General features: G+C 64.1%; 37 protein-coding genes and 1 pseudogene (1 of these 38 cut by a window edge). 18 read left to right on the top strand and 20 right to left on the bottom strand.

From position 1 onward, the window contains the following. Positions 1 to 149: 149 nt before the first annotated feature. Positions 150 to 311 (top strand): hypothetical protein, encoded by a 162-nt coding sequence (locus tag NCS58_RS25515; protein WP_250538905.1) that lies wholly within the window; start codon positions 150 to 152, stop codon positions 309 to 311. A 65-nt stretch (positions 312 to 376) separates the two neighbouring features. Here NCS58_RS25515 and aroQ read toward each other — a convergent pair whose 3' ends face one another. The 3 genes from aroQ to NCS58_RS25500 all read right to left on the bottom strand — a co-directional run bounded on the left by aroQ (position 377) and on the right by NCS58_RS25500 (position 3,432). Beyond that, entirely contained in the window at positions 377 to 823 is a 447-nt protein-coding gene (gene aroQ, locus NCS58_RS25510) for a type II 3-dehydroquinate dehydratase (protein ID WP_061116203.1), read from the bottom strand. A gap of 37 nt (positions 824 to 860) precedes the next feature. Continuing rightward, positions 861 to 1,916 carry a Gfo/Idh/MocA family oxidoreductase gene (locus NCS58_RS25505; protein ID WP_311394677.1) on the bottom strand — a complete coding sequence of 352 codons (1,056 nt, stop codon included), beginning with the start codon at positions 1,914 to 1,916 and terminating at the stop codon, positions 861 to 863. A 97-nt stretch (positions 1,917 to 2,013) separates the two neighbouring features. After that, positions 2,014 to 3,432 (bottom strand): MFS transporter, encoded by a 1,419-nt coding sequence (locus tag NCS58_RS25500; RefSeq protein WP_061116202.1) that lies wholly within the window; start codon positions 3,430 to 3,432, stop codon positions 2,014 to 2,016. 393 nt (positions 3,433 to 3,825) lie between these two features. Between NCS58_RS25500 and NCS58_RS25495 the strand changes: the two genes are divergently transcribed. Both NCS58_RS25495 and NCS58_RS25490 read left to right on the top strand, forming a co-directional pair. Beyond that, positions 3,826 to 5,400 carry a sensor domain-containing diguanylate cyclase gene (locus NCS58_RS25495; RefSeq protein WP_086960695.1) on the top strand — a complete coding sequence of 525 codons (1,575 nt, stop codon included), beginning with the start codon at positions 3,826 to 3,828 and terminating at the stop codon, positions 5,398 to 5,400. 77 nt (positions 5,401 to 5,477) lie between these two features. Further along, a complete protein-coding gene (locus NCS58_RS25490) occupies positions 5,478 to 5,693 on the top strand; it encodes a hypothetical protein (protein ID WP_061116201.1) in 216 nt (71 codons plus the stop codon). Between the two features lie 6 nt (positions 5,694 to 5,699). Here NCS58_RS25490 and NCS58_RS25485 read toward each other — a convergent pair whose 3' ends face one another. The 3 genes from NCS58_RS25485 to NCS58_RS25475 form a co-directional block, all read right to left on the bottom strand. Next, positions 5,700 to 6,380: a response regulator transcription factor gene (locus NCS58_RS25485; RefSeq protein ID WP_061116200.1), complete on the bottom strand. Its 681-nt coding sequence runs from the start codon at positions 6,378 to 6,380 to the stop codon at positions 5,700 to 5,702. After that, the gene (locus NCS58_RS25480; protein WP_061116199.1) at positions 6,370 to 8,220 is read right to left on the bottom strand and encodes an ATP-binding protein; all 1,851 of its coding nucleotides are present in this window, start codon (positions 8,218 to 8,220) and stop codon (positions 6,370 to 6,372) included. Before NCS58_RS25480 ends, NCS58_RS25485 begins: the two co-directional genes overlap by 11 nt. Before the next feature lie 150 nt (positions 8,221 to 8,370). Further along, on the bottom strand, positions 8,371 to 8,751 hold the full coding sequence (locus NCS58_RS25475; protein ID WP_250477777.1) for a response regulator transcription factor: 381 nt from the start codon (positions 8,749 to 8,751) through the stop codon (positions 8,371 to 8,373). A gap of 228 nt (positions 8,752 to 8,979) precedes the next feature. Here NCS58_RS25475 and NCS58_RS25470 point away from each other — a divergent pair, with 228 nt between their 5' ends. Both NCS58_RS25470 and NCS58_RS25465 read left to right on the top strand, forming a co-directional pair. After that, positions 8,980 to 10,203: an MFS transporter gene (locus NCS58_RS25470; RefSeq protein WP_061116197.1), complete on the top strand. Its 1,224-nt coding sequence runs from the start codon at positions 8,980 to 8,982 to the stop codon at positions 10,201 to 10,203. Between the two features lie 66 nt (positions 10,204 to 10,269). Further along, positions 10,270 to 11,238, top strand: coding sequence for a LysR family transcriptional regulator (locus tag NCS58_RS25465; protein ID WP_250477776.1), 969 nt, complete (start codon positions 10,270 to 10,272; stop codon positions 11,236 to 11,238). Here NCS58_RS25465 and pssA read toward each other — a convergent pair. Beyond that, positions 11,228 to 11,836 carry a CDP-diacylglycerol--serine O-phosphatidyltransferase gene (gene pssA, locus NCS58_RS25460; RefSeq protein ID WP_061116196.1) on the bottom strand — a complete coding sequence of 203 codons (609 nt, stop codon included), beginning with the start codon at positions 11,834 to 11,836 and terminating at the stop codon, positions 11,228 to 11,230. The genes NCS58_RS25465 and pssA overlap by 11 nt on opposite strands. Before the next feature lie 167 nt (positions 11,837 to 12,003). Here pssA and NCS58_RS25455 point away from each other — a divergent pair, with 167 nt between their 5' ends. Genes NCS58_RS25455 through NCS58_RS25445 form a run of 3 tightly spaced genes read left to right on the top strand, consistent with a single transcriptional unit; the run spans position 12,004 to position 15,027 of the window. Next, the gene (locus NCS58_RS25455; RefSeq protein ID WP_061116195.1) at positions 12,004 to 12,510 is read left to right on the top strand and encodes a MerR family transcriptional regulator; all 507 of its coding nucleotides are present in this window, start codon (positions 12,004 to 12,006) and stop codon (positions 12,508 to 12,510) included. After that, entirely contained in the window at positions 12,507 to 14,063 is a 1,557-nt protein-coding gene (locus NCS58_RS25450; RefSeq protein WP_061116194.1) for an MFS transporter, read from the top strand. Before NCS58_RS25455 ends, NCS58_RS25450 begins: the two co-directional genes overlap by 4 nt. Positions 14,064 to 14,085: 22 nt before the next feature. Beyond that, on the top strand, positions 14,086 to 15,027 hold the full coding sequence (locus NCS58_RS25445; RefSeq protein ID WP_061116193.1) for a LysR family transcriptional regulator: 942 nt from the start codon (positions 14,086 to 14,088) through the stop codon (positions 15,025 to 15,027). A 2-nt stretch (positions 15,028 to 15,029) separates the two neighbouring features. Here NCS58_RS25445 and NCS58_RS25440 read toward each other — a convergent pair whose 3' ends face one another. After that, positions 15,030 to 15,881, bottom strand: a complete 852-nt coding sequence (locus tag NCS58_RS25440) for a LysR family transcriptional regulator (protein WP_061116192.1) — start codon at positions 15,879 to 15,881, stop codon at positions 15,030 to 15,032. 77 nt (positions 15,882 to 15,958) lie between these two features. Between NCS58_RS25440 and NCS58_RS25435 the strand changes: the two genes are divergently transcribed. After that, the gene (locus tag NCS58_RS25435) at positions 15,959 to 16,906 is read left to right on the top strand and encodes a DMT family transporter (protein ID WP_250477775.1); all 948 of its coding nucleotides are present in this window, start codon (positions 15,959 to 15,961) and stop codon (positions 16,904 to 16,906) included. 52 nt (positions 16,907 to 16,958) lie between these two features. Here the strand turns inward: NCS58_RS25435 and NCS58_RS25430 are convergent, their stop codons facing one another. Next, complete coding sequence (locus NCS58_RS25430; RefSeq protein WP_061116190.1) at positions 16,959 to 18,197, bottom strand: MFS transporter; 1,239 nt, start codon at positions 18,195 to 18,197, stop codon at positions 16,959 to 16,961. A 306-nt stretch (positions 18,198 to 18,503) separates the two neighbouring features. On the opposite strand from NCS58_RS25430, the gene NCS58_RS25425 reads away from it, so the two are divergent. Continuing rightward, the gene (locus tag NCS58_RS25425; RefSeq protein ID WP_061116189.1) at positions 18,504 to 18,842 is read left to right on the top strand and encodes a hypothetical protein; all 339 of its coding nucleotides are present in this window, start codon (positions 18,504 to 18,506) and stop codon (positions 18,840 to 18,842) included. Between the two features lie 533 nt (positions 18,843 to 19,375). Here NCS58_RS25425 and NCS58_RS25420 read toward each other — a convergent pair. After that, on the bottom strand, positions 19,376 to 19,885 hold the full coding sequence (locus tag NCS58_RS25420; RefSeq protein ID WP_061116187.1) for a DUF421 domain-containing protein: 510 nt from the start codon (positions 19,883 to 19,885) through the stop codon (positions 19,376 to 19,378). A 74-nt stretch (positions 19,886 to 19,959) separates the two neighbouring features. Next, complete coding sequence (locus tag NCS58_RS25415; RefSeq protein ID WP_061116186.1) at positions 19,960 to 20,553, bottom strand: ParB-like protein; 594 nt, start codon at positions 20,551 to 20,553, stop codon at positions 19,960 to 19,962. Positions 20,554 to 20,748: 195 nt separating this feature from the next. Between NCS58_RS25415 and NCS58_RS25410 the strand changes: the two genes are divergently transcribed. Next, positions 20,749 to 21,951 (top strand): GAF domain-containing sensor histidine kinase, encoded by a 1,203-nt coding sequence (locus NCS58_RS25410; RefSeq protein ID WP_250477774.1) that lies wholly within the window; start codon positions 20,749 to 20,751, stop codon positions 21,949 to 21,951. A gap of 86 nt (positions 21,952 to 22,037) precedes the next feature. Here the strand turns inward: NCS58_RS25410 and NCS58_RS25405 are convergent, their stop codons facing one another. From NCS58_RS25405 to aldA, 7 genes and pseudogenes are all read right to left on the bottom strand, one after another. Continuing rightward, entirely contained in the window at positions 22,038 to 22,259 is a 222-nt protein-coding gene (locus NCS58_RS25405) for a DUF3079 domain-containing protein (protein WP_061116184.1), read from the bottom strand. A gap of 126 nt (positions 22,260 to 22,385) precedes the next feature. Next, positions 22,386 to 22,520, bottom strand: a pseudogene (locus tag NCS58_RS25400) (nitronate monooxygenase); the annotation flags it as partial. 12 nt (positions 22,521 to 22,532) lie between these two features. Then, positions 22,533 to 23,453 carry a LysR substrate-binding domain-containing protein gene (locus tag NCS58_RS25395; protein WP_250477773.1) on the bottom strand — a complete coding sequence of 307 codons (921 nt, stop codon included), beginning with the start codon at positions 23,451 to 23,453 and terminating at the stop codon, positions 22,533 to 22,535. A gap of 123 nt (positions 23,454 to 23,576) precedes the next feature. After that, entirely contained in the window at positions 23,577 to 25,235 is a 1,659-nt protein-coding gene (locus NCS58_RS25390) for a GMC family oxidoreductase (protein WP_061116503.1), read from the bottom strand. Between the two features lie 27 nt (positions 25,236 to 25,262). Further along, positions 25,263 to 26,480: a mandelate racemase/muconate lactonizing enzyme family protein gene (locus tag NCS58_RS25385; RefSeq protein WP_250477772.1), complete on the bottom strand. Its 1,218-nt coding sequence runs from the start codon at positions 26,478 to 26,480 to the stop codon at positions 25,263 to 25,265. After that, positions 26,477 to 27,778 carry a nitrate/nitrite transporter gene (locus tag NCS58_RS25380; protein ID WP_061116181.1) on the bottom strand — a complete coding sequence of 434 codons (1,302 nt, stop codon included), beginning with the start codon at positions 27,776 to 27,778 and terminating at the stop codon, positions 26,477 to 26,479. The genes NCS58_RS25385 and NCS58_RS25380 overlap by 4 nt, the downstream gene beginning before the upstream one ends. A 114-nt stretch (positions 27,779 to 27,892) precedes the next feature. Further along, positions 27,893 to 29,317 (bottom strand): aldehyde dehydrogenase, encoded by a 1,425-nt coding sequence (gene aldA / locus NCS58_RS25375; RefSeq protein ID WP_061116180.1) that lies wholly within the window; start codon positions 29,315 to 29,317, stop codon positions 27,893 to 27,895. Positions 29,318 to 29,598: 281 nt separating this feature from the next. Here aldA and NCS58_RS25370 point away from each other — a divergent pair, with 281 nt between their 5' ends. From NCS58_RS25370 to NCS58_RS25350, 5 genes are all read left to right on the top strand, one after another. Continuing rightward, positions 29,599 to 30,744, top strand: coding sequence for a porin (locus tag NCS58_RS25370; RefSeq protein WP_061116179.1), 1,146 nt, complete (start codon positions 29,599 to 29,601; stop codon positions 30,742 to 30,744). A gap of 170 nt (positions 30,745 to 30,914) precedes the next feature. Beyond that, positions 30,915 to 31,577 (top strand): response regulator transcription factor, encoded by a 663-nt coding sequence (locus tag NCS58_RS25365; RefSeq protein ID WP_061116178.1) that lies wholly within the window; start codon positions 30,915 to 30,917, stop codon positions 31,575 to 31,577. Next, positions 31,574 to 32,857 (top strand): ATP-binding protein, encoded by a 1,284-nt coding sequence (locus NCS58_RS25360; RefSeq protein ID WP_086960691.1) that lies wholly within the window; start codon positions 31,574 to 31,576, stop codon positions 32,855 to 32,857. The genes NCS58_RS25365 and NCS58_RS25360 overlap by 4 nt, the downstream gene beginning before the upstream one ends. Positions 32,858 to 32,988: 131 nt before the next feature. Continuing rightward, positions 32,989 to 33,357: a hypothetical protein gene (locus NCS58_RS25355; RefSeq protein WP_061116501.1), complete on the top strand. Its 369-nt coding sequence runs from the start codon at positions 32,989 to 32,991 to the stop codon at positions 33,355 to 33,357. A 289-nt stretch (positions 33,358 to 33,646) separates the two neighbouring features. Further along, entirely contained in the window at positions 33,647 to 36,013 is a 2,367-nt protein-coding gene (locus NCS58_RS25350) for a filamentous hemagglutinin N-terminal domain-containing protein (protein ID WP_061116177.1), read from the top strand. A gap of 48 nt (positions 36,014 to 36,061) precedes the next feature. Here the strand turns inward: NCS58_RS25350 and NCS58_RS25345 are convergent, their stop codons facing one another. Then, entirely contained in the window at positions 36,062 to 37,819 is a 1,758-nt protein-coding gene (locus NCS58_RS25345) for a ShlB/FhaC/HecB family hemolysin secretion/activation protein (RefSeq protein WP_061116176.1), read from the bottom strand. Positions 37,820 to 38,107: 288 nt separating this feature from the next. On the opposite strand from NCS58_RS25345, the gene NCS58_RS25340 reads away from it, so the two are divergent. Then, positions 38,108 to 40,495, top strand: a complete 2,388-nt coding sequence (locus NCS58_RS25340; RefSeq protein WP_061116175.1) for an ATP-binding protein — start codon at positions 38,108 to 38,110, stop codon at positions 40,493 to 40,495. Between the two features lie 67 nt (positions 40,496 to 40,562). On the opposite strand, the gene NCS58_RS25335 is transcribed toward NCS58_RS25340, so the two are convergent. Continuing rightward, entirely contained in the window at positions 40,563 to 41,720 is a 1,158-nt protein-coding gene (locus NCS58_RS25335; protein ID WP_061116174.1) for a porin, read from the bottom strand. Between the two features lie 778 nt (positions 41,721 to 42,498). Here NCS58_RS25335 and NCS58_RS25330 point away from each other — a divergent pair. Continuing rightward, positions 42,499 to 42,740: the 5' portion of a hypothetical protein gene (locus tag NCS58_RS25330; RefSeq protein WP_250477771.1), read on the top strand. 136 nt of this gene lie beyond the right edge of the window; 242 of the gene's 378 nt are visible here — the first part of the coding sequence; the start codon lies at positions 42,499 to 42,501; its stop codon lies off the right edge, out of view.

Genomic DNA, 42,740 nt, shown 5'->3' with positions numbered 1-42,740 from the left:
TATTACAAGAATCACCCCGCCATCATGCCGCGCGCAAAATTTTTGAGGGGTGGTTGGGGGCGGGGCCCGGGGGCCCGGGAAAACCGCGCGGGCGGGGGGGGGGGGGCCCCCCCCCCCCCCCCCCCCTCGGAGCATCGGGGAGAAGGAAAATGAGCTACTTGACGATCATCGCCGCGGTCTGGGGAATTTGCGCGGTCTGCGCGGTGCTGTTCATCCGCGGCGCGGCGCAGCGCAATCATGAACCGCTGCGTGAGCAGCGCGACCGCGAGCCGGCGGCGCATGCGTCGAAGGATTTCAGCCGTCCGGTCTGACCCGGTGACTCCGGCGAGGCGCCCATGCGCCTCGCTGGAAAAACATCAGAAAGCAGTGCCCAGCCTTACTTGCCCGCGTCGATCGCCGCGACCGCCGCGCGCAAGCCCAGCAGATAGCTGTCCACGCCGAAGCCCGAAATCTGCCCCTTGGCGATTTCCGCAAATACCGATTTGTGGCGGAATTCTTCCCGCGCGTGCACGTGCGACATGTGCACTTCGATGACCGGTGCGCTCAGAATGGCGAGCGCATCGCGGATCGCGTAGCTGTAGTGGGTCCACGCGCCGGCGTTGATTACGATCGCATCGACCTTTTCCTCGAACGCGCGATGAATGCGCGAGCACATTTCGCCTTCGATATTCGTCTGGTAGCACTCCACGTCCACGCCCAGCTCCTTGCCCAGCGCGGCCATTTGCTCGTCGATTTGCGCGAGCGTCGCCGTGCCGTACTGTTTCGGGTCGCGCTTGCCGAACATGTTGAGGTTGACGCCGTGCAGCGTCAGGATCTTTGCCATGTGATTTCCTTGAACTGGATGGGGGAATTGAAGAGATTCAGGCGGTCTCGACGATCTCGCCGCTCGTGGCGGCGCGCGCGATGGCCTCGGTGATCCGCAGATTCTGCAGCCCGTCGCGCGCGCTGACAATAGGCTCGGCTTCCCCGCGCGCCACGCGCCCGAAATGTTCCATCTGACGCGCGAGCGGATCGTCGCGCTGCATTGGCACGATGCTTTCCTCGAACGGCTTCCACCATGAGCGCTCGCCCGCTGCGGCGTAGGACTTGAGACGCATCGTGGGGACGGAAAGCGAGCCGAAGGTGCCCGCGATCACGTAGCAGTCTTCATCGGGATAGGTCGAATATGCCTTGTTCTCCTGCGAGGTCTGCTCCCAGCTGCGCGGGGACGCGGCCGTGTCGGACAGCATGAACGTGCCGAGCGCGCCGCTCGCGAAGCGCAGATTGACCGCGACGGTATCCTCGACGGCAAAGCCGCGCGTCGCGTGCGAAGCGAATGCATGCACCGCGACGATCTCGCCGCACAGCATGCGCAGGTTGTGCACTTCGTGGATCATGTTCAGCAGGATCGGCCCGCCGCCCGGCTCGCGGCGCCACGGCGCACTCGCGTAATACTCGTCGGGCTTGAAGAACACCGCGCTGCCCATCACCGCGACGAGCTTCCCGAGCCGTCCTTCGTCGATCACCTGCTTCGCGCGCGCCATGATCGGGCTATGCGCGCGATGATGGCCGATCAGCACTTTCACGCCCGAGCGTTCGATTTCATCGACGAGCGCCTGCGCTTCTTTCACAGTCGGCGCGACAGGCTTTTCCAGCAACGTCGGCACGCCGGCCGCGAGGCAGATGCGCGCGTGCTCCACATGCAGCTGGTTCGGCGTGGCGAGCACGATGCCGTCCGGGCGATCCTTCGCGAGCAGTTCATCGAGCGTTCTGTAGAGCGGCACGCCCGCTTTCTCCGCGATGGCCGCCGCCGGCGCCGGATCGACGATGGCGCTAAGCGTGCACGTCGCGCTCGCCTGCGCGACGCCCATGTGCGCCTGGCCGATATAGCCTGCGCCGGCCACCGCGATGCGTGTTTTGGCTGAGTCAGTATTCACTTGAATTCACCGGGTCGATAAAAAATAGCGCGTGCGAGGACACGCGGACGGCGCGGGTTGCGCGCCGCCGTGAGAAAAACAATCGGGGAAATGAGGCTCAGGAAGCGCGCGCGTTCGCGACCGATTCCGCGCGCAAGCGCTCGTACTCGGACTTCTCGACCGGCCGTGCGTCCTGTTCGCCGAGCTGGCTGAGCGGAATGCGGTACGTCTCGCGCGCGCTCCAGGCGGCCACGGCGGCGATGATCGTGACCGCGAGCGTGATCGAGCCGATGATGAGCGGAATGTTCGTCGCTCCGGGCGGCGCGACGGTGGCGAAGAGCGCGGGCAGGAGCGCCGTGATCGTCGTGCCGACATTCTGCGCGATCGCCATCGCGGACACGCGGGTGCGCGTCGGGAAGAGCTCCGGGTAGAAGCTCGGGAAGATCGCGTTATAGCCCTGATAGACGATGCCCCACATCAGCAGCGACGCGGCGATCGCCAGGCCGACGCTGTGAATGCTGATCGCATAAAGATACAGATACGACAGCAGCCCCGACGCAATCGCACCGACGATGATCGGCGGCTTGCGCCCGATCTTGTCGGAGAGATTGCCGACGAACGGAATCACCAACACGGCGAGAATGTTGCCGACGACCGGAATCCACAGATACACGCTCTTGTGAAAGCCGACGCCGTAAGCCGGCTGCACCGCGTACGCCGCGCCGAAAATGGTCGCGACCACGGGAATCACGTTCATCAGCGCCATGCAGACGACGCGGATCATGTCGGCGAGGTTGTACTTGAAGGCATCGACGATCGGCGAGCGCGGCACCGCGCCCTTTTCGCCTTCCTTCTCGAACGCGGGCGTCTCGTGCACTTCGCGGCGGATGATGTAACCCGCGACCAGCACGATTGCCGAGAGCAGGAACGGAATACGCCAGCCCCACGAGTTGAACGAATCCTCGGGCATGAAGTACGCGAGCGGCAGGAACACGGCGGCGGCGAGAATCTGGCCGGCCTGCACGCCCTGCAGCGTGAAGCTCGCGAAGTAGCCGCGCCGCCCGAACGGCGAGTGTTCGAGAATCATCGAACTCGCGCCTGAGATTTCACCCGCGACCGCGAAGCCCTGGACGAGCCGCAGAATCACGAGCAGCGCCGGCGCGAGCATGCCGACGCTGTGATACGTCGGCAACAGGCCGACGGCCATCGTCGAGAAGCCCATGAGGAACATGCACAGCACGAGCACGGTCTTGCGGCCGTGCGTGTCGCCGTAGTGGCCGAGCACGAACGCGCCGATCGGCCGCGCGACATAGCCCACGCCGTAGGTTGCGAGCGACGCGACGATCGCCACTTTCGGATTTCCCGACGGAAAGAAAAGCTGCGGGAAGATCAGCGCTGCGGCTTGCGCGTAGATAAAGAAGTCGTAGTACTCGAGCGCCGAGCCTATCCACCCGCTCGCGGTGGCTTTCTTCGTCTGCTTCCGGTGCTCGGCGTGCGACTCGCCTGGCGCGCCGGGAGGAAGAGAGTTCGTGTCCATGACGTCTCCATTTATGTTTCGCACGACGGTTTCTGTGGCCATCTTTACGACGACGCTGCGCTTTCGTTCTTCATCGACGACGCCCGCGCAAGGGGCGCGCGCGGACGTTCGTCCATCATCGCCTCTGAATCGAAAGCTTTCGATGAGGCAAAACCCGCGCGCCGGCGTCTGACTGCAAGGATTGAGCGCAAGATTACTATGTCCGCCGGCTAGCATAATCCAGCGCGGAGGAAAGTCAGAATGCGCTCCGGGCGAATAATCGGCGGCGCCGCGCATGCGCAGCGTCGAGCCCGTGCCTAAAGTATGTGCACACGCGGCCGTATACACGAGTACCGGCGGCGACGGCATCGCCGCCCGCGGTTTTTCGTCCTCTCGCTGGCCCCGGTCTTCCGTATGTCAGGCAATCCGTCCTTGATCGATTCGATTCTGGCCACGCCGGCGACAGAGAACGGGCGCATCACGACCGCCATTCGCGCGTCGCTGCTGTCGACACTCGTCGAGGACGTCCGCCCGCTTCTGCTGTCCGGCATTTCCAGCGCCTTCGTCGCGATGATCGCGCTCGGCCGTCAACAGGCGGTCTGGGCGATGCTCTGGGTCGCCGCCGACGCGCTCCTGCTCGCCGTGCGCCTGTCGATCGTGTGCCGCTACCGTGCGCTGAGCCGCCCGGTCGCGCCGCATCCCGGCCCGTGGGCGGGGCGCTACGCACCGTTCGCGCTCGCGACGTGTCTCGTGTCCGGCCTCGGCGCGATGGCCTGCGTGATTTCCGGCGACGCCGTGCTCGCCTCCCTCGCGATCATGGTGACGGCGGGCCTGCTCGGCGGCATTGCGTCGCGCAACGCGGGCACGCCGCATCTGGCGATCGCGCAGGTGTGCCTCGGCGCGCTGCCGATCGGCGTCGGCGGCCTGTTCGGGCCGGCCGGCTACTGGATTCTCCTGCCGCCGCTCTTTCTTTATATCGGCGCGATGTGCGCGGTCGTGCAGCGCCACTACTCCGGCCTCGTCGCGCTGATGACCGCCGAGCAGGGCCATGCCGAAATCGCCGCGCGCTTCGACGCGGCGCTCGCGCATATGCCGCACGGTCTGTGCACCGTGGATGCGTCGGGCAAGGTGGTGATCGCGAATCGCAAGGCGGCGGAGCTGTTCGGCGCGACCGTCGAAATGCTGCGGCTGAACGTGTCCTTGCCCGAGTTCATCGGCTACGTGGGCGTGGCGAAGTTCGGCGAGACGCTGCGCGCACAGTTCTCCGAGCGCTGCGCGCAATGGCTCGAGGCGGGCAAGCTGCCGCTCGATCTGCCGCTGCGCGACGGCCGGCTTCTGGAGCTGAGCCGCAACCCGGTGCCGGACGGCAGCGCGGTGATCATCATCGAGGACGTGACGGAGCGCCGCAAGGCCGAGGCGAAGATCCTGCACTGGGCGCATCACGATTCGCTCACGGGCCTGCCGAACCGGCGCTATCTCGGCGATCATGCCGAGCGTCTGATGGCGGGCGGCGCCGGCCGCGAAAAGGTGATGGTGATGTACGTCGATCTCGACGGCTTCAAACGCATCAACGACACGCACGGCCATAACGCGGGCGACGACCTGCTGAAGCTCGTCGCCGATCGCCTGCGCAACGCGATGCGCCGCGGCGAGCTGGCCGCGCGTCTGGGCGGCGACGAATTCGCGATCGTCGCGACGTACATCGCGGATGCGTCGAACACCGCTTTCGCGCGCAAGATCATCCGCGAACTGTCCGCGCCCTACGCGCTCTCGTGCGGGCTGACGGTGCGCGTGGGCGTGAGCGTCGGCATCGCGCTCGCCCGTCCGGGCGAAGTGTTCGAAAGCGCGTTGAAGCGGGCCGATGCTGCGCTCTATGAAGCGAAATCGGAAGAGCGCGGCGGATTTCGGTTTTCCGGCCGCGACGGCGATGCGGTGGCCAACGACGAGCAGGCCGTCGCCGCGCTGGGCGAGCGCGGCCGCGCGTGGTAGCGCATCACACGTTGGTATGAACGCGCCGAGCCCTTCGTAGAATGGCCGGCGCGCGTGCGCTTCTCTAAGCTGACGTCATGGTCACGCACTGGGAGCGCATCATGGCCGATACATCGACACGCAGGCTGTTATCGGGCTGCGCCGCCGTGCTGGCGTTCGGCACGTGGTATTCGCTGAACGCGCCGCATGACTGGAGCGCGCTCCCTCGCGCCGGTTGCGACACGGAGTTGCCGCTGGAGCGGATCGCGCTCGACGAAGAAGCGGCACCGGCGATCAAAACGCCGCTGCGATAACCGCGCTCACGGCCGTTGCGCCCGCGACGGCGTCGATGCGCCCTGCGGCATCTTCACGCCGAGCGCTTCGGCCTTCAGCACGAGATCGGCGAGCGAGCGCGCCGCCATCTTCTTCATCGCCTGGCCGCGATGAATCTTCACCGTGATCTCGCTCAGGTTCATCTCCGCCGCGATCTGCTTGTTCATCAGACCCGACACGACGAACGCCATGACCTCGCGCTCGCGCGGCGTTAGCGATTCGTACGAGCGGCGCAGGTCCGCGACGGAGCGGCTCGCCGCGCGCCGTTCCTCGTCGGCTTCCAGCGCCTGCGCGACGGCATCGAGCATGTCCTGATCGCGGAACGGCTTCGCGAGAAAATCCCGGGCGCCCGCCTTCATCGCCTTCACGGTCATCGCGATGTCGCCGTGCGCCGTCATGAATACGATCGGCAAGCCGACCTGGCTCGCGGCCATCTGCTCCTGCACGGCGAGCCCGCTCTGCCCTTTCAGCCGCACGTCGAGGATCAGGCAACTGGGCACCTCGGGCATGTCATACGCAAGGAACTCGTGCGCGGACGCGAACGTCATCACGTTCAGGCCGACCGAGCGCAGCAGCATGCGAAGCGCGTCGCGCATCGATTCGTCGTCGTCGACCACGTAGACCATCGCGGCGTTCGTTTTCGCGTCCGCGCCCTTGTCAATGCTCATCGTCTCCCCCCTGGTTTTCGGGCAGCACGAAGCGCAAGCGCGCGCCGCCTTCATCGGGCGACTCCGCCCATATCCTGCCGCCGTGCGCCTCGATGATCGAACGGCAAATCGACAAACCCATGCCCATGCCTTCGGCCTTCGTCGTGAAAAACGCGTCGAAAAGACGGCGCGCGCTGTCGACGCTGATGCCCGTGCCGGAATCCTGCACGGTGATCTGCGCGTAGCCTTCGTCGCTCGGGCTCGCGCCCGTCGCGACACGCAGCACGCGCGGCCCGTTCACGCCGGACATCGCCTGCGCGGCGTTCATCATCAAGTTGATGAGCACCTGCTGCAACTGCACGCGATCGCACCGCACGGTAGGCGAAGGCGTCGCGAGCTCCGTTTGCACTTCCACGCGATGACGTCCGAGCTCGCGCCGCACGAGTTCGATCGTCTCCCCGACGATCTCGTTCACGTCCAGCGTCGCGGGCTGGCTGTCGCGCTTTCTCGCCATCGCGCGAATGCGTGCGATGACCTCGCTCGCGCGCCTCGCGTCGCGAATCATCTGCGTGATCGATTGCTGCGCTTCCGCGATTTCGGGTTGCGCGCGGTTGAGCCAGCGCAGGCCGGCATCGCCGCTCGTGACGATCGCGGCCATCGGCTGCGTGACTTCGTGCGCAATGGACGCCGCCAGTTCGCCCAGCATCGTCACGCGCGTGACGTGCGCGAGTTCGGCGGTCGAACGCGCGAGCGCTTCCTGGGCGAGCTTGGTGTCGGTGACGTCCATCAGCGCGCCGACGTATTCGTCGCCATCCGCTTCGGTCGATGCGCGATGGGCGACGAAATGCACATGCTTGACCGACCCGTCCGGCAACAGAAGCCGATGCTCCACGTCGATGTCGCACACGCCGCCGATCGCGGCTTCATGCGCGCCGCGCACGATCCCGATGTCGTCGGGATGCGTGCGCGCGAGAATCGCTTCGACGGACGGCTCGACATCGCGCGGGTAATCGAAGATGCGGTACGCCTCGTCGGACCACCACATCGTGCCGGCGGGCAGGCGCGTCGCGATGCTGCCGGTGCGCGAAAGACGCTGCGCGTCGAGCAGAAACGCCTCGCTGCGCTTGAGCGCATCGCGCTGGCGCTGCAATTCCGCTTCCATGCGCTTGCGCTGCGTGATGTCGTTGCTCGTCGCAAGCACGGCGCACGGCAGGCCTTTCGCGTCGCGCAGCAACGCGGCCCGGCTCGCGATCACGATCTCGCTGCCGTCGTGCCGCACGCGCGTGATCTCGCCGTCCCATCGCCCCGAGCGCAGCAGTTCCGCTCGAATCTGCGCGTGCGGCACGGGCGAGTTCGACTGTGTCATGCTATGAATCGGCTGGCCGATCGCCTGTTGCGCCGAGTAGCCGTATAGCACTTCGGCGCCGCGATTCCAGAAGGTGATTCGCTCGTTCATGTCGTGCGCGACGATCGCGTCGTGCGCAAGATTGAGCAGTTCGAGCTGCTCCTGCATCTTGGTCGTCGTGGCCAGATTGCGCAGCGACAGAATGGCGGTCGTGCCGATCGCGAGCAGGCTCACCGCGCAGCGCGCGAGCGCGCCGCCCGACACGTTTTCGTCGTGCGAGAGAACGAAGCCGACGAGCGTCAGCACGACGCAACCCCACGCCGTCGTGACGGTCGCGGTGCGATTGCCCGTCGATGCGACGAGCAGCACGACGACGACATACAGCACCGCGATGGCGATATCGAGTGGTGTGAGCGCGTCGATCAGAAAGACGACGAGCGCAATGGCCGCCGCTAGGATCGACACGATGCGGGTATCGTGACGCACCGCGCGCGGCGCGCTCTGGAATGTCTCCATCACGGCCGGTCGGACGCCGGCGAATGGAAACGAACGACGAACGAGACAGGCGGCATGGTCATTGAGCGTTCGAGAAGCGTTCGTTGAAAACATCGCGGCCTGCGCGCGGCAGACAGAACCATGCGCGCCAGCCGGATGACGCCATGAATTCTATTCCTTCCAAAAACCTTGCTTGATGCGTTCCAGGCAATCGGCGACGACGGTTCCATCGACGGGCTTGCTGAGAAAACACACCGCGCCGCCGTCGAGCGCCTGACGGCGCGCGGCATCGGACGCGAACGCGGTGATGAACATGATCGGCACGCCCGCTTTCAGTTCGCGCAGGCGCTGCTGAAGTTGAAGGCCGGACATGCCGGGCATGTTGAGATCGGTGATGATGCACGCGAGGCCCTCGAGTGGATCGGCGTCGAGGAACGACTCCGCCGACGGATACAGGCTGACCTCCCAGCCGAGCGAGCGCAACAGGCTGGAGGAGGCGACGCGGACGGATTCGTCATCGTCGATCACGGAAACTCTGGAAGGCGATTGCAAGGGCGTTGTCCTGGACCGTGCGTGAATATCGGCGGGCATGGGACGGGTCCACCGCCTCGATGGAACTCATCTTACGCACGCGGCAACGGCCGCGAAATCATATGTACGTATAGCTTGAGGCCTCCGCTTTCATCCAGGCATTCGTCGGACGATACCGGCGCGCAGGGCGTGTCGAGCGCGTTACGCGCGAACCCCGTATAGTCCCGTTCTGCCACTCCGGGAACCCACATGTCGACTCCAACATCGAGCGCGCTCGACGGCGGCAAGCACGTCGAGCTCACGCGCGGACTGATCGCGCTCTTCGCGTTCTGCTGCGGCGCGATCGTCGCGAACCTGTACTATGCGCAGCCGATCACCGAGCTGATCGCGCCCGATCTGCACATGGCGGGCGGCACGGCGAGCCTGATCGTGTCGCTTACGCAGATAGGCTATGCGCTCGGTCTGTTTTTCATCGTGCCGCTCGGCGATCTGCTCGAAAACCGCAAGCTCATGATCGCGACCGCGCTCGTGTCGATCGCGAGCCTCACGGCGGCCACGTTCACGCACACGCCCGGCTGGTTTCTCGTGATCTCGCTCTTGATCGGCTTTTCGTCGGTGGCGGTGCAGATCTTGATTCCGCTCGCGGCGCATCTCGCGCCGGACGAATCGCGCGGCAAGGTGGTCGGCACCATCATGAGCGGACTGTTGCTCGGCATTCTGCTGTCGCGGCCGATATCGAGCCTCGTCGCGGGCCACTTCGGCTGGCGCGCGATGTTCGGCGCGGCCGCCGTGCTGATGATCGGCATCACGACCGTGCTCGCGCTGACGATCCCGCGCCGCCAGCCGAGCCATCAGGCGACGTACTTCGAATTGATCGGCTCGCTCGGCCACCTCGTGCGCACGATGCCGGTGCTGCGTCATCGCTCGCTGTATCAGGCGCTGATGTTCGCGTCGTTCAGCCTCTTCTGGACCGGCATTCCTGTCGAACTGACGCGGCACTACGGGCTCACGCAGACGGCTATCGGCATCTTCGCGCTCATCGGCGCGACGGGTGCGACGTCCGCGCCCATCGCCGGGCGTCTCGCGGACGCGGGCCACACGGTGCGCGCGACCTTCATCGCGCTGATTCTCGCGGCGCTCGCGTATCTGCCGATCGTGATACATCCGGCATGGGGCATCGGCGCGCTCGTCGTGACGGGCATCGTGCTCGATTTCGCCGTGCAGATGAACATGGTGCTCGGCCAGCGTGAAATCTACGCGCTGCACGCCGCGAGCCGCAACCGCCTGAACGCCATATACATGACGAGCATCTTCGTGGGCGGTGCTTTCGGCTCGGCGTTCGCAAGCCCGCTGTACGAGCGCGGCGGCTGGATGCTCGTCGCGACCGTCGCCACGGTGTTTCCGCTCATCGCGCTGGCGCATTTCATCCTGATCGGCCGGCGTCATTCGGCCCGAACCTATACACAAGGATAGGCGGCCCTGTATCCACGGCTGATGGCGCGAAGCGCTTCGCGAACGTATCTTCATTCCATCGTTGACATGATCGGAATCGGAGGCGAAGCGGATATGGACAAGCTCTTCAGCATTCGGGTGTTCTCACGCGTCGCCGAAACCGGCAGCTTCAGCGGCGTCGCGAAAGATATGGATTGCAGCGTGGGCATCGTGTCGCGGGCAATCGCCTCGCTCGAAGACGGCCTGCACACGCGGCTCCTGCAGCGCACGACGCGCCGCGTGTCGCTCACCGACAGCGGCGAGCGCTACTACCGCAAATGCAGGAAGATCCTCGCCGACATCGACGCCGCCGACGCCGAAGCGAGCGATGCCGCCATGATCCCGCGCGGCCGCCTGCGCGTGCACGCGGCGCCCGATCTGGGCCTCGCGCAGTTGATGTCGACGATCGTCGAATACCGGCGCGCGCATCCGCAAGTGACGGTCGATCTGAAGCTGCTGGCGGGCATGCCGGACCTCGTGCAGGAACAATTCGACGTATCGGTGCTGTCGGCCGCCTCGCTGCCCGATTCGGGCAACGCGTACCGCATCGTCGGGCGCTTTCAGCGTGTGCTGGTCGCGGCGCCGGCGTATCTCGGGCGACACGCGGTGGAGTCCATCTCCGATCTGCCGATGCACGCGCTTACGCGCATCAACGCGCCGTTCGCGCATCCGTGCGACTGGCATGCGGAACTCGCCTCCGGGGTCACCGCCAGCATCGACCAGATCGTGGTCAACGACGCCGGGGCGATTCGCGTCGCGCTTCTGGCAGGCGCGGGCGTCGGCGCGATGCCGCATTACTTCGTCGCCGACGACATCAGGGACGGCCGGCTCGTGCGCCTCTTTCCCGACTATCCGCTGATGAGCGCGAGCGTATATGCGGTGTATCCGTCGCGTCAGCACGTGGACGCGAAGATCAGGACGTTCGTGGATTTTCTGGCGACGTCGCTGAAGGACAAGTTCGATGCGGCGCCGTCGGCAAGCGCGCCGCATGTCATGGCTCAGGAAGTCATGGCTTAGGAATGCGGATGCGGCTGATCATCAACGAGCCGGAAATCGCGTAGATCAGCACGAGCGGATGCAGCGTGAAACCGCCGACGCGCCACGTGCCGAGCCACATGCTCTCGCCGATCGCGCCGGACCATGCGCCGATGGTCAGCAGCAGCACGATCACGAAGGACGTGGGAATCGGTGTGCCTTCGAAATGGGTGACCTTGCCGCCGCCGCCCGACATCTCTTCGGTCGTCACGTTGTAGCGCGCGAGACGCGACACGCCGCACGCGACGAAGTACGCCAGAACGATGCGGTCGTACAGCCCGCGCATGCCGAAGCCATAGCCGATGATCGCCGGCGCGACGCCGAAGGAGATCACATCGGCGAGCGAATCCAGTTCCTTGCCGAGCAGCGACGCCTTCTGACGCCAGCGCGCGATGCGGCCATCGAGCACGTCGAAGACGAGCGCGGCGAACACGAGCGCGCAGGCGAGATAGATATGCAGCACGTCGGAATCGTCGAGATAGGACATCGACGAGAACAGCGCGCCCGTGCCGCACACCGCGTTACCCAGCGTGAACCAGTCGGCCAGGTGGAAATCGCGGATCATCGAGAATCGTTTCATTCGTTTCTGTCTTCGTGACGTTCGGCGGCACCGACGACCAGCGCCGCAAGGCTGTCAAGTCTATCATCGCGCCCTCTTTGCAAAGCACTCCGCATGCCCGCAAACCTGTACGCGAACGTACAGGTTTGCGTTATACTGCGGCATCGATCTGCCCCTCCGGTGCCGTCATGTCCGCGACCAAGCCCGCGCTCCTCACCATCCGCGACGCCGCCGTGCGCCTGCAAGTCACGCCGCGCACGCTCAAGTATTACGAAGAGCGTGGCCTCGTCACGCCCTCACGCAGCGAAGGCCGGTACCGGCTCTACAGCGAGCAGGACCTGGAACTGTTCGCGCGCATCCTGCGGCTGCGTTCGCTCGGATTCTCGCTGCAGGGCATCGTCGAGATGCTGAAACGGCCGATGGAAACGCAAGGCGAAGGCCGTACCGGCTATTCGGCTTCGTCGCTGCGGGAGATCGAGCAGGCGCTGTCGCAGCAGATCGAATCGGTCGATGCGCGCATCGCCGCCGTGCGCCGCGAACTGAAGGAAGCGCAGGCGGTGCGCAGCGAACTCGCCAGCGACCTCGATTATTTGCGGCGCAGAATCGCGGGCGAAAGCAAGGAAGTGCTGCTGGAAGAACGCCTGGCCGCGCGCAAGCGGCGCAAGACGCAGCGCGCCGAGGATGCGGGCGAATGACGCAAGCGCCATATCGGCAGACAAAGCCGGTCGCGGAACGTTTTCCCGGCGATCTGTTTGCGTGGGCTATCGCGCTCGCCACCGGGCTCGACTACTTCGACAACTCGGTCTTTTCATTCTTCACGAGCTATATCGCGGGCGGCGTCAATGCATCGTCCGATGAACTCGTGTGGGCGTCGAGCGCGTATGCGGTAGCGTCCGTGCTCGGCATCCTGCAGCAGCAATGGTGGATCGAACGGCTCGGCAATCGGCGCTATATCGCGGGATGCCTGTTTCTGTTCGCGGCGGGTGCGGTGGCGGCGACGCTATCCGAATCGGCCATCGAGCTGGCGCTCGCGCGCGGCTTTCAGGGCTACTTCATCGGCCCGATGATGAGCGCCGCGCGCATCCTCATTCAGACGCGCTTTACGCAAGAGACGCGCCCCGCCGCGACGCGCCGCTTTCTCAACATGATCCTGCTCGGCACTGCGCTCGCTCCCTTGTGCGGCGGCTATCTGGTCGCATCGCTCGGCTGGCGCGCGCTCTTCTCGTGCACCGCGTTCGCGGGCGTCGCGCTCGGCATGCTGGCGTTCGTCGCGGTGCCGTCCACGGGCCGCGTACATCCCGAGGCGCGCGGCGAAGCGCACTTCTGGCCGTACATCATCTTCGCGTTTGCGCAGGGCGCGCTGCAGATCGTCATGCAGCAAGTGCGTTTCGAGCTTTTCAGCACGTCGCCCGAGCTCATCGTGCTGACTGTTGCCGGGCTGCTGTCGCTCGGCTGGTTCATATGGCATCAGTGGCATCATCCGAAGCCGCTGTTGCGGCTGCATGCGCTGCGTGAAAAGACGTTTCAGGTGGGCATCGTGCTGTACATCGCGTTCTATTACATCAACAACGCGATGAGCTTTCTGGTGTCGCGCCTGCTCGAAGGCGGGCTCGGCTATCCGGTCGAAAACGCGGGGCGGCTCGTCGGCTTCACGTCGATGGTCTCGCTCGGCATGGCCGTCGTCTATTTCCGCTACGCGTCGCGCATCAGGCACAAGAAGTGGATGATCATGGCCGGCTTTCTGCTGGCCGCGTTCATCGGCACATGGATGATCGGCTTGCCGCCCGACGTGAGCATGCCATGGCTCATCGCGCCGATGGTCCTGCGCGGCATGCTGCTGCTCTTCATCGCGCTGCCGGTCGCGAACCTGACATTCCGTGTGTTCGCGGTCGAGGAGTACAGCCACGGTTATCGTTTCAAGAACATCGTCAAGCAACTGACGTATTCGTTCTCGACGGCGACCATCATCATTCTCGAACAGCATCGCGTCGCGCTGCATCAGACGCGGCTCGTAGAAACGGTCAACCCGTATGACCCGACGTTTCAGGGCGTATATCAGAGCCTGCTCGGCGCGTTCGAGCGCATGGGCCACAGCGCATCCGAAGCGAAGAGCCTCGCGCTCGTCGAGATCGGCCGCATCGTCACGCAGCAGGCGAACTTCCTCAGTTCGCTGGATGGCTTCTATTACATCATCGGCGTCGCACTGTGCGCGAGCGTGATCGCCGCATGGCAGAAGCGAATCGACTGATCCGTCTCAGAGCACATAAAAAGTGGACACACTCAGCAGCATGCGGATGTTCGCCCGCGTAGCCGAAGAAGGCAGTTTCACCGCCGCCGCGCAACGCATGAATATATCGACGGCCGCGACCTCGCGGGCCATCGCCGCGCTCGAAGCGCATCTGAATACGCGGCTCCTGCATCGGAGCACACGGCGCGTGATCCTCACCGAGGCGGGCAAGCGCTATCTGCAGCGCTGCGAGCAGATACTCGCGTGCGTCGACGTGGCCGAAGCCGAAGCCGCCGATGCACAGTTGCGCCCTTCCGGGCACTTGCGCATTCATGCATCGACGAGCCTCGGGCAGTCGTATGTCGTGCCCGCCATCGTGCGCTATCGGGAACGTCATCCGGCGGTGTCCGTCGATCTGACGCTGTCGCAGCACACGCCCGATATCATCGACGAAGGCTACGATCTCACCGTGCAGGCGAGCATCGCCGAGTTGCCGGATTCGAGCCTCGTCGCGCAGCGCCTCGGCACGGTGCATAGTGTGCTGTGCGCGTCGCCGGCGTACTTGCGCGGGCACGGCGAGCCGCGCACGCTTGCGGAGTTGTCGCGTCATCCGTGTCATCAACTCGTCTCGCCGCTCTTTCCGCGCGATGTCTGGACCTTCGAAGGCCCGAAGGGCACGGAGACCTTCGCGCTTGCGAAGACGAACTTCGGCGTAAATGTCGCGGGCGCGCTGGCGGTCGCGCTGCGCGAGGGCGTGGGCATCGGCGCGCTGCCGATGTCGACGGCGAGCAAGCTGCTCGAAAGCGGCGCGCTCGTGCGCGTGCTGCCTGACTATCGATTGCAGGCGCTCACGCTTTACGCGCTGTATCCGTCGCGGCAGTATCTCAATGCGAAGGTCAGGACGTTCGTCGAGTTCGTCAAGGACGTGGTTCCGCGGATACTGGAGAGCGATGCCGCTCATATCGATGCGCCGCGGGAGAGCTGACATTACAGCCTGAAGTTTTCCTTGATCGTGGCGATGAGCACGTCGATCGCGTCGCTTGCACGGCCGGTGCCATCCCGCATCAAAACGACTTCGTGATCGCCGATATGCGGAAGCATGTCCAGCACTCGCATATCTTCGCTGACGCGCGCGCGGTCGAGCAGCGTCACGGCAAGCCCCGACTCGACGCAGGTCTTGATGACCTGGCTCGACGCACTGTCGAGCACGACGCGCCATTTGCGCCCGGCACGCTCGAGCGCAGTCGTCATTGCCACACGATAGGGGCACGGCTCGCCGTATAACGCCAATGGAAGCGGGCGGTCCTCGGCCAGCACGAAGGTCGAACTCCCGACCCAGACCGGCGTGGTCATCGTCAGGACATCCGCCGGTCTGCTCGCTTTGACGGGTTGAACCAATAACGCGACGTCGAGCTTGCCGCGCGTCACCCAGTCCCGAAGCTTGAGGCTCGGTGCGGTTTTCACTTCCAGCACCACATTGGGCCAGCTGACCGCGAAGCCCGGAAGAATATCCCGGACGATATGCGCGGCATACTCGTCCGGCACGCCGAGCACGACGCGTCCCGCGAGCGTTTTTCCCTGAATTTCCCGCAGCACGCGGTCATGCGCGCTCAACAGCTCGCTCGTACCTGCAAGCAGCCGTTTGCCGAGCGCGGTCAGCGTGACGGACTGGTTGTCCCGGTCGAGCAGCCTGCCACCGGCGATGGCTTCGAGGCGCTGGATATGAATGCTGACCGCAGCCGGGCTTCTATGCACATGCTCGGCCGCCGAGCGAAATTTGCCGAGCCGGGCCACCGCATGAAAGGTGCGCAAGAGTTCGATATCGAGGACCGATTCCATGATGGTTCAACCGTATTGAACGACCTCATCAGTATATTTTGATTTTCTAATCGCCGATCGCAGACTACGCTGGACGCATGACAAAAGTTTCGCGACCCGGCCTTGCCTCGAATCCGCCTGCCATTGATGCGCTACGCCTGCCTTTGCCGGCATTGGAAGCGCTGATGGTCGTCGCGTGGAGTTCGGGCTTCGTCGGGATGCGATTTTCCACGGACTACGCGCCGATGTTTCTCGTCGTGCTGTGGCGTTGTGCGGTCATTTCGATCTGCCTGCTTCCCTTTGTCTTGCGGGAAATAATCGGCGCGCCGCCATCCGTGGTGGCGCGGCAGGCTGCAATCGGCTTGTTCGCGTTGGCAGGCTATATCGCAGGCGTTGGGAAGGGGATCGAGCTCGGCGTATCAGCGGGTCTTTGCGCGCTGATTGCCAATCTTCTGCCGGTTGGCACGGTCGTCATTTCATCCCTGGTTCTCAGGGAGCGCAACTCGGGCCGGACATGGGCGGGCATGGCGCTCGGGCTGGCCGGGGCAATCATGGTCAGTCATGACGCGTTGACCCTCGGCTCCGCTCCTCGTTGGGCATACGCCTTGCCGGTCGCGGGCATGATGTCGCTGGCGGTGGCCACGGTCTGGCAGCAACGGACCGCCTCTCGCACCGGCTCGCTGAGTCTCTTGTGTACTCTCTGGATACACTGCGTCGTGTCATGCCTCGTGTTCTTCTGTCTGCAGCGTTCGCAAGGGAGCGTGATGCCGATCGCGACCACCGGCTTCGCCGCCAGCGTTTGCTGGACGGCGGTCATCTCGACACTTGGTGGTTACGGGCTGTACTGGGTATGCCTGCGGCGGTCGTCGCCCGCACGCGTGTCGAGCGTCCTGTTCCTGAGTCCTTCGGTCACTTTCGTATGGGCGTGGGCACTATTCGGAGAGCCGCTCTCCTGGCCGATGCTCGGCGGAACGATAGTCTCCGGCCTGGGGATCGTCGTGATGACTCGACGGCCGCGCGACGGCCGCGCGGCTCGACAACTCTGAAGCCGCCAACTTTCCGCGCGGCCTCGACGCAATAACCGCTTCGGGCCGCACGTCAATCCGCCGATGGCTCGCACTCGCTGACGAAGGAAGATTTGGCGGCCGGCCGCTCCAGTGCGGCAAGGCGTTGCAGCGCTAACAGACCGAGCACGGCGAGCCCGCATCCCAACGTGAAGTCGGCGCTTACCCCGGCATGGTCGACAATCGAACCGCCCACTGCGGACCCGGCGGCGATGGCGACCTGAATGATGCTGACGAACATCGCCGAGCCCGCTTCGGGCATGTCCGCCGTGCCGTGCTGAATCCATACGCTGAAGCAGAGCGGCAGCGCGCCGAAGGCGACGCCCCAGAGCAGCATCCCTGCTGCTTCACCTACGATCGAATGGTCGAGCACCAGCATCGACGATATGGCGATCAGCAAGAGCAAGATCATCGCCGCGACGGACTTTTTCAGGTGGTTCGCAACCGCCATCGACATCAGCGCATTCGAAAAGAATCCCACCAGGCCGAATCCGAACAGCAGCAGCGTAATACCGCGCACGGAGAAATCCTGCTCCAGCAGCGGCGCGATGTAGGTGTATGTCGAGAAATGCGCTCCGAACACGAGCGCGACCATCAGCAGACTCCACCGGGTTTGCGGACGCCGAAGCAATGTTTTGAAATCGGAAACGCGCAGCGCCGACGCAGACGGCAGCGACGGCACGAGGAGCGCCTGTGCCGCAAGGGCGAGCGCCACGAGTCCCGCGGTCGCGGCGAACGAGGCTCGCCACGACGCGAACGAAGCGATGAACGTGCCGAGCGGCACGCCGATGACCGTTGCACACGTGACGCCCGTCAGAATGGTAGCGGTGGCCTTTGCGGCATCCTTCGGTTCGACGAGTCGGGGCGCAGCGGCCGTCGCCAAGGTCCAGAATCCACCCAGCGCGGCGCCGAGCAAGGCGCGGCCAGCGAGGAGAACCGGGAAACTCGTAGCGATTGCGCACAAAACGTTGGAGATCAAGAGCACTGCCGTCAACAGCAGAAATACGAAACGGCGGTCCATGCGTCCAGCACCGGCAATCAGCGCCGGCGCGAATATGGCGGCCATGATTCCAGGCATCGTCACCATCAAACCGGCAACGCCAGGCTTGACGCCGAGGTCGTGCGCAATCTGACTCAGAAGCCCGACCGGCAAGAACTCGGCCGTGACGAAGGCGAATGCGCTGACAGCGACCGCGACCACGGAAAGCCATTGGCGCAACGATGTGGTCCTTCCATATGGCGACGCTGATGTCGCAGGCGTATCAATTTGCATAATGACGAATCCGAGATTGAGCCTGCCACTCTATGCGGACTCCGGCGCGGGAAAAAGCATTGCGCCCTGAACAGACAAGCCGACGTGGACGAACAATCCCCGTATCGTGGTGCAAGAGCGTCGGCTGGAACCTCGGGGCGCAGTCGCGGCTCGCGACCTTGCATATCTGACTCCGTATGTGTCGTTGCTTCTCGCCGTACCGACCGACTCGCCCGGAAACGCTTGCAGGAGCGCCCGTGGCGAAGCCGGGCAGCTTGGGAGTACTCTAACGTTGCTGGACCTACATCTTTGGACGGAGACAGCACAATGCGCACCGCTTCAGAAGCAACGTCCGGCCTTGAAGGGCACACGCCCGAGTCGCTGCAAACGCTCGCCTCATACCTGGAAATATCTCTGGAAAAGGGTAAGTGCGTGGTCATGATGCGCCGCGATAAAGACATTTTCGCGGTGTACATCGGCAATCCCGCGGACGAGGACGTCAAATTGACGAGCCAGGGCACGGTTGCGACGGCGGTAGCAGAGGAAATACTTGAACTGACCCAGGTCGGGTTGAATCGGATGACAGTCGGCGATCAGACGTATCGCTTCTTTCGAAGCTTTACGCACGTCTCCGACGCTGGCGCGGTGGTATTTGCGCCGACCTAGGCTGTCATAGACGCGGCCCGTTATATTCACCGTGCTTATCCAGCGCGACGAATTTGCATTCGCGGCGCGCCGCAACGCATGGATCGCCGAGGAGAGTATGCATTTCTCAAAGAGACGATCGAGCCCGCGCCGGTCCTGGATTTCGCCGCACGCAAAGGAACGCGTGAACGAACGATGTTCCCTCTCGACAACCGCCCTTCGCACCATGATCGACGCAGGTCGATGCATCTGGCTCGGCGGAACTTCGGCGAACAGGGGCCTGAACCTCATCTACAGCAAAGCGGATGATTGCTGTTTCGTCGTCGTGCAAGACACGGGCAACCATGCTGTCGTGACGGTTCTACCGCTCTGGATGTGGAACAACGGCACGTTGCTGGAGAGTTCATCGCAGGCGGAAGAAGCGCGAAGGTTGGCGCTCGAACCACAGCCGCCTCGGCGGGACGGAAAGCGAATGAGACGTCAACCGCAACGCCCGGGCGGATTGTTCGGGCGTCGACGATGACGCTCGATCAGTCACAGCCTGCGGATCGGAGTCAGTCATCCTGCTTTCGCTCCCTCTTCTTGCGCACGAGACTCACCTGCCCGTTGCGCTCGAGTATCGCCGAATGCACTTCTTCGAGATCGAGCGTATGAAGTTCCTGTCTCGCGGTCTCGAATACGTCGGTTTTCGTGATAAGTGCGGCCGACATCTGATTTTCGTTGAATCGGCCATCCTTGAAGACTTCTCGTTCCACGCCGACCACGAGCGACTCCAGTCGGGGCGAATGAATGCAAGCCCACGCGAGCGCCCGATGTATGAGCACGATGACGAGCGAAGCAACCAGCGTCGGCGCTGCCGGAGAAGCACCGACAATGACGCGGCTCAACGTGGCGCCGAGAAGGATCCCGACCACATAATCGAAAGGAGAACGCTGGCCGAAGGACCGTCGACCAGAGATTCGAATGAAAACAAGTGCCGCGAAAAAAACGACGACCGTTCTGGCCGCCATTTGCAAGGCATCGAGGTCCCTGCCTTCTCCGAATATCGCTACGAGGATGTTCATCGTGTCCTCCGGTAGAGCGAGCAAGCAAGGCCAGAGGTCTGCCCGGCTTGCCGTGGAGACGGTCTTTGTCAGCGTCAGTCAGCCGGGCCGAGATATCCCGGAAGCCCGCGCGCAGCTTTTGTCTTCGCGAGTTCCACGCCTTTCTCGACGAGCGATGCGTACTCGGCATCGCTTTCGGGCGGCGGCAAACGGCTTCGCAAGAAATCGGACCAGCGGAATTCCGCCAGCGGAACAGTTGTCTTTTCATAGCCGCCCGCGTCGCGCACCGACGCCGACAGACTCCGAAATTCATCGTCCATCAGTTCCCACACATGGTCCCGCAATTCGGCGAACGCGACGCGCCTGCTCTGCGCGTCGTAGGGATACGTCCAGCGATTGTTTTCCATCGTCAGCCAGAAGTCGGCTTTGCTTAATGATGTGAGGTCACCCACCAGAACGACGGGCACGCTCTTTATCGCGGCGCGCCACAGCGCGGTCGCAACGTGATGATGGTCGATGACATACGGTGCGCCGCCGGGACCGAGCACGACAGGAACCGGCTTTTCGGCGATGGCCATTTCCAGATCATGGCCCGACAGCGACTCGTAGACTTTCGTCTTGTCGAGGATTTCCCGAAAACCGTGCGTCACCTGTGTGGGACGCAAGAGGTCGATTCTTACTCTCTTCATTTTTGCCTCCCCGCAATACCCGAAACACGCGAAGCCCAATCGTACGAACGAGAATTCAGGCCTCTGACCACCGGGAGCAGAAACCGTGCCGACGCTTTGGTGTAGTAGGCTAATCGTCCGGAGCCGAAATTCCAACACCCCGGTAGTTCTGACTGATCCTGTCGAAGCCCTAACTCGGACGCGTACGCAGCAAACATGGAAAACATAATCAACGCAGTGGATTCCGACGAGGCACTGGCGCGCGACATCGGCGCTGTTGCGCGTATCGGCGCCGTCCCTTCGATGCTGAAGATGATCTGCGAAGAGACCGGGATGGGCTTTGCCGCCGTCGCACGCGTGACCGATGCAACCTGGACCGCGTGCGCCGTACTCGACAAAGTAGGATTCGGCCTCAAGCCGGGCGGACAACTGCAACTTCACTCCACGCTTTGCTTCGAATCTCGCGCCGCGCGGCTGGCGATCGTCATCGACGACTTCACGCAGAGCGAGAAGTATCGCGACCACCATACCCCGGCGATTTACGGCCTGAAAAGCTACATCTCCGTCCCGATCGTATTGCCGGGCGGCGAGTACTTCGGCAATCTCTGCGCGATCGACGCGAGCCCGGCGGCCGTCTCGGATCCGAAAATCGTTCGTATGTTCGAGGTCTTCGCCAATCTGATCGGCATGCAGTTGGACAGCGAGCAGAGGCAGCGGTCGACCGAATCGCAATTGCTTCTCGAACGTGAAACGGCCACGTTGCGCGAACAATTCATCGCCGTTCTGGGCCACGACTTGCGCAGCCCGTTGTCGGCCGTCAGTGCGACAGCTGAGCTATTGAGCCGCCGCAAAGCGGAGCCCGACATCGAGGCGATCGGACAGCGGCTGAAGCGCTCGGCTTTGAGAATGGCCAGACTCATCGATGACGTGATGGACTTCGCGCGCGGCCGCATGGGTTCCGGCATGGTCGTCGCACTGGCCGACGAAAGCGACCTTGGCGTTCACCTGCGAGCGGTCGTGGACGAACTGTGCATGACGTATCCGTCGAGAGCGGTCGATTGCTCGATCTCCGTGGAGGGGCCGGCTCGCTGCGACCTCGCTCGCCTTCAGCAGCTCATGTCGAATCTGCTCGCGAATGCGCTGACGCACGGTTCGCCAGATGCGCCCGTGGTCGTGCGCGCTATCGTCGAATCCGGGACACTCGTACTTTCGGTGTCGAACGCTGGCGAGCCGATTCCACCGCAGGTGCTCCAGCGCGTATTCGAACCTTACTGGCGGCCGAAAACCAGCGCACCGGGCGGAGGACTGGGCCTGGGACTGTACATCTGCAAGCAGATCGTCGAGGCACATGGCGGCACGCTGGAAGTGTGCTCGTCGATCGACGACGGTACATGCTTCACCGCGCGTATTCCTTTGTAGGTGAGCAGGCGCTGTTTACCATGCAAGGGGACGCGTTGCGAAAGCGCCTTCGGTGCGCTCGTCGAAATTGTCCTTCTGCACGCCAATCAATCCGATCGTGCGACGCCGGGCTGAATCGACTTCGCGTCCCCGACGATATCGAGATTCCAGTCGCCCTGTTCGTACCAGTCGTCGCCGAGCAGTTCGGCCGGATGCTGCGTGCGGCTCGAACCGTTGCCGCAGCGCAGGGCGTCCGTCGCGCAATAGTGATCGCAACCCCAGCAATTACGCTCGGGATGTTTCGGATTCAGCGGAAAGCGTTTCGACATCGTCTTGATACTCCTTCAATGACGGCCTGCGAGCCGGCGACATCGAGACTAGTACCGAACCCCTTCGCAGCCAATAGGAATGCGACGATCGCTCGCCGCTTCCCTCGAAACACGCCGTTTCGGTTTTCAACATGCCGCCGGCGCGCCTTTCGTCGCGCCCGTGAGCATCAGTGCGATGAGATCGCGCACGCTGCGGATCGCCACGCCGAAAGGCAGCGTCTCGCGTCCACGGAAGAACAGGCCATTGCCGAGATCGCCGCGTGATCGTCTCCGCTAGTCGCGCGCGCCTTGCTTACCGCCCGGCCGGCACACCTGCTTGTCGATCTCGGCGCGCAGCCACTCGCGAAAGAGCGCGACCTGCGGCGCATCGTCCTGGCCGGTCCGCGTGACGAGCCAGTAGGACTGGTGCCCGTCCACCTCGACATCGACGATCGGCACGAGCGTGCCCTGCTGCAACTCGGGCGCGATCATGTGACGATCGGCAATCGTGACGCCGAGGCCGTCGACGGCGGCGCGAATCGCATGATCGAGCAGATCGAACTCGTAGCCGCCGCGCGTATCGACGTTATCGATATTCGCCGCCTTGAGCCAGTGCTGCCAGGTGAGATACCGCTGATCGCTGGCGGCGAGCACGTGCAGCAGCGTGAATTCGTTCAGGTCGATGCCGGATGAATCGCGCTCGCCGAGAAGCGCGGGCGAGCATACGGCGATATGCCGCTCGTTCATCAGCAACTGATTGTCGAGCCCGTCCCACTCGCCATTGCCGAAGCGAATCGCGCAGTCGAGCGCGCCCGATTCGACGAGATCGTCCTTGCGGCGCGTGGTCAGCGAGATTTCGAGGTCCGGCGCGGCCGCGCGCAACGATTGCAGGCGCGGCATCAGCCAGCGGCTCGAAAACGTGGGCGGCGCGTTGATGCGCAGTCGCCTTAAATGCGTTCTTTCCTGAATGCTGCGCACCGTCAGCTCGATGCGGTCGAACGACATTCTGAGCGCCTGCAGCAAGTGCCGCCCCGTCGCCGACAACTCCAGATGATGATGCCGGCGCAACAGCAGCGGCTCGCCGAGTTGCGTTTCGAGCTGGCGCACCTGGCGGCTCACCGCGCTTTGCGTCACATGCAGCATCTCCGCGGCGCGCGTGAAGCTGCCGGTGTGCCCTGCCACTTCAAAGGCCCTCAGCGCGTTCAGGGCCGGCATTTTTCGCTTCAAATCGGTCTCCCTTCCTTGCGTTTGCTGCGTGCATTGAACACGCATCCACGCCGGAATAACGCCGCCATGAAGCGACATTTTACGGATCGAGGCAAATTATGCCGCTTCGGATCAGGCGATCGCGGCAGGCTCCGCCGGCGTCGGGACTTGCCCGACGACCGTTCGCGCGTCGTCCAGAATCATGTCCGCGCCTTTCTCGGCGACCATCATGACCGGCGCATTGAGATTGCCTGACGTGATGTTCGGAAAAATCGACGCATCGACGATCCTCAGCCCCTGCACGCCATGCACGCGCAAGCGCTCGTCGACGACCGCCGTGCGCGCGTCCGGGCCCATCGCGCAGGAACCGCACAGGTGATAGATCGAGCCCGATTGCTCGCGGAAGTACTCCAGCATGTCGGCGTCGCTCTGCACGTCCGGTCCCGGCGAAATCTCTTCCGCGGTGATCGCGCGCAGTGCGGCCGAGCTCATGATCTTGCGCACGAGCTTGCTGCCCTGCACCGCTTCGCGGATGTCCCTCGGCGTCGTCAGCGCGTTGATCCTGATCTTCGCGGCGTCTTCCACGCGGCTGGACGCGATCTCGATCGATCCACGGCTCGTCGGCCGGCACGGGTTGAAGCACAGCAGGAAGCCCGAATACGGTTCGGGTTCGAGCTGCGCCTTGCTGCTCTTCGGAATGCGATACGAGAGCGGATTGAAATAGAGCTGGAGGTTCGGCTGCGCCTCGTCGTCATCGCCCTTGAAGAAGCCGCCCGACTGGTTCACGCTCATCGAAAGCGGCCCCTTGCGCGAGCTCAGATAACGCATGGCGGCCTTGACCTTGCCGAAGAGCGAGCCGAGCTCGTCGTTGAGCGTCTCGACCGTCGCGCGATAGTAGAAGCTCACGCACAAGTGATCCTGCAGATTCCTGCCGACGGCCGGCAATTCATGCACGAGCGCAATGCCGTGCCGCGCGAGCAGCGCGCCGTCGCCGAGACCGGAAAGCTGCATCAGCTTCGGCGAATCGACCGCGCCCGCCGACAGAATCACTTCGCGCTTCGCACGGAATTGCAGCGCTTCGCCGTTGCGCGATGCCATCACGCCCGTGGCACGCTTGCCGTCGAACAGCACGCGGCTCACGCTCACATGGCGCTCCACGCGCAGGTTCTTGCGCCCGAGCACCGGATGCAGATACTCGAAGCTGCTCGACGAACGCTCGCCATTGCGTGCGTTGATGTCGTAGATGGTCGCGCCTTCGTAGTCCTCGCCGTTGATGTCGCCCGTGACGGGAAAACCCGCTTGCCGCGCGCCTTCGAGGAACGTGCCGCAGATGGCATGCGCGCCGTCTTTCATCGACGAAATCCTGATCTTACCGTGCGCGCCGTGATACGGCGTGTCGCCGGCCCAGTGCGATTCGAGGCGGCGGAAATAGGGCAGCACGTCACGGTAGCCCCAGCCCGCGTTGCCCGCGCGCGCCCAGTCGTCGAAATCGTGCGGCTGGCCGCGCACGTAGATCATCGCGTTGATCGAGCCGGAACCGCCCTGCACCTTGCCGCGCGGACAATACAGCGAGCGGTTTTTCAGTTGCGCTTCCGGCTCGCTGTAGTACATCCAGTTGTATTCCGGGTTGTAGTAGGTCTTCGTGAAGCCAACCGGAACCTTGAACCAGAACGAATCGTCCGCGCCGCCCGCTTCGAGCAGCAGCACCGAATGCTCGCCGGACTCGGTGAGGCGATTGGCAAGAATGCAGCCCGCCGATCCGGCGCCCACGATGATGTAATCGAATTCCATGCTCTTCATGCTTTCTGTGCCCTGCGTTCAGCCCTTCGCGGGCGCGAGATCCTTCACGTCGGCGGGCCTGGCCGCCATCTGCAAGTGCAGGCGCTCGCCGGTGTACGGCGTATGCGCCCGCACGACATCCATGTTCAGTTCGACGCCCAAGCCCGGCTCCGTCGACGGAACGATGTAGCCCTCTTCCCAGCGGATCTTCGACTTGAGCACCTCGGCGTGGAAGCCGTCCCATGTGCCGATGCTTTCCTGAATCAGGAAGTTCGGCGAGCACGCGGCGATCTGGATGCTCGCAGCCGCACCGACCGGACCGTTGTAGAGATGCGGCGCGATCTGCGCGTAATGGACCTCGGCGAGGCTCGCGATCTTCTTGGCTTCGAGCAGACCGCCCACCCGCCCGACGTTGAATTGCAGGATCGACGCCGCGCGCGCTTCGAGCAACTTGAAGAACTCGTATTTCGTCGTCAGGCGCTCGCCCGCGGCAATCGGAATACTGGTTTTCGCGGCGACTTGCGCCATCGCGCCTTCCTGCCCCGGCGGAACCGGTTCTTCGAACCACAGCGGATCGAACTTCTCGAGCCGTTGCGCAAGACGAATCGCCGACGACGGCACCATCTGCCCGTGCGTGCCGAACAGCAGATCGGCCTTGCTGCCGACAGCCTCGCGCACCTTGCGGCAGAACGTCTCGCAGCGGTCCATCACTTCGAGCGAAATCTGATGGCCGGAATACGCGGTGTACGGGCCGGCCGGATCGAACTTCACCGCCGTGAAGCCGAGCGCGACGTTATGCGCGGCGCATTCGGCGGCGAGATCGGGATCGTCGTAGTCGTATTCGCCGCGGCTGTTCTTCGGGTATAGATAGGTGTACGAACGCAGGCGCTCGTGCACGCGGCCGCCGAGCAGCTCGTAGACTGGCTTGCCCGCCGCCTTGCCGATGATGTCCCAGCATGCCATTTCGAGGCCGCTGACGACGCCCATCATCGTGAGATCGGGGCGCTGCGTGAAGCCGCTCGAATACGCCTCGCGATAGAAGCGCTCGACATGGTGCGGATCGTGGCCGAGCAGATAGCGTTCGAACACGTCTTCGATGACCGGCGTCATCGCCTTCGGATGGAACGTCGCGGAGTAGATCTCGCCGACGCCCTCGATGCCGCACACGGTGCGCAGCTTCACGAAAATCCAGTACATGCCGCCGACGTGCGGCGGCGGCACCGCGACAATATGCGTTTCAAGTGCGGCGATTTTCATTGTTGCGCTCCCACTTTGTTCAGTCGATGTTTGAAGACGAGGCCGGCCACGCCGCCCAGCGCGGACATGACCGCGATGTAGCCGAAATAGAGCTGATAGCCATGCGCGCCCGGAAAGTTCTGCGTGAGATAGCCGTTGATGAGCGGCAGCACGGCATCGGGCGAATAGCCGATCATCGAAACGAGGCCGATTGCGAGGCCCATCGTTTCGGCGGGCACCTTGCATTGATCGAGCAGCGACCAGTAGAGGCCGCGAATCGCATACGTCATCACGCCGATGAAAAGCACGATCACCGTGATGAGCACGTGACTGCCGATCGTGGGCGCCGCCATCAGCAGGAGCAGCGCGCCGGCCGCCGCGAACAGCGCGAACACGAGCACGGAGGACTTCGAGGAGCGGTCGCCGAGAAAGCCGCCGCCGATGCCGCCGATCGGGCGCATCCACAACTTGGCCGTCGTGATGAAGCCCGCCGCGACCACCGACAAGCCGATTTCCTTCTCATGCAGATACGCGGAGAAGCTGTACGTCGCCCAGAACACCTGATAGCCGCAGAACACGATGGCCGACAGCAGCCACAATTGCGGATTCTTCAGCAGCACGGCGAGATCGCGGAACACGTTGCGCTTTTCTCGCGCGCCTTGCGCGGGCTGCGCGCCTTGCGGGTCGCGCACGAGGCCGAGCACGACGCCGAGCCCGATGCACAGGAACGCGTACATGTAGACGACGAGCCGGAAGCCCGCGACAGCCGACTCGCCGCGCGTCTGCGTCGTCCAGGCGAAAAGACCGATCGCAAGCGTCGCGAGCAGCGCTTCGATCAGGCCGCGGCCGCCATCGAGAAAGCCGAAGAAGCGGCCTTGCTCGTCGGCGGCGGCGATCATCTGCACGCGCTTGATGATCGCGGCCCAGAACGTGAGACCCGTCGTCAGGCCCCAGCCGCCGAAGATCGCGATCAGCGAGCCGAACGACGGCGCCGTGGAATACCACAGCCCGAGCGCGCCCGTCGCAATCAGCGAAAAGCTGATGAGCACGCGCGGCGCGACGCGATCCGCGAGCCAGCCGCTCGGCAGATAGCAAACGAGGAAGATCGTGCCGAGCGCGGAGTAGAGATAACCCAGTTGCGCTTCGGTGATGTGAAAGACTTCGAGCATCGTCGGCTGATAGACCTGCCGCAGATACAGAATCGGATAGATGGCGCCAGCGGCGATCACGAGCAGCGCGAGCTGGATATAGCGGTCGGCGCGCGTGCTTTCGCGCGGCGCGTTGACGCTTCGGCCGGATTGAGCGGGATTCGATGACACAGGCGTGCTCCTCGAAGGGCAGCGGCGCGCGGCATGTCGATGCCGCGCGGCTGAACCTTCCATATGTTCTTGTTGAGGGTAAAAAGCGGATGCGGCCGGCACCGGCCGCGAGAATCAGTACTTCATGACGACGAGACGCGTCTGCGTGAACTCGAGCATGCCGTGCTTGCCGTCGTCGCCGCCGATGCCGGAGCGCTTCCAGCCGGCGTGGAAGCCCTGATACGGATCGGCGGGCGTGCGGTTGATGTAGAGCTCGCCCGCTTCGATCGCGTTGGCGACCTTCATCGCCGTGCGGTAGTTCTCGGTGTAGAGCACCGACGAGAGGCCGAACTGGTGGTCATTGGCCATCGCGAGTGCTTCGTCGATGCTCGCGTACCCGAGCACCGCGAGCACCGGGCCGAAGGTCTCTTCCTGCACGATCTCCATGTCCTGACGGCAGTTCGAGAGCAGCGTCGGCGGATAGAAGAAGCCCTTGCGATCCGGCACCTCGCCGCCGGTTTCGAGCGTCGCGCCCGCTTCGATCGCGCGGCGGACCATCGCGTGAATGCCGTCGCGCGATGCCTTGTTGACGAGCGGTCCCATGTTGCTCGCGTCCTCGTGACGGTCGCCGATGCGCTTCGCCATCATCTGCTCGCGCAGCAGGCCGACGAACGCGTCGTGAACGCTCTCGTGCACATAGACGCGCTCGATGGCCGTGCAGAGCTGACCGCTATGCGTGAGCTTCGATGCGACGAGTTCGCGCGCGGCCTTTTGCAGATCGGCGTCCGGCTCGACGATCGCGGGCGTCTTGCCGCCGAGTTCCAGCGAAGGCTTCGCGATGTTCGCCTTGCAGTAGTCGAGCACCTTGCGGCCCGCGTTGACACTGCCCGTCAACGTAATCATGCCGACTTTCGGATGCGTGCAGACGGCTTCGGCCGTTGCGTGATCCATCGCGAGAATATTGACCACGCCCGGAGGCAGCGCCGCGCGCTCCACGGCGCGCGCCAGCTCGAACGCCGACAGCGGCGTGTTGTTGCTCGGACGCACGACGACCGTGTTGCCCGCGATCAGCGCTGGGGCGATCTTGCGCATCAGCGTATAGATCGGGAAATTGAACGGAATCAGGCACGCGACGACGCCGATCGGCTCGCGATGCAGCACGAGATTCTCGTTCGGCGTATCGCTCGGAATGACTTCGCCTTCGATACGGCGCGCCCATTCCGCGTGATAGCGCGTGATCTGCGCGGCGTAGACGGCTTCGTTGGTCGCATCGAGCAGGCTCTTGCCGGACTCTGCCGCGAGCGCCGCGCCGATCCCGGCTGAGGCTTCGACGATGGCGTGGGCGAGACGCTGCATGTGCTCGCCGCGCTCGGCGGCGGGCATCACGCGCCACAGACGCTGCGCGCAGGCGGCCTGTTCGACGGCCAGGAGCGCCTGCTCGCGCGGCGCGTCGTGGACGTGCCCCACCACTTCTTCGGTCGCGGGATTCAGGATGGCGGTGACGTGCTCGCTCACGGGCTCGATGAAACGTCCGTTCACAAAATTGCGTTCTGGCTTCATGTCTGGCGGATTCCTTGGTCGCTCTGCGTCATGCCGCCCGGTTGCCGGCATGTCGGGCAACCGCTGCGACAAGGCAACGCATCTGCGGCGCATTCTTCCGCGCCTCGCGCTGCAACGACAAGCGAAGAATTTTCTGGAAGAACATTCGCAAAACTCACGCTTGCTGTTCGACTAAATCCTTTTGCAGCCGCACTTGCATCGCGCACAATCCGTCGCTCGCGGTCCCGTCCACATCGATGGTTTGGACTTCTTGACGAATAAGTAAAAGACTTGAGACTTTCATGAGAAACAAAGCAATTTCCCTGGCCGCGCTCGCGTGCATCGCAACATCAGCTCATGCTCAAAGCAGCGTCACGCTGTACGGCATCCTCGACGAAGGCTTCGATTACACGAGCAACGTCGGCGGTAATCATGTCTATGAGCTCACGAGCGGTTACGCCGCAGGCAGCCGCTGGGGCATGCGCGGCGTCGAGGAACTCGGCGGCGGCACGAAGGCGGTGTTCCAGCTCGAAAGCGGCGTGAACCTGAGCAATGGCGCGGCGGGGCAAGGCGGACGCATGTTCGGCCGGCAGGCGTACGTGGGCGTGAGCGACGACCGTTTCGGCTCGCTCAAGCTCGGCCGCCAGTACGATTCCGTGGTCGACTATCTCGCGCCGACGACAGCCAACGGCAACTGGGCCGGCTATCTCTTCGCGCATCCGTTCGATAACGACAACACCGACAACTCGTTTCGCGTGAACAACACGGTCAAGTACGCGAGCCCGACGCTCGCGGGCTTGCGCTTCGGCGGCACGTATAGCTTCAGCAACGACGCGAACTTTGCGGCCAACCGGCAGTACAGCGTCGGGGCGTCGTATGCCAGCGGCGGCTTGCTGGTCGGCGCGGCCTATTTGCGCGCCGACGGCACGGGCTCGAATGCGAACGGGGCAATCGCGACGAACGACGCGAGCTTCATCGCCCGGCGCATGCAGATCTTCGGCGCGGGCGTGAACTACACGTTCGGCAATGCGACCGCGGGTTTCGCGTACACGAATTCGAGTTATCGCGATCCGTCGACGAACGGCTATATCGGCTTGCCGCTCGCATCGGCGGGGAACACTTTGAAGAACCTGAAGTATCAGAACTTCGAAGTGAACGGGAAGTATCAGTTCACGCCGGCCTTCTTCGTCGGCGCGCAATACGTGTATTCGATCGAGACCTACGATTCGACCGCGGGCACCGTGAAGCCGCACATCCATTCGGCCGGTCTGATGGCGGATTATTTCCTGTCGAAGCGCACTGACGTTTATCTGCAGGGCGCGTATCAGAAGATCGCCGGCACATCGACCGGTTCCGTCATGGATCAGGCGTTCATTCCGGGCACGCAGGGCTTGTCCTCGAATTCGGAGCAGTTCGTCGCGCGGGTGGCGTTGCGGCACGCGTTCTGACGCTCACGTCGGAGCAACCGCCCGGTGCGTCTCGCGCACCGGGAAATCCTAAGCATTTCCTAAGCTTCCCTCCGCTACGCTTGCGGCTTCTCTGAACGTGAAGACCGCAAGATGAAGCCAGCGCCATCCGTCGAGCGTCGACAAAAGCCATGACTGCCCGGAGACACGCCATGAGGGTATTGCTCGTCGAAGACGACCGCATGATCGGCGAATCCGTGCAGGACGAACTGCGCGAGAGCAGCTACGCCGTCGATTGGGTGCGCGACGGCAAGCTCGCGCTCACGAGCCTCACCACGCACGTCTACGATGCGATCCTGCTCGACCTCGGCCTGCCCGGCGCCGACGGCCTCGACGTGCTGAGCGCCGTGCGACGCGGGGCGCATCACGTGCCGCTCATCATCATCACCGCGCGCGATTCCGTCGAAGCGCGCATTCGCGGCCTCGATGAAGGCGCCGACGACTACCTCATCAAGCCCTTCGACATCGCCGAACTGAAGGCGCGCATGCGCGCCGTGATCCGCCGCCGTGGCGGACAGGCCGCGCCGCTCATGACGAACGGCGTGCTCACGCTAGATCCGGCGACGCGCGAAGCCACGTGCGGCGACATCGCGACGCGCCTCTCGAGCCGCGAATTCGCGCTGCTGCAATCGCTGATGGTCCGCCCCGGCGCGATCCTCTCGCGCGCGGAGCTCGAAGATCGCATCTATGGCTGGAACGAGGAAGTGGAAAGCAACGCGGTCGAGTTTCTGATCCATTCGCTGCGCAAGAAGCTCGGCGCCACCGCGATCAAGAACGTGCGCGGCGTGGGCTGGATGGTTTCGAAGGAATCGTGACGCGTTCGCTTCAGTTCAGGCTGTCGGCCTGGCTGTCGGCGCTGATCGTCGTGATTGCGGCGGCGGGCGGCGTGATCGCCTTCAAGACGGCGCTTCACGAGGCGAACGAGTTGCAGGACGGCCAGTTGAAGCAGATCGCCGCACTCGTCACGCCGCGCACGCTCGCCGTGATGCGGCGCGAAGCGCTCGCCAAGGTCGACGGCGCGGACGCGGAATCGAAGCTCGTGATTCAGACGATCGCCGAGCGCGCGCCGCTCGCGCTCCCACCCGGCCTGCCCGATGGCCTGCAAAACGCGATCGTCGACGGCACGCCGTGGCGTCTTGCCGTCACCACGCTCGACGACGGCACACGCGCCGTGATCGGCCAGCAGACGGCGGGCCGGGACGAGATCGCCCGCAACAGCGCGCTCGCCACCGTGATGCCCTTCGCCGCGCTCGCACTCGTGCTGCTCGTGGCGCTGCATCTGATCGTGCGACGCATGTTCCGGCCGCTCACGGCGCTGTCGGCCGGTCTCGACACGCGCCCCGAGCACGATCTGTCCGCGCTTTCCGGCGACGCGCTGCCGAGCGAGATCGCGCCTTTCGTGGTCGCAATCAACCGGCTGCTCGCGCGCGTTGAAGCGTCGGTGGCGTTGCAGCGCCGCTTCGTCGCCGATGCCGCGCACGAATTGCGTTCGCCGCTGACCGCCTTGTCGTTGCAGGCCGAGCGGCTCGCCGCATCCGAATTGCCGGACACCGCGCGCCAGCGGCTCGATGCGCTCCGGCGCGGTCTCGCGCGCACGCGCTCGCTGCTGCATCAATTGCTGACGCTCGCGCGCCTGCAGCAACGCAACGACGCCGACACGGCGCATCTGCGCGTGCAGGAAGTCTTTCGCAACGTGCTGGAGGATCTGATGCCGCTCGCGGAAGCGAAGGACATCGACATCGGCGTGTCGAGCGTCGATGACGTCCACATCCGCGCGCCGCAAGCCGATCTCACCATCATGGTGAAGAATCTCGTCGATAACGCGATCCGATACACGCCGCCGGGCGGGCGCGTGGACCTCTCGACGGGCTTGGCGAATGCGCGGCCGTGGATTCGCATCGAGGACAGCGGTCCCGGCATCGCGCCGGAGGAACGCGCGCGCGTCTTCGATCCGTTCTATCGCGTGCTCGGCAGCGACGAGGACGGCTCGGGCCTCGGCCTTTCCATCGTCGGCACGATTGCGGCGCGCATGGGCGCGAAGGTCGAACTCGCGGATGCCGCGCCGCGCGGGCTCGTGGTGACGGTCACGATATGAGCGGTTTCGTTCGAGGAATTCTCCGGACACATGCGGCCCGCGTGAGGACATACGCGAGCCGCATGTCGGGCGCATGTGCGGCATGCTATCGTCGATGCGTCTTCCCGATGGGCCATTTCGATGCCGCCATCATGAGTCAAGTGCGCTATCCCCTCGGACCCGACGACCGGGTGCATCTGATGTGCTGGCTCACGTGCGGACTGCTCGGCGCGTATTACATCGAAGGCGACTGGCCCGATACCTCCTTTCAGGTGCGCGCGGCGCATCGCTGGCTCGACCGGCACCATCGCGCGGCGGAGTGGATCGAGACCGCGCGGCTTTCGGCGGCGGCGCAGGCACTCGCCGAGCGCTTCTCGACGACGCTCGACGCCGACGCCTCGCGCGGCGACATCGAGCGCATTCTCGAAGGCGAGGATCTCGACTACGAATGCGCGCTCGTGCAGCGCATCTATCACGAGTGCCGGCTCGAGCTGACGAGCCGGCGCAGGCCTTCGCAATAACGCAAGGCTTCTTCCCCTCGGACTTTTCCGCGCAGCGGCGATAAATTTTCATGCCACGTCGCGCACGGGTCCCGACGCGTACCGCGTTCGGGCCCGGACATTTTCTCGACCGGCACGAATGTGCGGAACCCCACATTGGCGCACGGGGCGCGGGCGCTACCATCGGCGCACCTGCTCGCACGTCGATGTTCGCGCCTCCCGGCGGTGTCCTGGATCGTCGGGCCGAAAAGCGGCTACACCGTCAGCGGCCAAGAACGATGAGAACAATCGACACCGACCGGAGGTCGTCATGCAGCGCAACATTCGTCCGTTTCTTCCTCGAACCCGGATTCGCCGCACGCGTGTGCGGCCGCTCGCGATGCTCGTGCCGCTCGTCGCGGGCCTGACGTGCGCCAATCCCGCAGGCGCCGCGCCGCCCTTGCCCGACGGCGGCCGGTTCGTCGCGGGCAGCGGCGCGATCAGCGGCGGCGGCAGCGGCCCGTCGGTCACGATCAGTCAGACATCCACGCGCGGCGTCATCGACTGGACCAGCTTCTCGATCGGCAGCGGACGGCAAGTTACGTTCAACAACGGAACCGGCGCGACGCTCAATCGCGTGAGCGGCGGCGAAGCATCGGTGATTTTCGGGCAGCTGAGCGCAACGGGCAGCGTGTATCTCGTCAATCCGCAGGGCGTGCTCGTCGGCCCGGGCGGTGTCGTCGCGACGGGCGGCCGCTTCGTCGCATCGGCACTCGACATCGACAACGGCGCGTTCATGCAGGGCGGCCCGCTCACGCTCTCGGGCGGCGGCGACGGCATGGTCATCAATCTCGGCACCATCGGATCGAGCGGCGGCGACGTGTTTCTCGTATCGCGCACGGCGGCGGTGAACGGCGGCCGCATCAGCACGCCGCAGGGCACGACGGAAATCGCGGCGGGCAATCAGGTGCTCCTGCGCGATGCGTCGGGCGGACAGCAGGTCTTCGTGCAGGCGGGCAGCGGCGGCACGGCGATGAACGGCGGCATGATCCAGGCGGCGCAGGCGAGCCTCCAGGCCGCCGACGGCAATGTGTACGCGCTCGCGGGCAACAGCGCCGCGACCCGCGCGACCGGCACCGCGACGCGCGACGGCCACGTCTGGCTGGTCGCGGACCAGGGCACGGTGCATGCGAACGGCACGATCGGCGCGATGAACGCGGACGGCAGCGGCGGCACGGTCGAGACGCGCGGGAACGCGCTCGACATCGTGGGCGCGAATGTGCAGGCGCGCACATGGAAGCTCGGCGCGCCGACTTTCACGGTCGATCAGGCCAACGCGGACTCGCTCGCGCGCAGTCTCTTCAACGGCACATCGGTCGATGTCGAAGCCAGCGGCGGCGATCTGACCGTGGGCGGCAACGTCCAGTGGAACGGCAATGCATCGCTCACGCTCGGCGCGGCGCATGGCGTGGCGATCGGCGCGGGCGCGACCATCGGCAACGCGGGCAACGGCAATCTGACGCTGCGCGCGGACGCGGGCGGCATCGACAACGGCGGCAGCGTGACGAATGGCGGCACGATCGACTGGTCGAAGAGCGGCGGCATCGTCAGCGCGCTCTATGACATGAACGGCAGCTACGCGCCGGGCACGCTGCTCACGAACAGCGGATGGACGGCCGCGCCGTATAGCGGCCTCGTCTCGCAGACGACCGCGTACCGGCTCGTGAACACCCTCGCCGATCTCTCGAACATGTCGAAAGACCTCGCGGGCAACTACGCGCTCGGCAAGGACATCGACGCGAGCGCGACCGCCTATCCGAACTCCTTCACGGCGATCGGCGCGACGCGGACGCCTTTCACCGGCCAGTTCGACGGCTTCGGCCACACGATCGACAAGCTCGCGACCGTAGCGAATCTGAACGACGACCGCTACGGCATGTTCGGCGTGATCGGCGCGAGCGGCGTCGTGCGCAATCTGAATCTCACCGACGCCAGGACGGGCGACTATTCATCGGGGGCGTTCGGCTTGCTCGCGGGCCAGAACAACGGTCTCGTCACCTACGTCAACACGACGGGCGGCGTCGGGCAGAACGGCTTCGGCGGCGCCGGCGCGGGCGGCCTCGTCGGCGTGAACAACGGGGTTATCGAACGGTCGTCGAGCACGGCGGATGTCGGCTATCAGATTCCCGCGGGCGGGCTGGTTGGCGTGAACAACGGCACGATCGCGCAGTCGTTCGCGACCGGCACGACCTACGCCGGGACGCATGGCGAGACGGGCGGGCTCGTCGCCTTCAACAACGGACTGATCACGCAGTCGTACGCAACGGGCGACGTGGGCGGTTTCGGCGGCGGCGGCGGAATCGTGTATGCCAACGGCAGCACAGGCGTGATCAACGAATCGTTCGCGACCGGGCAGGTTGGCGGCGGCGGGCCTCCGGGCGATCCGGAAGGCGGCATCGCGGCGTACAACCAGGGCGCGATTCACAACAACGTCTACTGGAACAAGGACACGACGATTCGCACGCAAGCGGCGGGGTCGAATTCGGGCACCGTTCCGCCCGATTCAAACGGGCTCAGCACCGCGCAGATGAGCAACCCGTCGAACTTCCTCGACTGGAACATCCCGTCGGGCGGGGTCTGGGCGATGCCGGCAGGGGCGACGCATCCTGTCTTGCAGTGGCAGCAGGCGCAGCCCTGAAACGCGTGCAACTACACCGCTGGACGGCGCGGCGCGCAGTCCGGCGCGCTAGCTCCCGATCACGAGAAAGATCTCGCCGACCGGCGCCTTCGATCCATTCGGCACCACGGCCTTCAGCGGAAATCCATAGGTGCCGCGAAAGCTGACGAAGCGTCCGGCCTGCACGCGAATCCCCGCTCCGACGCTCGCCAGCGACGCATTATTGACCTCGCCGAATTCGGCGATGCGATTCCACACGTGTCCCGCGTCGAAGAACACGAACGGCTGCATCGCCGCGATGCCCGCCGATATCGCCGGCGCGCGCAGTTCCGTCTGCAGGTTCCATCCGCGATCGCCCTGCGCCGCATACGGCTCATAGCCGCGCACGGTGGCATCGCCGCCCAGCCCGAGTTCCTCGCTGGGCAAGAGCGTGGTGCCCGTCCACTGAACGAGCCCGCGCGCCGCCACCGAAAAGCCGGACTTGCCGAGCGGCATGTCGCGTTGCGCCGACAGCTGCATGTACTGATAGCGGGGCGTCGCGCCGAGACGCGCGGCATCGTACGCTTCCTCGTTACTGTTGCTGTCGAAATAGCCCGGACTCACGAAGAGCGATGCGTTCAGATGGGTATCGCCGGAAGCATCGCTCTTCAGGAGATCGTAGGCGATGACCAACTGATGAATATGCGTGTTCGCATTGAACACCTGAAAGCCGCCGAATTCGAGGTCGTTGTTCGAGCGCTTGAAGTCGTAGCCGAGCTGCACTTGCTGTTGCCACGCGCCCGCGTGATCGAGCGGCGGCAAGCGCCAGTCGTACCGGAAACTGATCTGCGCGCTGATGCCGGTTTGCCCGTAACTGTCGGGCAGACGCGGCGTGCTCTGCGCGAACACGCCGAACAACTCGAGGCGATCGAGCCACGGCAACGGCGCGACCGCATTGAACGCGTGCGCGATGTAACGCGGACGATCGGGCCGCCCCTCGATATCCGGATTGCCGCTCAGCAGATCGTTACTCGCGGTCATCTGATAGCCGATGCGCGCATCGATGCCGAACAGATTGCCGTAATCGAATCCCGCGAGAATGCGATCGCGTCCGAGATCGCGCACGCCATCGTTGTTATAGCCGCCGTAGATGCGAAACGGAAAGCGATCCTCGGTTTGCAGCACGACATCGGTCGTATCGCGCGCGGCGCCGGGCGCATAAATCACGTCCACGCGCCGATACGGATTCGCGTTGAGCAGCGCAAGCCCCGAGGCGACATCGCTTTCATGGATCGGCTCGCCGCTCGCGAGCGGCATCTCGCGCGCGAGCAGCGCATCGGAGAAATAGCGATTGCCTTTGGGTATCACACGCCCCGCGCGAAACTCGGCGATGGCGATCTTCACGACGCCATCGCTCACGTCCTGCTCGGGCACGTACACATCGACGAGCGGCTGGCCCGCGGCGCGATATCGCTGCACGACCGCGCGCCGTATGTCGGCGAGGCGCGCGAAAGTCAGAGGCGCGTGGAGATCGGCCGAAAAGCCCTCGAGAAAATCGGGCGTGAGGACAGGCAGGCCCGTCGCCGTGATCGCGCCGCCCGCAGCCGATTGCGTCGTTGCGGATGCGCCATCCGCGCGCACGAACGCGATGCCGCGCAGATCGCGAATCGCGACATCGTGCGAACCGCCGGCCGGCCCGGGCTGCGACGGCGACGTGCGCGGCCGTTCGACGGCAGGCGGTGCGATCGGCGCGACATCGCGATACGACTGCGCGGCGGCATCGGGTGCATGAACGATGCAGACGATCGCGGCCGACAGAACCGTCGCGGCAATGCGTGCGCGAATCAATCGTTCAGGCGCGCGCGGCGATCATGAAGCATGTATCCTCCGGCGTTCGTCGCGTGGGTCGGCTTCGCATGGTATCAGCGATGTCGCGGTACGTTTCATGCAGCAAGCGCATTCGTCGCGCTTTACGTAGAAATGACGCGGCGCCTTGCGCGACATGTAGAAATCACCGGCCTCGGGCGGGACGCATCTCATGACGCGCCACCCGCTTCACTTCTGAACCCTCAACCCATCTATGATTCGAAAACGGTCGACTCGATGAACCGCCGAAACCGTAATACCAGGACAGGGATGGACAAAACCTCCACCGCAGCAATCACCGGCTCCGACATGCACGATGCGTCCATCGACGCGCAATGCGCGCGCGAGCCGATCCACATTCCCGGCGGCATTCAGCCCCACGGCGTGCTTTTCGGCGTCGATGCGCACTGCCACATCGTGCAGGTGAGCGCCAACGTCGCGCAGTTCGCGCACGTCGCACCCGACGCTTGCCTCGGCCGCGCGCTGTCGGCGGTATTGGGCCAGCCCGCAGCCGAGCGCGCGAGCGCGGGCCTCGCGCAGCTCACGCGCGACGGCGCGACGATCCATGTCGGCAACGTCGTGCTCGACGGCTGGACGACGCACGGGCCAGTGGCGATCGTCGTGCATCGGCATGAAGGGCTTTTGTTCGTCGAAGTCGAACCGGCGCAGGACACCGCCGATGTGTTCTCGACGATCTATCCGCTCGTGCGCTCCTTCGTCACCGACGTGCAGTCGATGCGCACCATCGAGCAGCTCTGCCAGTTCGCCGCGGATGAAATCGCGCGCATCACCGGATTCGGGCGAACGCTCGTCTACCGGTTCGATGAGGAAGGCAACGGCAACGTGCTCGCAGAAGCCGTGGAGCCTGGCTATCCGTCATATCTGAACCAGCACTTTCCGGCCTCGGACATTCCGGCGCAGGCGCGCGAGCTGTATCGCAAGAACCGAATCCGGCTCATTTCGAACGCCGATTACGAAGCCGCGCCGCTCGTGCCCGCGCTGCATCCGGCGACCGGCCGCCCGACCGATCTCACCTACGCGTCATTGCGCAGCGTGTCGCCCGTGCATCTGCAATACATGCGCAACATGGGCACGCTCGCATCCATGTCGATGTCGATTCTCGTCGACGACAAGCTGTGGGGCCTCATCTCCTGTCATCACGCGACGCCGCGCCTGCCGCCGTTCGAAGTGCGCACAGCATGCGAGCATGTCGCGCAGATCGTCTCGCTGCAAATCGAGGCGCGCGAGTCGCAGGGCGAAGCGCATTACCGGCTCGAACTGCGCCGCATGCTGTCGAAGCTGCTTTCGTCGATGGCCAATACGGACAGCTTCGTCGACTCGCTCGTCGAGGACGCGTCCGATCTGCTCGGCTTCACGCGCTCGTCGGGCGCGGCGGTGATCTTCGAGGGGCGCACGTCGCTCGTCGGCCTGACGCCGGGCGAGCACGGCGTCACGGCGCTCGTCGACTGGCTCGACGATCAGAGCGAGGACGTGGTCATGTCCGACCGCGCGTCGCAGGAATGCCCCGCGCTCGCCGATTCGCCGGACGTTGCAGGTTTTCTGGCGGTGTCGATCTCGAAGATCTACCGCAACTATGTGATCTGGTTTCGCCGCGAAGTCGTGCAGACGATCGAATGGGCCGGCGACCCGCGCGCGAAACTCACGGGCCTCGCGGACTCGCTGTCGCCGCGCGTGAGCTTCGATACGTGGACGGATGTCGTGCGTCATCGCTCGCTGCCGTGGCGCGCCGCCGAGCGCGAGATTGCGCTGGAATTTCGCGCGGCGGTGCTCGGCATCGTGCTGCGGCGCGCGGAGGAAATCGCGCAACTCGCGACCGAGCTCGGCCGCGCGAATCACGAGCTCGAAGGGTTCTCGTACACGGTGTCGCACGATCTGCGCGCGCCGCTCAGGCATATCGTGAGCTTCGCGGACCTGCTCAAGCAGATGGATGGCGACAAGCTGTCGGAGCGCGGGCGCGGCTATCTGGAGCGCATCGTGACATCGGCGCGTTTCGGCGGCCGTCTCGTCGACGATCTGCTTTCATTCGCGCAACTCGGCCGTGCGGCGCTGCGTCCGCATAAGGTCGATGTCTACGCGCTCGTCCATACGGTGATTCAGAACGATATCGACGAGCACGCGTCGGCGCGCGTGCGCTGGAAGGTGGACGCGCTGCCGTCCATCGAAGGCGATCTGGTCTTTCTGCACGTCGCGTTCGCGAACATCATGTCCAACGCGGTGAAGTTCAGCGCGCAACGCGAACAGCCGGCGATCGAGATCGGCGCATACGAGGGCACGGGCGAGCTGATCGGCCACGTCGTCTATTTCGTGCGAGACAACGGCGCGGGCTTCGACATGCGCTACGTGGACAAGCTCTTCGGCGTGTTCCAGCGCCTGCACGTCAACGAAAAATTCGACGGCACCGGCATCGGGCTGGCGAACGTGCGGCGCATCATCGAGCGGCATGGCGGCAAGGCCTGGGCCGAAGGTACGCCCGATCGGGGCGCGACCTTCTACATGGCGCTGCCGAAGCAGTTCCGCCCCGAGAGCGGCGTGCGCCGCGACACGGCCGCGACCGCGCTGGCACGCCTCGCCGCGGGCACGGGCGGCGCGGGGCATGACATCGACCAGCTCATCAAGCGTTCGGAGGAAAAAAGGTAACGCCTGAAGCAAAACGGCCGCGATCTCGTCGATCGCGGCCGTTGCGTTTCATGACGCCCTGTGGCGCTTAGAAGCGGTGACGCAGACCCACCGTTGCCGCGACCTGATTCTGCGTCGACGACGGCGACAGCGTGTTGATCATCGCGACGTTGGCGCCGGCATTGCCCAGCTCGCCCGACGCGTGCTGATACACGCCTTCGACATACACATCGGTGCGCTTCGACAGCGCGTAGTCGGCTTGCAGCGACGCGGTGTGCCACTTCGGATCGCCCGAACCGTTCGCGCCCGTCACCTTGCCGTCCGTGTACGTGTACGCGGCGTCGAGGCTCAGTGCCGGCGTCAGCGCGTAGCGGCCGTTCAACTCGAAGTTGTTCAGATGCAGATTCGTGTTTCCCGGCAGCGCCACCGTCGTGCCGCCTTGCGATGCGGCGAGCAGGTTGTCGTAGTGCGTGTTGGTCCACACAAAGGCGACCGTAGCCGGGCCGTACGTGTAGTTCACGCCCGCGCCGAACGTGCGCTGCAATTCGGCCGTCAGATTGGCGTTGTTGCCCTGGCCGGCCGAAACTGCGCCGCCCGCGTTCAGGTTGCTACGCGAGTTGTTCGTCTGCAGGTAAGCCGCGGCGAAATTCAGCGGGCCGTTGCCGTAAGAAGCGCCTGCGCTCCACGCGCGGTTGTTCGCAAACTGGCCTGCGTCGTTCGAGAAGCCGTACAGACCGCCGAACTTGAAGCCCGCGAAACTCGCGCTCTGGTACTTGACCGAGTTCTTGATCGAGAACGAGTGATCGAGATTGTCGTTGTCGAACGGGTGCGCGGCCAGATTGTTGCCGTACCCCGCGCCCGCTTCCGAGAACGGCGACAGATAATCGACCATCGAATCATATTGACGGCCGAGCGTGATCGTGCCGAATTGATCGTGCTGAACGCCGACGTACGCCTGGCGGTTGAACATCGTGTTGCTTTCGTTGAAGCGGCCGTTATTGAGGTTGAAGCCGCTCTCCAACTTGAAGAGCGCGTGCAACCCGCCGCCGAGATCTTCACTGCCCTTCAGGCCGAAGTAAGTATCCGAAACCGAGCCGCTGCCTTGCTGCCAGTTGTTATGGCCGCCGGAGTTGTTCGTATAGACGAGACCTGCATCCAGCGTGCCGTACAGCGTGACGCTGCTCTGTGCGTGGGCTGCTGCTGCGAACGTGCCGAGAATGCCCGCGATGAGAAGGGTTTTTTTCATGGTTCTCTAGTGTCCTGTTTAAAGCGAAAGCTTCCGGGGTTCACGGCCGTATCGAAAGCCTGTTTTCCCTCGAGAAACTGGGACACACTTTATGCGACGGTCACTTGAATGTGTCCGTGTATCGCGCGCAATAATCTTTTGCTGATTCTGCGAATCGGTTCGCGATACCCTTCTTATTCTTTAAGGTCAACCGCTTAGCCAGGACAAGGGCCGGACGGTGATGAAGTTTCTGTTGCACATCGACGACGTTATTACTGCGCATTCTGGAGAAGTCCATTGCGCCGCACGGCGTTTATATCGACCCACGGCTTTTGCTAAGCTTCTTCGCGTCTACAGGTCTCCGAGAAAGATTATCTGAGGACACGGGGCGGTTTCGCGAGAGGATACCGCCCTGTTCAAACCCGGCTTGACGGGTCTAAATTCATTGCGCTACTCAATCCTAATGTGCTCTTTTCGAAGTCGCGCTTAATCTCCCCTCGCTCCAATTAATCAGTCACCCGAAATATTTCAGGCACGCCCGCACAAACTTTCGCGCGGATAGAAACGACTCGCATTCAGGCGAATCGGTCGATATGTTCGCCCGGATATCTCGTGCGCTTGCAAATCTTGCCCGCTGGTGTGCCAACGGAAAGCGCGTCGAAGTTACAGCCGTCGGCACGGCATTGCGAAATTTAGACGGCAACTTCTTAAAAATTGTAACGGGGCGGCAAACGTTTGCCACGGCCTGCGGCGGTCTTACGGCATCTGGGAGTTTCATTTCGAAACAAATTGAATAAGCTTGAATCGCCTGCCCGGAACGCTGATTGCTTTAATGGAGGTCTCTGCAAATCTAGCCGGAAAGTGCAACATGAAAAATGCCGATGCAACCACCGTCCCCGCATTTCGACAGCGACGCTCAGCGCAGCTCGCGGAGGGCGAACTCCGACATCTGGAAATGATTCTGGCAAGTTTCGTCGAAGGCAGTGCCGCTTCGGATCGCCTTCCGGCCAAGTATTGGGACATGCGCATTTCACAACTGGA

The organism is Caballeronia sp. INML3B (genome assembly GCF_023631305.1).
Lineage (GTDB): Bacteria > Pseudomonadota > Gammaproteobacteria > Burkholderiales > Burkholderiaceae > Caballeronia > Caballeronia turbans.
Note: the sequence above shows the minus strand (reverse complement) of the source record. Positions and strands in the feature narration are given on the sequence as shown.

Bases quoted from the DNA above. Each gene is read 5' to 3' on its own strand.
- NCS58_RS25390 (WP_061116503.1), bottom strand. From the start codon at position 25,235: ATGGAATTCGATTACATCATCGTGGGCGCCGGATCGGCGGGCTGCATT.
- NCS58_RS25370 (WP_061116179.1), top strand. From the start codon at position 29,599: ATGAGAAACAAAGCAATTTCCCTGGCCGCGCTCGCGTGCATCGCAACA.
- NCS58_RS25415 (WP_061116186.1), bottom strand. From the start codon at position 20,553: ATGAAGAGAGTAAGAATCGACCTCTTGCGTCCCACACAGGTGACGCAC.
- NCS58_RS25450 (WP_061116194.1), top strand. From the start codon at position 12,507: ATGACGCAAGCGCCATATCGGCAGACAAAGCCGGTCGCGGAACGTTTT.
- NCS58_RS25435 (WP_250477775.1), top strand. From the start codon at position 15,959: ATGACAAAAGTTTCGCGACCCGGCCTTGCCTCGAATCCGCCTGCCATT.
- NCS58_RS25490 (WP_061116201.1), top strand. From the start codon at position 5,478: ATGGTCACGCACTGGGAGCGCATCATGGCCGATACATCGACACGCAGG.
- NCS58_RS25425 (WP_061116189.1), top strand. From the start codon at position 18,504: ATGCGCACCGCTTCAGAAGCAACGTCCGGCCTTGAAGGGCACACGCCC.
- aroQ (WP_061116203.1), bottom strand. From the start codon at position 823: ATGGCAAAGATCCTGACGCTGCACGGCGTCAACCTCAACATGTTCGGC.
- NCS58_RS25420 (WP_061116187.1), bottom strand. From the start codon at position 19,885: ATGAACATCCTCGTAGCGATATTCGGAGAAGGCAGGGACCTCGATGCC.
- aldA (WP_061116180.1), bottom strand. From the start codon at position 29,317: ATGAAGCCAGAACGCAATTTTGTGAACGGACGTTTCATCGAGCCCGTG.
- NCS58_RS25480 (WP_061116199.1), bottom strand. From the start codon at position 8,220: ATGGAGACATTCCAGAGCGCGCCGCGCGCGGTGCGTCACGATACCCGC.
- NCS58_RS25440 (WP_061116192.1), bottom strand. From the start codon at position 15,881: ATGGAATCGGTCCTCGATATCGAACTCTTGCGCACCTTTCATGCGGTG.
- NCS58_RS25340 (WP_061116175.1), top strand. From the start codon at position 38,108: ATGGACAAAACCTCCACCGCAGCAATCACCGGCTCCGACATGCACGAT.
- NCS58_RS25385 (WP_250477772.1), bottom strand. From the start codon at position 26,480: ATGAAAATCGCCGCACTTGAAACGCATATTGTCGCGGTGCCGCCGCCG.
- NCS58_RS25495 (WP_086960695.1), top strand. From the start codon at position 3,826: ATGTCAGGCAATCCGTCCTTGATCGATTCGATTCTGGCCACGCCGGCG.
- pssA (WP_061116196.1), bottom strand. From the start codon at position 11,836: ATGAAACGATTCTCGATGATCCGCGATTTCCACCTGGCCGACTGGTTC.
- NCS58_RS25455 (WP_061116195.1), top strand. From the start codon at position 12,004: ATGTCCGCGACCAAGCCCGCGCTCCTCACCATCCGCGACGCCGCCGTG.
- NCS58_RS25485 (WP_061116200.1), bottom strand. From the start codon at position 6,380: ATGAGCATTGACAAGGGCGCGGACGCGAAAACGAACGCCGCGATGGTC.
- NCS58_RS25515 (WP_250538905.1), top strand. From the start codon at position 150: ATGAGCTACTTGACGATCATCGCCGCGGTCTGGGGAATTTGCGCGGTC.
- NCS58_RS25405 (WP_061116184.1), bottom strand. From the start codon at position 22,259: ATGTCGAAACGCTTTCCGCTGAATCCGAAACATCCCGAGCGTAATTGC.
- NCS58_RS25365 (WP_061116178.1), top strand. From the start codon at position 30,915: ATGAGGGTATTGCTCGTCGAAGACGACCGCATGATCGGCGAATCCGTG.
- NCS58_RS25355 (WP_061116501.1), top strand. From the start codon at position 32,989: ATGAGTCAAGTGCGCTATCCCCTCGGACCCGACGACCGGGTGCATCTG.
- NCS58_RS25350 (WP_061116177.1), top strand. From the start codon at position 33,647: ATGCAGCGCAACATTCGTCCGTTTCTTCCTCGAACCCGGATTCGCCGC.
- NCS58_RS25500 (WP_061116202.1), bottom strand. From the start codon at position 3,432: ATGGACACGAACTCTCTTCCTCCCGGCGCGCCAGGCGAGTCGCACGCC.
- NCS58_RS25410 (WP_250477774.1), top strand. From the start codon at position 20,749: ATGGAAAACATAATCAACGCAGTGGATTCCGACGAGGCACTGGCGCGC.
- NCS58_RS25465 (WP_250477776.1), top strand. From the start codon at position 10,270: ATGATCGGAATCGGAGGCGAAGCGGATATGGACAAGCTCTTCAGCATT.
- NCS58_RS25395 (WP_250477773.1), bottom strand. From the start codon at position 23,453: ATGCCGGCCCTGAACGCGCTGAGGGCCTTTGAAGTGGCAGGGCACACC.
- NCS58_RS25335 (WP_061116174.1), bottom strand. From the start codon at position 41,720: ATGAAAAAAACCCTTCTCATCGCGGGCATTCTCGGCACGTTCGCAGCA.
- NCS58_RS25470 (WP_061116197.1), top strand. From the start codon at position 8,980: ATGTCGACTCCAACATCGAGCGCGCTCGACGGCGGCAAGCACGTCGAG.
- NCS58_RS25430 (WP_061116190.1), bottom strand. From the start codon at position 18,197: ATGCAAATTGATACGCCTGCGACATCAGCGTCGCCATATGGAAGGACC.